The 56,808-nt window shown below is 66.7% G+C and carries 51 protein-coding genes, 1 tRNA gene and 1 pseudogene (1 of these 53 only partly in view); 11 read left to right on the top strand and 42 right to left on the bottom strand.

The features are described from left to right. From rph to clpS, 5 genes are all read right to left on the bottom strand, one after another. Window positions 1-780 carry the 5' portion of a ribonuclease PH gene (gene rph / locus E4J89_RS18115; protein WP_136787611.1) on the bottom strand. 9 nt of this gene lie to the left of the window's left edge, so only the first 780 of its 789 coding nucleotides appear in the window; the start codon lies at window positions 778-780; its stop codon lies beyond the left edge, outside the window. Between the two features lie 36 nt (window positions 781-816). Next, a complete protein-coding gene (locus tag E4J89_RS18110; RefSeq protein WP_136787610.1) occupies window positions 817-1,611 on the bottom strand; it encodes an MBL fold metallo-hydrolase in 795 nt (264 codons plus the stop codon). Continuing rightward, the gene (gene murI, locus E4J89_RS18105) at window positions 1,608-2,564 is read right to left on the bottom strand and encodes a glutamate racemase (protein WP_136787609.1); all 957 of its coding nucleotides are present in this window, start codon (window positions 2,562-2,564) and stop codon (window positions 1,608-1,610) included. The genes E4J89_RS18110 and murI overlap by 4 nt, the downstream gene beginning before the upstream one ends. Window positions 2,565-2,709: 145 nt before the next feature. Next, window positions 2,710-3,285 (bottom strand): DUF2017 domain-containing protein, encoded by a 576-nt coding sequence (locus E4J89_RS18100; RefSeq protein WP_136787608.1) that lies wholly within the window; start codon window positions 3,283-3,285, stop codon window positions 2,710-2,712. Beyond that, on the bottom strand, window positions 3,286-3,606 hold the full coding sequence (gene clpS / locus E4J89_RS18095) for an ATP-dependent Clp protease adapter ClpS (protein WP_136787617.1): 321 nt from the start codon (window positions 3,604-3,606) through the stop codon (window positions 3,286-3,288). It abuts the gene before it with no gap. A gap of 99 nt (window positions 3,607-3,705) precedes the next feature. On the opposite strand from clpS, the gene E4J89_RS18090 reads away from it, so the two are divergent. The 3 genes from E4J89_RS18090 (at window position 3,706) to E4J89_RS18080 (ending at window position 6,213) form a co-directional block, all read left to right on the top strand. Beyond that, the gene (locus tag E4J89_RS18090; RefSeq protein WP_136787607.1) at window positions 3,706-5,037 is read left to right on the top strand and encodes a nicotinate phosphoribosyltransferase; all 1,332 of its coding nucleotides are present in this window, start codon (window positions 3,706-3,708) and stop codon (window positions 5,035-5,037) included. Continuing rightward, the gene (locus E4J89_RS18085; RefSeq protein WP_136787606.1) at window positions 5,034-5,651 is read left to right on the top strand and encodes an isochorismatase family protein; all 618 of its coding nucleotides are present in this window, start codon (window positions 5,034-5,036) and stop codon (window positions 5,649-5,651) included. Before E4J89_RS18090 ends, E4J89_RS18085 begins: the two co-directional genes overlap by 4 nt. A gap of 292 nt (window positions 5,652-5,943) precedes the next feature. Beyond that, window positions 5,944-6,213, top strand: coding sequence for a GIY-YIG nuclease family protein (locus tag E4J89_RS18080; protein ID WP_136787605.1), 270 nt, complete (start codon window positions 5,944-5,946; stop codon window positions 6,211-6,213). 358 nt (window positions 6,214-6,571) lie between these two features. Here E4J89_RS18080 and E4J89_RS18075 read toward each other — a convergent pair whose 3' ends face one another. The 8 genes from E4J89_RS18075 to E4J89_RS18040 all read right to left on the bottom strand — a co-directional run bounded on the left by E4J89_RS18075 (window position 6,572) and on the right by E4J89_RS18040 (window position 16,728). Further along, complete coding sequence (locus tag E4J89_RS18075) at window positions 6,572-8,359, bottom strand: DEAD/DEAH box helicase (protein ID WP_136787604.1); 1,788 nt, start codon at window positions 8,357-8,359, stop codon at window positions 6,572-6,574. Further along, window positions 8,356-9,786: an MFS transporter gene (locus tag E4J89_RS18070; protein WP_136787603.1), complete on the bottom strand. Its 1,431-nt coding sequence runs from the start codon at window positions 9,784-9,786 to the stop codon at window positions 8,356-8,358. The genes E4J89_RS18075 and E4J89_RS18070 overlap by 4 nt, the downstream gene beginning before the upstream one ends. A gap of 84 nt (window positions 9,787-9,870) precedes the next feature. Continuing rightward, on the bottom strand, window positions 9,871-10,188 hold the full coding sequence (locus E4J89_RS18065) for a DUF3039 domain-containing protein (RefSeq protein ID WP_136787602.1): 318 nt from the start codon (window positions 10,186-10,188) through the stop codon (window positions 9,871-9,873). Between the two features lie 82 nt (window positions 10,189-10,270). Further along, window positions 10,271-11,842: a transporter gene (locus E4J89_RS18060; protein ID WP_136787601.1), complete on the bottom strand. Its 1,572-nt coding sequence runs from the start codon at window positions 11,840-11,842 to the stop codon at window positions 10,271-10,273. Continuing rightward, complete coding sequence (locus E4J89_RS18055) at window positions 11,824-12,732, bottom strand: ABC transporter ATP-binding protein (RefSeq protein ID WP_240691979.1); 909 nt, start codon at window positions 12,730-12,732, stop codon at window positions 11,824-11,826. Before E4J89_RS18055 ends, E4J89_RS18060 begins: the two co-directional genes overlap by 19 nt. Before the next feature lie 48 nt (window positions 12,733-12,780). Next, entirely contained in the window at window positions 12,781-13,893 is a 1,113-nt protein-coding gene (locus E4J89_RS18050) for an NADH:flavin oxidoreductase/NADH oxidase (RefSeq protein ID WP_136787600.1), read from the bottom strand. Then, window positions 13,894-14,853 (bottom strand): tetratricopeptide repeat protein, encoded by a 960-nt coding sequence (locus E4J89_RS18045; protein ID WP_136787599.1) that lies wholly within the window; start codon window positions 14,851-14,853, stop codon window positions 13,894-13,896. Window positions 14,854-14,940: 87 nt separating this feature from the next. Next, on the bottom strand, window positions 14,941-16,728 hold the full coding sequence (locus tag E4J89_RS18040; RefSeq protein ID WP_136787598.1) for a hypothetical protein: 1,788 nt from the start codon (window positions 16,726-16,728) through the stop codon (window positions 14,941-14,943). Between the two features lie 314 nt (window positions 16,729-17,042). Between E4J89_RS18040 and E4J89_RS18035 the strand changes: the two genes are divergently transcribed. After that, window positions 17,043-18,347 (top strand): AI-2E family transporter, encoded by a 1,305-nt coding sequence (locus E4J89_RS18035; protein ID WP_240691978.1) that lies wholly within the window; start codon window positions 17,043-17,045, stop codon window positions 18,345-18,347. Window positions 18,348-18,354: 7 nt separating this feature from the next. Here E4J89_RS18035 and E4J89_RS18030 read toward each other — a convergent pair whose 3' ends face one another. Continuing rightward, entirely contained in the window at window positions 18,355-18,681 is a 327-nt protein-coding gene (locus tag E4J89_RS18030) for a hypothetical protein (RefSeq protein WP_136787597.1), read from the bottom strand. 71 nt (window positions 18,682-18,752) lie between these two features. Here E4J89_RS18030 and nucS point away from each other — a divergent pair, with 71 nt between their 5' ends. From nucS to E4J89_RS18015, 3 genes are all read left to right on the top strand, one after another. After that, window positions 18,753-19,448, top strand: coding sequence for an endonuclease NucS (nucS, locus tag E4J89_RS18025; RefSeq protein ID WP_136787596.1), 696 nt, complete (start codon window positions 18,753-18,755; stop codon window positions 19,446-19,448). Between the two features lie 52 nt (window positions 19,449-19,500). After that, window positions 19,501-20,730, top strand: a complete 1,230-nt coding sequence (locus E4J89_RS18020) for an amidohydrolase family protein (protein WP_136787595.1) — start codon at window positions 19,501-19,503, stop codon at window positions 20,728-20,730. A 261-nt stretch (window positions 20,731-20,991) separates the two neighbouring features. Next, entirely contained in the window at window positions 20,992-21,195 is a 204-nt protein-coding gene (locus E4J89_RS18015; protein WP_136787594.1) for a cold-shock protein, read from the top strand. Window positions 21,196-21,284: 89 nt separating this feature from the next. On the opposite strand, the gene murA is transcribed toward E4J89_RS18015, so the two are convergent. From murA to argS, 23 genes and pseudogenes are all read right to left on the bottom strand, one after another. Next, on the bottom strand, window positions 21,285-22,565 hold the full coding sequence (gene murA / locus E4J89_RS18010; protein ID WP_136787593.1) for a UDP-N-acetylglucosamine 1-carboxyvinyltransferase: 1,281 nt from the start codon (window positions 22,563-22,565) through the stop codon (window positions 21,285-21,287). 117 nt (window positions 22,566-22,682) lie between these two features. After that, a complete protein-coding gene (locus E4J89_RS18005; protein ID WP_136787592.1) occupies window positions 22,683-23,114 on the bottom strand; it encodes a DUF2550 domain-containing protein in 432 nt (143 codons plus the stop codon). Window positions 23,115-23,120: 6 nt separating this feature from the next. Next, window positions 23,121-23,414, bottom strand: coding sequence for a F0F1 ATP synthase subunit epsilon (locus E4J89_RS18000; RefSeq protein ID WP_136787591.1), 294 nt, complete (start codon window positions 23,412-23,414; stop codon window positions 23,121-23,123). 5 nt (window positions 23,415-23,419) lie between these two features. After that, window positions 23,420-24,883 carry a F0F1 ATP synthase subunit beta gene (atpD, locus tag E4J89_RS17995; protein ID WP_136787590.1) on the bottom strand — a complete coding sequence of 488 codons (1,464 nt, stop codon included), beginning with the start codon at window positions 24,881-24,883 and terminating at the stop codon, window positions 23,420-23,422. Window positions 24,884-24,942: 59 nt separating this feature from the next. Next, entirely contained in the window at window positions 24,943-25,836 is an 894-nt protein-coding gene (locus E4J89_RS17990; protein ID WP_136787589.1) for a F0F1 ATP synthase subunit gamma, read from the bottom strand. Between the two features lie 71 nt (window positions 25,837-25,907). After that, window positions 25,908-27,545 carry a F0F1 ATP synthase subunit alpha gene (gene atpA, locus E4J89_RS17985; protein ID WP_136787588.1) on the bottom strand — a complete coding sequence of 546 codons (1,638 nt, stop codon included), beginning with the start codon at window positions 27,543-27,545 and terminating at the stop codon, window positions 25,908-25,910. A 104-nt stretch (window positions 27,546-27,649) separates the two neighbouring features. Beyond that, window positions 27,650-28,465 (bottom strand): F0F1 ATP synthase subunit delta, encoded by an 816-nt coding sequence (locus E4J89_RS17980; RefSeq protein WP_136787587.1) that lies wholly within the window; start codon window positions 28,463-28,465, stop codon window positions 27,650-27,652. Then, window positions 28,465-29,013 carry a F0F1 ATP synthase subunit B gene (locus E4J89_RS17975; RefSeq protein WP_136787586.1) on the bottom strand — a complete coding sequence of 183 codons (549 nt, stop codon included), beginning with the start codon at window positions 29,011-29,013 and terminating at the stop codon, window positions 28,465-28,467. Before E4J89_RS17975 ends, E4J89_RS17980 begins: the two co-directional genes overlap by 1 nt. A gap of 48 nt (window positions 29,014-29,061) precedes the next feature. Beyond that, entirely contained in the window at window positions 29,062-29,265 is a 204-nt protein-coding gene (atpE, locus tag E4J89_RS17970) for an ATP synthase F0 subunit C (RefSeq protein WP_074701684.1), read from the bottom strand. A 71-nt stretch (window positions 29,266-29,336) separates the two neighbouring features. Further along, window positions 29,337-30,143, bottom strand: coding sequence for a F0F1 ATP synthase subunit A (gene atpB, locus E4J89_RS17965; RefSeq protein ID WP_136787585.1), 807 nt, complete (start codon window positions 30,141-30,143; stop codon window positions 29,337-29,339). A gap of 86 nt (window positions 30,144-30,229) precedes the next feature. Next, window positions 30,230-30,502, bottom strand: a complete 273-nt coding sequence (locus tag E4J89_RS17960) for a hypothetical protein (RefSeq protein ID WP_136787584.1) — start codon at window positions 30,500-30,502, stop codon at window positions 30,230-30,232. After that, window positions 30,492-30,998, bottom strand: coding sequence for a hypothetical protein (locus tag E4J89_RS17955; protein ID WP_136787583.1), 507 nt, complete (start codon window positions 30,996-30,998; stop codon window positions 30,492-30,494). The genes E4J89_RS17960 and E4J89_RS17955 overlap by 11 nt, the downstream gene beginning before the upstream one ends. A 95-nt stretch (window positions 30,999-31,093) precedes the next feature. Further along, complete coding sequence (locus E4J89_RS17950; RefSeq protein ID WP_136787582.1) at window positions 31,094-32,107, bottom strand: UDP-phosphate glycosyltransferase; 1,014 nt, start codon at window positions 32,105-32,107, stop codon at window positions 31,094-31,096. Continuing rightward, complete coding sequence (locus E4J89_RS17945) at window positions 32,104-33,978, bottom strand: nucleoside-diphosphate sugar epimerase/dehydratase (RefSeq protein ID WP_136787581.1); 1,875 nt, start codon at window positions 33,976-33,978, stop codon at window positions 32,104-32,106. The genes E4J89_RS17950 and E4J89_RS17945 overlap by 4 nt, the downstream gene beginning before the upstream one ends. Before the next feature lie 5 nt (window positions 33,979-33,983). Continuing rightward, window positions 33,984-34,649 (bottom strand): annotated as a pseudogene (locus E4J89_RS17940) (L-threonylcarbamoyladenylate synthase); the annotation flags it as partial. An 18-nt stretch (window positions 34,650-34,667) separates the two neighbouring features. Beyond that, window positions 34,668-35,513 carry a peptide chain release factor N(5)-glutamine methyltransferase gene (gene prmC / locus E4J89_RS17935; RefSeq protein WP_136787579.1) on the bottom strand — a complete coding sequence of 282 codons (846 nt, stop codon included), beginning with the start codon at window positions 35,511-35,513 and terminating at the stop codon, window positions 34,668-34,670. 6 nt (window positions 35,514-35,519) lie between these two features. Then, a complete protein-coding gene (prfA, locus tag E4J89_RS17930) occupies window positions 35,520-36,599 on the bottom strand; it encodes a peptide chain release factor 1 (protein WP_136787578.1) in 1,080 nt (359 codons plus the stop codon). Window positions 36,600-36,805: 206 nt separating this feature from the next. Further along, on the bottom strand, window positions 36,806-38,872 hold the full coding sequence (gene rho, locus E4J89_RS17925) for a transcription termination factor Rho (protein ID WP_136787577.1): 2,067 nt from the start codon (window positions 38,870-38,872) through the stop codon (window positions 36,806-36,808). A 321-nt stretch (window positions 38,873-39,193) separates the two neighbouring features. Continuing rightward, a complete protein-coding gene (gene thrB / locus E4J89_RS17920; RefSeq protein WP_240691977.1) occupies window positions 39,194-40,180 on the bottom strand; it encodes a homoserine kinase in 987 nt (328 codons plus the stop codon). Further along, a complete protein-coding gene (gene thrC, locus E4J89_RS17915) occupies window positions 40,173-41,273 on the bottom strand; it encodes a threonine synthase (RefSeq protein WP_136787576.1) in 1,101 nt (366 codons plus the stop codon). Before thrC ends, thrB begins: the two co-directional genes overlap by 8 nt. Beyond that, on the bottom strand, window positions 41,274-42,608 hold the full coding sequence (locus tag E4J89_RS17910) for a homoserine dehydrogenase (protein WP_136787575.1): 1,335 nt from the start codon (window positions 42,606-42,608) through the stop codon (window positions 41,274-41,276). 48 nt (window positions 42,609-42,656) lie between these two features. Beyond that, a complete protein-coding gene (gene lysA, locus E4J89_RS17905) occupies window positions 42,657-44,126 on the bottom strand; it encodes a diaminopimelate decarboxylase (RefSeq protein WP_136787574.1) in 1,470 nt (489 codons plus the stop codon). After that, complete coding sequence (gene argS, locus E4J89_RS17900; protein WP_136787573.1) at window positions 44,126-45,769, bottom strand: arginine--tRNA ligase; 1,644 nt, start codon at window positions 45,767-45,769, stop codon at window positions 44,126-44,128. The genes lysA and argS overlap by 1 nt, the downstream gene beginning before the upstream one ends. Before the next feature lie 203 nt (window positions 45,770-45,972). Here argS and E4J89_RS17895 point away from each other — a divergent pair. Continuing rightward, a tRNA-Arg gene (locus tag E4J89_RS17895) sits at window positions 45,973-46,045 on the top strand. A 61-nt stretch (window positions 46,046-46,106) separates the two neighbouring features. Here the strand turns inward: E4J89_RS17895 and E4J89_RS17890 are convergent. Beyond that, window positions 46,107-47,117: a helix-turn-helix domain-containing protein gene (locus E4J89_RS17890; RefSeq protein ID WP_136787572.1), complete on the bottom strand. Its 1,011-nt coding sequence runs from the start codon at window positions 47,115-47,117 to the stop codon at window positions 46,107-46,109. A gap of 81 nt (window positions 47,118-47,198) precedes the next feature. On the opposite strand from E4J89_RS17890, the gene E4J89_RS19490 reads away from it, so the two are divergent. After that, a complete protein-coding gene (locus tag E4J89_RS19490; protein ID WP_169304065.1) occupies window positions 47,199-47,366 on the top strand; it encodes a hypothetical protein in 168 nt (55 codons plus the stop codon). A 92-nt stretch (window positions 47,367-47,458) separates the two neighbouring features. Here the strand turns inward: E4J89_RS19490 and E4J89_RS17885 are convergent, their stop codons facing one another. Further along, entirely contained in the window at window positions 47,459-48,016 is a 558-nt protein-coding gene (locus E4J89_RS17885) for a DinB family protein (protein WP_136787571.1), read from the bottom strand. A 231-nt stretch (window positions 48,017-48,247) separates the two neighbouring features. Between E4J89_RS17885 and E4J89_RS17880 the strand changes: the two genes are divergently transcribed. Next, a complete protein-coding gene (locus E4J89_RS17880) occupies window positions 48,248-49,225 on the top strand; it encodes a YafY family protein (RefSeq protein ID WP_136787570.1) in 978 nt (325 codons plus the stop codon). A gap of 56 nt (window positions 49,226-49,281) precedes the next feature. Here the strand turns inward: E4J89_RS17880 and E4J89_RS17875 are convergent, their stop codons facing one another. The 3 genes from E4J89_RS17875 to E4J89_RS17865 form a co-directional block, all read right to left on the bottom strand. Further along, window positions 49,282-50,070: an ABC transporter ATP-binding protein gene (locus tag E4J89_RS17875; protein WP_136787569.1), complete on the bottom strand. Its 789-nt coding sequence runs from the start codon at window positions 50,068-50,070 to the stop codon at window positions 49,282-49,284. A 1-nt stretch (window position 50,071) separates the two neighbouring features. Beyond that, on the bottom strand, window positions 50,072-50,971 hold the full coding sequence (locus E4J89_RS17870) for an ABC transporter permease (protein WP_136787568.1): 900 nt from the start codon (window positions 50,969-50,971) through the stop codon (window positions 50,072-50,074). A gap of 106 nt (window positions 50,972-51,077) precedes the next feature. Continuing rightward, window positions 51,078-52,067 carry an ABC transporter substrate-binding protein gene (locus tag E4J89_RS17865; RefSeq protein ID WP_136787613.1) on the bottom strand — a complete coding sequence of 330 codons (990 nt, stop codon included), beginning with the start codon at window positions 52,065-52,067 and terminating at the stop codon, window positions 51,078-51,080. Window positions 52,068-52,437: 370 nt separating this feature from the next. On the opposite strand from E4J89_RS17865, the gene hrpA reads away from it, so the two are divergent. Next, window positions 52,438-56,472 carry an ATP-dependent RNA helicase HrpA gene (gene hrpA, locus E4J89_RS17860; RefSeq protein WP_136787567.1) on the top strand — a complete coding sequence of 1,345 codons (4,035 nt, stop codon included), beginning with the start codon at window positions 52,438-52,440 and terminating at the stop codon, window positions 56,470-56,472. Window positions 56,473-56,808 lie beyond the last annotated feature (336 nt).

Raw genomic sequence — 56,808 nt, 5'->3', positions numbered from 1 at the left:
GATGACTTCTCCAAGCGTCTCCGACAGCGTCTCGCGCTGGATCTGGGAGAGCTGGGCCGTGCCTGCGAGCGCCAGGTCCAGCAGGGCGTCGAGCTCTGCGCGGTCGAACGGCGCGCCTTCGGCGGTGCCCTGGACTTCCACGAACTGGCCGGATCCGGTCACCACCACGTTCATGTCGGTTTCCGCGCGAACGTCTTCGACATACGGCAGGTCCAGCATGGGCACGCCGTCGATGATTCCGACGCTGACGGCGGCCACGGTGTCGGTCAGGGGCCGGGCCGAACGGGCAATGAGTTTCTGTTCCTTGGCCCAGTGCAGTGAATCGGCGAGAGCCACGAAGGCGCCGGTGATGGCCGCGGTGCGGGTGCCGCCGTCAGCCTGCAGCACATCGCAGTCCAGCACGATGGTGTTCTCCCCCAGTGCCTTGGTGTCGATCACCGAGCGCAGCGAGCGGCCGATCAGCCGGGAAATTTCGTGCGTGCGGCCGCCGATTTTCCCCTTGACGGATTCGCGGTCGGAACGGGTGTTGGTGGCCCGGGGAAGCATGGCATATTCGGCGGTGACCCAGCCGCGCCCCTCGCCCTTCAGCCAGCGGGGCACGCCCGCGGTCAACGACGCGGTGCACAGCACGCGGGTGTTGCCGAATTCAATCAGCGCGGAGCCTTCGGCTTGGTTGGACCAGCCGCGGGTGATGCTGATCGGGCGCAGCTGCTCCGGCGTCCGGCCGTCGGCTCGGGCGGTGACGGCGGGCAGGGCGGAGCTGGAATCAACATCAGTCATGGCACCAGCCTATCGGCTCGCACCGGCCGCCGCGGGTCAGATGACGTAGCTGACCCCGGCCACCGCCACGGCCAAATCGCCGTGGTAGGTTTCGCGGGCCTCGTTGACGGTCCGCACCGAATCGTTCCAGACCGGCAGGTGGGTCAGCAGCAGCCGGCGGACCTGCGCTTCGGTGGCGGTTGCGCCGGCGCGCTTCCCGGTGAGGTGCACGCCGTCGACCGCGTCGTCGCGGCCTTCGTGGAAGGCGGCCTCACAGAGGAACATGTCAGCGCCGGTGGCTGCTTCCACCAGTTCGGGACAGCTGTCGGTGTCACCGGAGTAGGTCAGTACGCGCGTCACCGGCCCGTCGGGGGTGGGTTCGGTCGCCTCAACCCGGATGGCGTACGCCTCATCCACCGGATGGCGCACCGGGTAGGGAGTGATGCTGAACGGACCCAGCTTGACCGGTTCCCGTTCCGACCAGTGGTGGAAGTCGAACTCCTCGGTCATGCCGGGATCGAGCTCGAGTCCGTAGGCGGTGGCCATCCGATCGGCGGTGGCCGCCGGCCCCCAGACCGGAATGCGGCCCTTGGTCCAGCCGTCGGGATTCCAGCGCACCGCCACATGGAGTCCGCACAGGTCCATGCAGTGGTCCGGGTGCAGGTGGCTCAGGAAGATCGCGTCGATATCCTCCAGCTCCATATACCGTTGCGCGGTCCCCAAGGCTCCGTTGCCCAGGTCCAGCAGGATGCGCCAGGTGCGTTCGCCGTCGTAGGCACTGACTAAATAGCACGACGCCGGTGACTGTGGGCCGGGAAACGAGCCGCTGCAGCCGATGATGGTCAGGTTCATGCCCGCTCCCCCTGATGGGGCTCCGATGCCGTGGCGGCAAACGGCGAGATCCTGGGTGCGGATGGGGCACCGGCGCGTGCAGCGGCAATCATTTCCGGAGTAATCCGCGCCATGCTGCCGGTGGGATATTGTGCGGCCACGTGGTCCACATGCTCCACGGCGATTACTTCCGGCCCCAGGAACCGGCGCGCCAGCACCTCGAAGGACTCGGCATCGCCGGTGGCCACAAAGTGGTGCTGGCCCGGTGTTCCTTCCGGTCGCAGCAGATCGTGCGAAACCAGTGCACGGTAGACGTCCTTGGCGGTCTCTTCCGCACTGGACACCAGCGTGACGCCGTCGCCCATGACGTAGGAGATGACGCCGGTCAGCAGCGGATAGTGGGTGCAGCCCAGCACCAGGGTGTCAACGTCTGCCCGCTTGAGCGGCTCCAGATACTCCTCGGCGGTGGACAGCAGCTCCTGCCCAGCGGTCACGCCGGCTTCCACGTACTCCACAAACCGGGGACAGGCCACGGAGGTCACGTCCAGATGTGGCGCGGCGGCGAAGGTGTCCTCGTAGGCGCGGGAACCGACCGTGGCCGACGTGCCGATCACGCCGATCCGGCCGCTGCGGGTGGAGGCGACAGCGCGGCGGACAGCCGGCTGGATTACCTCGATCACCGGAATGCCGTAGCGCGCGGTGTACCGCTCCCGGGCGTCCCGCAGCACCGCGGCGGAGGCTGAGTTGCAGGCAATGACCAGGAGCTTGACGCCGGCGTCGACCAGTTCATCCATCACGCCCAGCGCATTAGCGCGCACTTCGGCGATCGGCAGCGGACCGTAGGGGCCGTTGGCCGTGTCCCCCACGTACAGAATGGACTCATTCGGCAGCTGGTCGATGACCGACCGGGCAACAGTCAGCCCGCCCACCCCGGAATCGAAAATGCCGATCGGAGCTGCGGGTTGGATCAACATCTTCCGTGTCACTGCCTTTCCGGGCTCATATTCACTAGAGGATAAGACGCCGATGGCCGGTTGGGCGAACTTCTGGGCGGCTTCTGTAAGCCATCTCACAGCCCTGCCGGCGTCCAAACTGCCGCTGTCCGCGGCGCCGCGGAGCTCAGCCCTCGCGGCCGGAGTGGCGTTCCAACCCGTCCAGCAGAGCCTGCATGAGCGTTTCCTGAAGCCAGGTCATGAAGTTGTAGACCAGCGCCAGGTAGGTCTCCAGGTCCTCGGCCTGGGACCAGTCGTCGATCTCATGCAGCGCCTGCGCGTCCTCGTCGGTGCGGATGTCCAGCCGCTCGGCCAGCACCAGCCGCACGTCGTTGGTGGCGCGCGCGAAGAGCCGGGCCTGCTCGTCGGTCAGCTGCAACGGCGTGTGTTCCAGCAGCAGCGCGCTGGCGCGCAGCGCCCCGAGCTTGTCCTCGCGCAGTGAGCGTTCGGTGAGCCTGCGGAACTCCAGCGCCTCGCCGTCGTCGTGCTCCACTGCGTCAGGCAGTAGCCGCAGCAGCGCCGCGTCCTGGGGCTTGGCGGCGTCGAGGTCCAGGCCCACCATCGCCGCCAGCGGATCCTCGTCTTTCCGGTCTATCTCCAGCATGGAGATGACGTCCCCAAACAGCTTTCCGATCAGTTCGCGCTCGGCGGGCTCAAGGTGCCCGGTGATCCCCTTGCGGGTGCGCTTGAATGCCTTGGCCATCTACGCCTGGTCCGCCTTCTGGTAGGTGGCCCACAGGCCAAACGAGTGCATCGCCACCGTGTCCCGCTCGGCTTGCTCGCGGCTACCGGTGGCCACCACGGATTTGCCCAGCTGGTGCACTTCGAGCATCAGTTTGTGCGCCTTGCCCTCCGAGTAGCCGAAGTAGCTCTGAAAGACATAGCTGACGTAGCTCATCAGGTTGACTGGATCGTTCCACACGATGACGACCCACGGGACGTCTTTGGCCGTGAGTTCGGAGGATTCCGTGCGGCGGGAGGTCTCAATATCCGCGTCCAGCACAGTTGTGCAGGAGGGAAGCATGCTCACGGTCATGGCTTCCATTGTAGGCAGGCGCCGCTTCGGGGCCCGCCGGAAGCCCCGAAGTACTCAGACGGCGAACACAGGATTAGAGTCGTGGATGTGAACACTGCAGCCGGCTGGAAGCACCCCAGCACCTCCCTGTACACCGACCACTATGAGCTGACCATGCTGCAGGCCGCCCTGCATTCCGGCGCAGCCCACCGGCGCTCCGTCTTCGAGGCCTTCGCCCGGCGGCTGCCCGAGGGGCGGCGGTACGGAGTGGTGGCCGGCACCGGTCGCGTCCTGGAAGGGATTGAACACTTCACCTTCACCGAAGACCAGCTCGACTTCCTGGCCCGCACCGACGTGGTGGACGCGAAGACCATCGACTGGCTGGCCAACTTCCGTTTTTCCGGCGACATCTACGGCTATGCCGAGGGCGAGGCTTACTTCCCCTACTCGCCGATCCTGATTGTGGAGTCCAGTTTCGCCGAAGCATGCGTGCTGGAGACGTTCATCCTGTCCGTGCTGAACCATGACAGCGCCATCGCGTCGGCAGCGTCCCGGATGACGGGCGCGGCGGGCGGCCGGCCCTGCATCGAGATGGGGTCCAGGCGCACGCATGAGGAATCGGCCGTGGCTGCTGCCCGTGCCGCCGTGATCGGCGGCTTCTCCAGCACCTCCAACTTGGAAGCCGGGTACCGCTACGGCGTCAAGACGGTGGGCACGGCCGCCCATTCCTTCACCTTGCTGCATGACAGCGAGCAGAAGGCGTTCGAAGCGCAGCTGGCTTCGCTGGGCGTGGGGACCACCCTGCTGGCAGACACGTACGACGTCGAGACCGCCGTCCGTACGGCGGTGGACTTGGCTGGTCCCGAGTTGGGCGGAGTGCGGCTGGATTCCGGCGATCTGATCGCCCAGGCGCAATGGGTGCGCAAGTTGCTGGATGATCTGGGCAACCACCACACCCGCATCACCGTCACCTCCGATCTGGACGAATACGCCATCGCCGCGCTGGCCTCGGCGCCGGTGGACTCCTACGGCGTCGGCACCGCCCTGGTCACCGGGTCCGGCGCGCCCACCGCCAGCATGGTCTACAAGCTGGTCAGCCGCGAGGGCGCGGACGGCGAACAGGTTTCGGTGGCGAAGGCATCGAAGAACAAGATTTCCGTGGGCGGACGAAAGTATGCGCTGCGCCGGCTGAACCAGCGGGGCGCCGCCACGGCCGAGGTGATCGGCATTGGCCGCCAGCCTTTCGACGACGGCAACGACCGGCCGCTGTTGCAACAATTCATCGCCAACGGCAAGCTGGCGGACGGCTGGACCGGCGCCGAAGGCGTCCGCCGCGCCGCTGAACGCCACGCCGCTTCCATGGCCGAGCTGCCCGGCGCGGTACACCGGTTGCAGCGCGGCGAGGCCGCCATTCCCACCGAGTTCGAGGAGCAGTCATGACCCGGGCACTGATCATTGTCGACGTCCAGAACGACTTCTGCGAAGGAGGCACCTTGGCGGTCGACGGCGGCGCGAAGACCGCCGCGGACATCAGCGAGCACTTGGACACCCGGCCTGATGAATACGACGTCGTGGTGGCCACCCAGGACTGGCATGTGGATCCGGGCGGCCACTTCGCCGACGAACCGGACTTCGTGGACAGCTGGCCGCGGCACTGCGTGGCCGGCACGCGCGGGGCGGACTTGCACCCCGATCTGGACACCGACCGGATCGACGCCTACTTCCGCAAGGGCCAGTACGACGCCGGCTATTCCGGCTTCGACGGCCTGCTGGCACCGGCTGACGAAGTCGCCACCGGCGAGCGCGACGGCGACGAGGAAGAAGAAGACACCGAGATGCCCAGCCTGGACGACTGGCTGCAGGAACACGAGGTGGATGAAGTGGTGGTGGCCGGGCTGGCAACCGACTACTGCGTCCGCCAGACGGCGCTGGATGCCGCACAAGCCGGTTACGCCACGTCAGTGCACCTGGCGCTGTCGGCCGGCATCAACGCGGAACGCGTAGAAAGAACGCTGGCCGAATTCCGCGACAACGGCATCGACGTCATCAAGTAGCCGGAATCGCCCGGGCCTGCGCCGGAATCGCACGCGGCTTAGACACCTCGCTCGTTCCTCGCTCGGCGATGCGCCGCTTAGCGATTCCGGCCTCCGGCCCCGGTGATCGACCAAAGGCCCCCGCGCCCGGTGATCGCCCCTCCGGTGATCGACCAAGGCCGCTTGCGGCCGCGTGGAGATCCGCCTGCGTGGAGATCCGGCCGCGGGCAGATCCCGCTCGCCGGTGCCCTGTGGAAACAGCCTGCCGAGACCGCAACTTTTTGGCACACTGGTCCTCCGGACGGGAGGCGGCATGCCATACATGTACATCCTGCAGTGCGCGGACGGCAGCTTTTACGTTGGGAGTACGTGGGACCTGGAACGGCGGATCAGCGAGCACGGATCCGGTGAAGGCGCTGCCTATACCGCCCGCCGCAGGCCCGTGCGTCTTGTGTACTGCGAAGAATTCAGCCGGGTAGAAGACGCGTTTGTACGTGAGAAGCAGGTTCAGAACTGGAGCCGTGCCAAACGAATTGCCCTGATTGAGGGCAGAGTGGACGAGATCAAGAGCGATATGAAGTAGGCCGACGGCAGCTGACCGTCGGGTTGTCGGAGCAGCGACAGGCTTGGATCTCCACGCGGCCGCGAGCGGCCTTGGTCGATCACCGGGGATGCAATCGCTTTTGGTCGATCACCGGGGTACCGCGGTCGGAATTGCTAAGCGGCGCATCGCCGAGCGAGGAACGAGCGAGGTGTCTAAGCGCGTGCAATTCCGACCGCGGGCCTTTACGCGTCGGGATCTCCACGCGGCCGCGAGCGGCCTTGGTCGATCACCGGGCGGGCGGATCTCCACGCAGGGCGGATCTCCACGCAGGGCGGATCTCCACGCAGGGCGGATCTCCACGCGGCCGCGAGCGGCCTTGGTCGATCACCGAGGAGCGTTATTTGCGGCCGATGAACCAGTCTTGGAGTTTCTTCAGCCGCTTGTTCAGCTGCTCTTCGTTGGCCTGGGCCACGGCGGGACCGCCGCAGACGCGGCGCAGCTCGGAGTGGACCACGCCGTGCGGCATGCCGGAGCGGGCCGACCACGCTGAGACGTTTTTGGCCAGCTGGTTGCGCAACTCGGTCAGCTGTCGGTGGTCCACCACGGCGGGCGCAGGCTCAACCGCGGCCGCTCCTCCGGCCCGCTGCCGCTTACGGGTCTGCTGCTCCTGCTGGCGCTGCCGCAGCAGCACGCCCACCTGCTCGGCGTCCAGCAGGCCGGGGATGCCCAGGAAGTCCAGTTCGTCTTCACTGCCGATCTCGCCGCCGGTGCCGAACTCTGCGCCGTCGAACAGCACGCGGTCGAAGGAGGCCTGGGAGTCCAGCGCCTCGAACTTCTGCTTGGTCAGCTCGTCAGAGGCCTTGTCTTCCCGGTTGGCCTGCTCCATCAGCGCTTCTTCCGGAATGAAGCCTTCGTCGTTGTCCTTGTCCGGACGGTCCAGCGCGTGGTCGCGTTCCAGTTCCATCTGGTTGGCCAGTTCCATCAGGTTGGGTACCGACGGCAGGAAGACCGACGCCGTTTCGCCGCGCTTCCGGGCCCGCACAAAACGGCCCACGGCCTGCGCGAAGAACAGCGGCGTGGCCGTGGAGGTGGCGTAGACACCCACCGAAAGCCGCGGGACGTCCACGCCTTCGGAGACCATCCGCACGGCGACCATCCAGCGGCTGTCGCCGGCGGAGAACGACTCGATCTTCTCGGAGGCACCGGCGTCGTCGGAGAGGATGATCGTGGCGGATTCGCCGGTGATTTTCTTCAGCTGGCCGGCGTAGGCACGGGCGTCGTCGTGGTCGGTGGCGATCACCAGCCCGCCGGCGTCGGGGACGGCCCGGCGGACCTCGGTGAGCCGCTTGTCGGCGGCGGCGAGCACAGCGGGAATCCACTGGCCTTGCGGGTTCAACGCCGTCCGCCACGCCTGCGCCGTGATGTCCTTGGTCACCGCGGCTTCGCCGAGCGATGCTGCGTACTCGTCCCCCGAGCTGGTCCGCCACCGCATTTCGCCGGAGTAGGCCATGAACATCACCGGGCGCACCACGTGGTCGCGCAGCGCGCTGCCGTAGCCGTAGGTGTAATCGGCCCGCGAGCGGCGGATGCCGTCCTTGTCTTCGGCGTACTCCACGAAGGGAATGGCCGCGGTGTCGGAACGGAACGGGGTGCCGGTCAGCGCCAGCCGCCGGACGGCCGGTTCGAAGGCCTCGCGGATGCCGTCGCCCCAGCTGAGCGCGTCGCCGCCGTGGTGGATTTCGTCCAGGATCACCAGTGTTTTCGCGGCTTCGGTCTTGGCCCGGTGCAGCAGCGGTTTCATCGCCACCTGCGCATAGGTGACGGCGACGCCGATGAAGTCGCGGCCGTGCGAACCGTCGGAGTTCTTGAAGTTCGGGTCGATGGAGAGGCCTACCCGGGCGGCGGCATCCGCCCACTGCCGCTTGAGGTGGTCGGTCGGGGCCACGATGGTGATCCGGTTGACGAGGCCGCGATCCACCAGTTCGGTGGCCACGCGCAGCGCGAAGGTTGTCTTGCCGGCGCCGGGCGTAGCCACGGCGAGGAAGTCCTGCGGCGCCATCTCGAAGTACTTTTGCAGGGCCTCGGCCTGCCACTGGCGTAGCTTGGGCGCCGTTCCCCATGCGGCCCGCTCCGGGTATGCCGGCGGCAGCACCGGTCCCGCGCCAAATAGTGTGTCATTGCTCATTCGGTGGCCTCCTCCCGTTGTTCCTGTCTGTCTTGCGTCTGGTCCGCGCTGCGCCACCCGGTGGCGATTCCGCCGGCAGCCACCGCAGCCAGCACCAGCCACATCACCACGTAGACGCCGATCGCGCCGGGGTTGTCCGGATCGCGCAGCAGCGAAAACAGCGCTCCCGCGCCCGCGGTTCCCACGACGCCGCCCAGCTGGTCGGCCAGCTGCAGTGACGCCGAGTTGCGTCCGCGCTCTTCGGGAGCGGACATCTTCAGCACCAGCACCGAGGTGGTGGACAACGCCACTCCCATGGAGAACCCGGCCAGCGCCCAGACCAAAATAAGCGTCCACAGCGGCACGGACGGCGCCGAGACCAGCGCCATCAGCCCCATGCAGACGGTCAGGATACCGGCGCCGCCCACCAGCATCAGGTGCCGTGCGGTCTGCACGCGTGCCTGCAGCCAGGAGCCGATGCTCCAGCCCACCGCGCCAGCCGTCAGGGCCAGGCCCGCGGTGGCGGGCGAGATCCCGTGCGCCGCCACCAGCATCAGCGGAATGAAAGCCTCGGCGCCGAAGAACGCCAGGTTGATCAGTCCCCGGGTGGCGATCACGCTGGGCAGTCCACGGCGCAGCCGCATGGTCCCGGCCGGCATGAGCTTGGGCAGCGCCACCAGCGCCAGCACCACTCCCCCAGCGGCCAGCGCATACAACAGGACCAACTGCCAGGCGGTCCCGCCGGCGACCGCTTCAAACAGTGCCCACTGGGCCAGGAACACGCCGCCGGCCAGCATCAGGCCGCGCACCGCCTGCAGGCGTCCGGCGCGCCGGTCTGTCGTCGGGTTTTCCGGTGCGCCCACGCTGCGTGTCCGCGGCCAGATCACCAGCACGGCCAGCAGGAAGATTGGCGCCACGCCGTAGAACACCAGTCGCCAGGAAATGTACTCCGCCACCACGCCGGCGGCCAGCGGCCCCACCAGCGAGGGAACCACCCAGGCTGCTGCCAGCCAGCCGAAAACCACCGGCTGCATCCGCTGCGGATAGACCTGCCCGATGATCACATAGACAGCCACGATGGCGAAGCCGCCGCCCAGCCCGGCCACGGCCCGGCCGGCGGTGAAAATCCAGAACTCCCCGGCCACCCCGGACAGCACCAGTCCGGCCACCATCAGCACCAGCCCTGCACCAAGCGCCGGGCGCGGCCCCTTGGCGTCGCACCATACACCGGCCACCACACTGGCCAGCAGCGAGGCCGTCAGGAACATGGAGAAGGCCAGCCCGTAGGCAGACTTTCCTTCCAGGTCGGCCGCCACCACGGGCATCGCCGTCGCCACCGCCACTGCCTCGAAGGCCGCCAGCGTAATCACTGCCAGCAGACCCAGCGTCAGCGGCCGGTAGGCAGCCGACATGGCGCCGGGCGCGCGGACGGCAGTGGATTCGGTCATCAAGGAACCAGGGCTAGCTTTCTTTGCAGGCAGGGGGCAGCGTAAGCGGACGCCGGACGCGCCCGCTTCAGGTGGGTAGGAGCGCTACTTCTTCTTGCCGGAATCGTCGCCGCCGGGGCGCAGGCCATCATAAATGGCCTTGCAGTCGGGGCAGACGGGGAACTTGTTCGGGTCGCGACCAGGCACCCAGACCTTACCGCACAGGGCGATCACCGGTTCGCCGGACAGTGCCGACTCCATGATCTTTTCCTTGCGGACATAGTGCGCAAAGCGTTCGCGGTCGCCTGGCTCAAGCTCTTCGCGGAGTTCTTCACGCTCGATCGTCGCGGTGGAGCCGCCCGGGGTCTGCGGCGCGCGGGGGTCGTTTTCGAAAGGATCCGGGGGAAGACTCATGCCAACCATCTTAACCCCTGAAAAAGGAAGGACGACGGCGGAGGCAGCCTCCGCCGTCGTCCTCGCCTGCCACCGCAGCTGAGTTGGCCGACTATTTGTTTTTAGCCACAGCCTGGAGGAGTTCCGGCGTGCGGCTGTCATACCAGCGGCCGCCCAGCACAATGCCAACCACCAGCAGCACAGCGCCGAGCACGACGCCGACCACCAGGGCCAGCCAGCCCCACAGCGGCTCGCCGGTGAACACGCCGATCAGCGCCAACACGATCTCGGGCAGCGCGAGCAGACCCAGCACGCCGAGGCCACCGAGCTGAACCAGCATCATCCGGGCGGTCGACCCGGGCGGGGTCTTGAACGGGCTTTCCCCCGGCAGCGGCACGTTGTAGGTGTAACGGGCCGAAACCACACTGGACAGGCCCAATCCGGTCAACAGGATTCCGAGCGCGACGCCGGAGACGGGGGCCAGCAAGTGCCATTCCCCGATGAAGACGAACGGCAGCACGGTGAGCAGCACGGTGGCCGGCAGCGCGATCACCGCACAGGCCACGACACGCCCGATCCGGTCGGCCCGGCCGCTCACGCCGGTGGTGACGTGCAGCGCGAAGGCCGTGTTGTCGTACGCGATGTCGGCGGAAATAGCGAAGGAGAGCAGGAAGGCGATCATCGGGCCCAGCCAGAGCATGAAGGTGAAGTCGCCGGCCTGCGAGAGGCCGAAGAAGACGGCCACCGGAATCAGCGGAATGGACACCAGCGATGCGCCGTAACGCGGATCCTTGAACCAGTAGATCAGTGCCCGTGCCGCCACCGCACCCGCCGGGGTGCCGGGCATCCGGGAGAACCAGCCCAGCTTGCCGCCGGCCTTCCGGGACACCGCGTTGTACGGCGGAGTCACCAGGGCGCGGGCCAGGCTCAGCTTCCACAGCCAGGCCATCACCGCGAGGAAGGCCACCGCGATGAGCAGCCGGGCCGCGGCGGCACCCCAGTTGCCCAGCGCCAGGTCGCCCGGGACGGCCCAGACAGCACCCAGCGGCGACCAGGCCAGGCCCTCGGTCAGCGATGGCAGGAAGTCCTGCGAGCTGCGGAACCCTTCGGTGATGCCGAGCGTGATCGGGCCCAGCAGCACCAGCGGAATGATGCCGATGACCCCGCTGAGGTCCTTGAACCGGCGCGAACTGGCCAACGTAGTGGAGGCCGAGGTGGTCACGCGGGAGAGCACCACGCAGGTCAGCGTGGCGATTCCCGCGCACAGCACCGCGGCCACGAGCGCCACGGGATGCTGCCACCAGGCGGCCGCATGCCCCAGCGCTGCCACCAGCGTGACCACGCCCGGGATGCCCACCAGGCCTCCGATGGCGAGTCCCAGCAGCAGCTGCCGCATGGGCACGGCAAAGGTGACGAAGCGGGCCGGGTCCAGTGTCATGTCCACGCCGGTGGCCATCATCGGGATCAGCGCCCAACCCAGGAACGCGGCGGATCCGCCCAGCACCACCACCATGCGAGCCATCTCCGGCTCGGTGTAGCTGAGGAAGAACAGTCCGGCGATCAGCAGTGCCAACACGCCGACAGCGTAGAGGCCGCCGAGGATCACGCCGACCAGCTGCCACGGGCTGCGTTTGAAGCCGTTGCGCAGCAGCGTCAGCTTCAGCCTTACGAGGTGCGCAACCACTCGAGCCCCTCCGCCTGGGTCCGGCCGCCGACCAGCTGGACAAACCGCTCTTCCAGGCTGGCACCGTCACGGACCTCGTCCACGGTGCCGGCGGCCAGCACGTTGCCGCCGGCGATCACCGCCACGTGGTCGCACATGCGCTGGACCAAGTCCATGACGTGGCTGGAAACGATCACCGTTCCGCCGGAGGCCACGTAGTCGTGGAGGATGTCGCGGATGTTCGCGGCGGAGACCGGGTCCACGGCCTCAAACGGTTCGTCCAGCACCAGCAGTTTCGGCGCATGGATCAGCGCCGTGGCCAGGGCAATCTTCTTGGTCATGCCGGCGGAGTAGTCCACCACCAGGGTTCCCGCGTCGTTGGTCAGGTCCATTGCCCGCAGCAGGTCCGGCACGCGCGCGGCCACCGTCTCCCGGTCCATGCCGCGCAGCAATCCAGCATAGGTGACCAGCTGCTCGCCGGTCAGCCGGTCGAACAGCCGCACACCGTCGGGCAGCACGCCCATCAGCCGCTTGGCTTTCAGCGGCTCGGCCCAGACGTCCACCCCGTGCACCCAGACCTGGCCGTAGTCGGGCCGGAGCAGTCCGGTGGCCATGGAGAGCGAGGTGGTCTTGCCGGCGCCGTTGGGGCCGACCAGCCCGTAGAAGGACCCGGCTGGCACGTCCAGGTTGACGCCGTTGACGGCGATCTTCTCACCGAAGCGCTTGGCCAGGCCGCGCACGGCCAGCGCCGGCACGGGAGCTTGGGCGCCGTAGGCCGGAGCGGCCGGCTGCTGCGCGGGGGCCGGGACGCCGTCTGCAGGGCCCGGGGCCGGGGCACCGACGGCCGGAGGCTGGCCGGGGTTCTGGTTGTCCGGCTGCTGGACCGGAGGCTGTGATGGGTGCGAAGTCATACCGCCACGCTAACAACGCGGCGTCCGCGCGGGCATCATCCGCAAGGACTAAAAATTCTCCGTCTCGGCGGCACGCTCGTACTGCGGTGCCCACGCCAAGTCATGCCCCAGTTCGACGGCGGCGCGCTGCCACCAGTGCGGGTCGCGCAGCGCGGCCCGGGCCAGCAGTACGGCGTCGGCCGAGCCGTCCCTGACAACGGTGTCGGCCTGCGCAGGCGTCGTGATGAGCCCGACGGCGCCGGTCGGGACGCCGGTCTGGCGGCGGATAGCGGCAGCGAAGGGCACCTGGTAGCCCGGGCCCAGCGGAATGTTCACGCCGTGTACCGCGCCGCCGCTGGACACATCCACCAGGTCCACGCCGCGGGCGGCAGCCTGGGAGACAACGTCGGCCACCGCTTCCGGATCCAGTCCGCCATCCGCCCAGTCGCTGGCGGAAACGCGCAGCAGCAGCGGCATGGCATCCGGCATCACGCCGCGGACCGCGTCCACTACTTCCAGCAGCAGGCGCGCACGATTGTCCGCCGAGCCGCCCCACTCATCGGTGCGGGTGTTGATCAGCGGGGACAGGAACTGGTGCAGCAGATAGCCGTGGGCGCCGTGGATCTCGATGGTGTCGAACCCGGCCCAGACCGCGCGGGCCGCGGCGTCGCGGAAATCGCAGACAATCTGCCGGATGCCTGCCTCGTCCAGCGCCGCCGGCGCCCCGTAGCGGCCGAAGGCGCCGGTGGTCGGAGCAACGGCCCGCCAGCCGCCCTCGTCGTGCGGCACGGATCCGGATTCCCGGGCAAAGGGCGGGTAGGTCGAGGCCTTGCGCCCGGCATGGGCCAGCTGGATGCCGATCTTGGTGTCCGCCGAACCGTAGCGGTGCACGAACTCGATGATCCGGCTCCAGGTCTGTGCCTGGGCGTCGGTCCAGATGCCGGTGTCCTGCGGACTGATCCGGCCAATGGCGTTGACCGCGGTCGCCTCGGTCAGGATCAGTGCCGCGCCGCCGGCGGCGAACTGGCCCAGATGCATCAGGTGCCAGTCGTTCGGCGTGCCGGGCGCATCGTCCCGGCGAACCGAGTACTGGCACATGGGCGCCACCCAGCCGCGGTGGGCCAACGGCATTCCGCGCAGCTTGATCGGCTCAAACAGGCCGCCAACCGGACTCTGCGCCATTTAGAAGAGCGCCCGGGCCAGAGCCTGGCGTGCCTTGGAGACCCGTGGGTCGGAGCTGCCCACCACATCGAACAGCTCCACCAGCCGCGCCCGGGCCGTTTCCCGTTCGTCTCCGGCATGCCGGCTAATGAAGCCGACCAGCCGCGCGAACGCGTCCTCGACATGGCCGCCGGACACGTCCAAGTCGGCTACGGCCAGCTGGGCCTGCAGGTCGTCGCTCTGGTCGGCGGCGGCCCTGCGCAGCTCGTTGGCATCGGCTCCTTGCAGCCGCTCCAGCAGCTGCACCTGGTAGAGCCCGGTGCGGGCCTCGTTGTCGGCCGGCTGTTCGGCCAGCGCCTTCTGGTACGCCGCCGCGGCCCGGGCGTAGTCGCCGGCCTCGATGGCGTCGAATGCTTCCTGATGCAGCGGCGGCAGCGGCTTCTCCTCCTCGGCCGGAGCCTCAGCCGCGCCGGGGGCCGTGCCGGTCACGCCGTTGGCCTGGGCAACCTTCAGCAACTCGTTGACGAACTGCCGCAGCTCGTCGGCCGACGCCGCGCCTTGGAACAGCGGGATCGGCTGGCCCTTCAACAGCGCGACGGCGGCGGGCACGCTCTGCAGCTGGAAGGCCTGGGCGATGCCCGGGCTGGCGTCGACGTCCACCCGCGCCAGGACAAACCGGCCGGCGAACTCGTTGGTCACCTCGGCCATCGCGGAGGCCAACTGCTGGGCCTGCTCGCTCCACGCTGCGGTCAGCTCCACGATCACGGGAACCTGCGCGGAGAGTTGTACGAGCGCCTGGAAACTCTGCTCGTTGACCTCGACGATGTAGCTTGCGGTGTCGCCGTTGCCCGGTGCCCCGGCTGCCGCGGCCGGAGCACCTGAAGCCGGTTGCTGCGGCTTTTTCAGCGCCGACAGGTCAACGGCGCCGCGCAGGCTGACGGAAGACGGCCCGGGGCCCTGCTCTGGAGTTGGAGTGGTCATGACATCACACTAATACGTCTCGGCGGGGGTCCGGAATTACGCGGCGGCAGGCGAGGCTGCCCGGCCGGTTGCCCGGCCGGGCCGGCGCTACTTCAGCTTGGCGTCCACCAGGCCCTGGGCCACCCCGACCAGATTGACCGTCTCGTCGGACTCGGCCGGCGGCACGTACAGGAAGACGGCTTCGCTGTACGTCACGTCCACGCCTTCGGTGGTCGAGTCGTCACCGGCCAGCGCGGCAAACTCCGGCGAGAGTTCCACGGTGGCACCGGATTCGGCCGGCACGCTCCTGGTCACAGACTTGATGTGGCCGAACACCACGGCGCCGCCGTCGGCCGTGCGCAGCGCGCTCAACGACTTGTTGTCGACGCTGCGGCGGAAGGAGATATCCGCGCTCTTGTTGGACTTGACCTGGTCCTTCTGGATCTTCTGGATCTGGTCGGAGAAGGTGTTCTTGCCGATCTTGCCCTGGTGCTTGCCGCTGTCCAGGTTCTCGGCCACCATCTTCACCGCTGCCTGCGGCGAGTAGAGCAGGCCGTCCTCGGCATCCAGCGGAACAGCAGGTGTCCCGCCGCCCTCGGTGGAGACCTGCGGGAAGGTGGTTCCCGGCAGCATCTGCATCGCGCCCACCATCCGGTAGTTCGATCGGGGATCCTGCTGCGTCAGCACAATGACCTGCGGCACCGGGTTGTCTTCGCCCTCGGTCACCGTCACCACGGTCCGCGGCCACTCCTCGCTGGTGCTGACCATCGAGGTCAGGATCGGTCCGGCTGCCACCGGAACCGGAGCCTGCGCCTTGCCGTTTTCGGCCCGCACCGTGTAGTTGGCCTCGCGGACCGTCAGGGCCGCCCCGCCGACGCGCGGCTTCAGCTTGCCGGCGTCCCTTGCCTTGTCGGCTTCGGACACTGACGCCGCTACCGAATCCATAATCCGAGTCAGTTGGCTCTCCTGCACGACCGGGAAACCTGCGGCTTCCTCGGCTTCCTGGGACGGAGCCGCCTGCGCCGGCATCGTTGCGCCGGCGGCCAGCACGACGGCGGTGCCCGCGGCGGCCGCAGCACGCAGGCCTAGCGCGGGGCGGACCATCAGGGAACGGCGGCCGGAGGGACGGGAACCCTCTTCCGGATTCTCGACACCAGTACCTGCAGTTGTGGCTTCGTCAGCGCGGCCGGGCTTTGCGGCGTCGGTAGCGGCCAGCGGCGCGGTCGCCGGGCCGGCTACGGTCTGTCTGCCGGTGCCACCGCCGGGGCCGGATCCGGTGCCCGGCGAGTCGTTGTCCGGCGTCTGGCGGTTCGGACGGCGGGACACCACTGCCATCGCCACGCCGAGCACCACCAGCAAGGCCCCCAGGATGATCAGGGCGAGCGACCACGGGATGGACGTGTCGTTCGGCCAGGTGACGGTCACGTTGGTCGGGGCCGGGGCATCGCCGTCGGAGGCCAGCAGAATGGACCACTCGCCGTCGGCCGGAGCCACCCAACGGTGCTCCATGCTGCCCTCTCCCTGCTCCTCGCTGACCCAGAGGTCGGATCCGGCGGGATTCGGCACTTTGGCCTCCCCCTCGGTCACGGTCCCCTGCAGTTGGCCGTCCTCGATGCCGGTCAGGGAAGTGTGCGCTGCCTCCCCTACCCAGGCGTCGACGTCGCCGGCACGGCCGATGGCCATCAGGAATTCGCCGTCGGCCTCCACCGAAACATCCACTTCTTCCTCGTGGACGCCGAAGACTTCCGGTTCAATCACGGTCACCGGAGCGGTACCCTCCGCCGTGTAGCTGGCAGATGCCCGCTCGGGCGGGGCCCAGACGGTGCGCTGGGCGATGCCCAGCGCGATGGCCAACAGCCCGATCACCATCAGGGCCACGGAAATCTTGAAACGCACAAAAATACCAATCGTCGATCGTGCAGGAAGGCAGGGCCGCAGGTCCGCCCCTGGCGTTCAGGGCCGGGGCGGCTGCCCGGCGTCGGTTAAACTTTATAACCCTATGGTAACGAACCGTCTTGCAGTCCGCGCAGGACCGGATTCCGCACGCGGGCGCAGGGAGCCCCCGCGACCGGTGTCATCCGCTGCAGCGGCGGGCCGTACTGGTAGTCTTTCGCTCAGAATTGACCGCGTCCTGCGCCGTTGCTGCCTACCGCGCGACAGAAGCGCCCGCCCGCAGCTTCAGCGGCTGCAGGCGGAAGAGAGGATGCTGCGTGAACGAACATCGGGACGGTCCGGTACCCGGCTCCGGTAACGGACCGGATGCCGACGACCACCGGGCTGCCGCCGATTCACCGGCCGAATCTTCAGCCGAACCAGCGGCCTCCCCGCCTGTGACGGCAGCACGCCAGCGTGCGGTCCTGGGCGCGCTCGGGCGCATCGGAGCTTCCATGCCCCGCGCCCGGCCCCGCGTCCGGTTCGAGATGCCGCCCGAAGTCGATCCGCCCGCTGCCTCCACCGGCCTCTCCGGCCCCGACATGTCCCCCGCGCGGCATCCGATCCATTTCGGATTCATGGCGACGGTGGGCGTCGGTTTCGCGCTGCTGCTCTACTTTGTGCTCATCAACGTCGGCGCGCTGCTGGCGTGGATTGCGGCCGCGCTCTTCATTGCCCTGGGGCTCGATCCGATTGTCCGCTGGCTGGAACGCAAGGGACTCCCCCGGCCGGCCGGCGTCATCATTGTGGTGCTGATCCTGGCCGGGCTGGTCGCCGCCTTCATCTCCACGCTGATCCCGACCATCGTCAACCAGACCACGCAGATCGTGGCCAACGCCCCGCGCTATGTTGACGACTTCCTGAATTCGGCCTTCTTCCAGTCCGTGGACGAGCAGTTCCAGGTCCGGGAGCGCATTGACGTGGAACTGGCGAAGTTCTTTGCCAATTCGGAGAACGTCACCGGTATTTTCGGCGGTGTCCTTGGCGTCGGCGGGGCCGTGCTCCAAGGTGCGTTCGGGGCACTGATCGTGCTGGTGCTCACGTTGTACTTCCTGGCGTCGCTTCCGGCGCTGAAGATCTGGGCCTACCGGCTGGCTCCGCGCTCCAAGCGCCGGCAGGTGCAGCGTCTGTCCGAAGAAATCAGCAGCAGCGTTGGCAGCTATGTGATCGGCCAGGCCTGCGTGGCGCTGATCAACGCGTCGGTCGCCTTCATCGCCATGACCATCGCCCAGGTACCGTTCACCGCCTTGCTGACGTTCGTCGTCGCTTTGCTGGCCTTCATCCCGCTGATCGGTGCGGTGATCGCCGGTGCGCTCGTCTCGCTGGTGGCCCTGACCGTGAGCTGGCAGACGGCCGCACTGTTCGCCGTCATATACTTTGCCTACCTGCAAATCGAGGCCTATTTCGTGTCGCCGCGCGTGATGCAGCGGGCTGTTGCGGTGCCGGGGGCCGTGGCGGTGATCGCCGTGATTGCCGGCGGCTCGCTGCTGGGTGTGCTGGGCGCGCTGATGGCGATTCCTGTGGCGGCATCGGTGATGCTGCTGCTCAAGGACGTCTTCATCGTGCGGCAGGACCGCGCCTGACCGAAGCTCAGCGGTAACGGAAACTGCGGGTCTGCCAGCACCGCGGGTGCCAGTGCCGCCGCTCGCCCAGCGCCGTTTCGCCGCCGAACAGCGAGTCGGCGCGCCAGGCCACCAGGTGCTCGATTCCGGGGCCGATGGTGCGGTTGCAGCCCGGGCAGGTGTAGTCCTTGGCGGCGTTGGATCCGGTGATGCGCCGGACGTTCCATTCGCCGTCGGGCGCGTTCTGGCGTTCGGGGATGCCCGCGCGGGCACGGTCCAGGTTCAAGTCGCTTTCCCGCGTCCATTTGCTGCTGCCCGTCCCCGATCGGCGGCGCGGACGGTTGGATCGGGGCATGTCATCCATTCTGCCCCACCGCCGCGGCCCCGGCCGAACCTGCCTCCCGGCAGAAGGTAAAGTGGCCTACTGTGCGTCTTGTCATTGCCCGTTGCTCCGTTGACTACATCGGCCGCCTCCGCGCCCACCTTCCGCTGGCCACCCGCCTGTTGATGGTGAAAGCGGACGGTTCCGTCCTGATCCATTCCGACGGCGGCTCCTACAAGCCGCTGAACTGGATGAGCCCGCCGGCCACGCTGCGCGTAGCCGATCCGGAGGCCGACGACGCCGAGTCCGGCGTCCAGGAGGTCTGGCACGTGCAGCACGCCAAGAGTGACGACCGCCTGGTGATCAGCATCCACGAGCATCTGCATGAATACAGCCACGACTTAGGCGTGGACCCGGGGCTGGTCAAAGACGGAGTGGAGGCCGATCTGCAGCGCCTGCTGGCTGAACAAATCCACCGCCTCGGACCGGGCCACACGCTGGTACGGCGCGAATACATGACCGCGATCGGCCCGGTGGACATCCTCGCCCGCAATGCCGACGGCGGCACCGTGGCCGTCGAGCTCAAGCGCCGCGGCGACATCGACGGCGTGGAACAGCTGACCCGCTACCTGGAGCTGCTCAACCGTGATCCGCTGCTGGCCCCGGTCAAGGGGATATTCGCGGCGCAGCAAATCAAGCCGCAGGCGCGGGTGCTTGCCACGGACCGCGGCATCGACTGCCTGACCCTGGACTACGACGAGATGCGCGGCGTGGACGACGCCGAATCCCGCCTGTTCTGAGCCAGCGGCCCCGCCACCAGCTGCCGGACGGTACCCGGCCTAGAATCGGACCATGAGTTCCCCCGGGCAGGACGGTCCAACACGGCAGTACGTCCGCGGCAGGATCGTCTCATCAGGGACCACGCTCGACGACGGTGTCGTCGCCTGTGAGGGCGACCGCATCCGGTATGCCGGCCCCGCCTCGCACTTCGACCCGGCGGGCTGGCAGCACGTGGACCTCCCGGCGGACAGCCTGTTGCTGCCGGGGCTGATCGACACCCACTGCCACGGCGCCTACGGCGGCGACTTCTCCTCCGCCGATGAGACGGGCGCCCGGCAGGCCGCCGGGTACCTGCACCGCAGCGGAACCACCACCGTGGTGGCCAGCACCATGGCAGGCCCCCGGGAGAACATGCTGCAGTCCGTGCAGCTGCTGGGCAAACTGACCGGTGAGGGTTTGCTCGCTGGCGTCCACGCGGAGGGGCCGTTTCTTTCCCCGGCGCGCTGTGGCGCGCAAAGCACCGACTATCTGCTCGCTCCGGACACCGGTCTCGCCGCCGGGCTGGTCGAGGCGGCCGGCGGGCACCTGGTCTCGATGACCTATGCACCGGAGTTGGACGGTGCCGACGAACTCGTTGACCTCCTTGCGGCGTCGGGCGTAACGCCGTCCCTCGGGCATACCGACGCCGATGCCGCGACCGCCGCAGCGTCGCTGGTCCGCGCGGCGGCTGGTTTGGCACAGGCCGGCTCCGGTCGGGACCGGCGACGGCCGCTCGTCACGCACTTGTTCAACGCCATGCGGCCGCTGCACCACCGTTCCCCCGGTGCCGCGGCAGCCTGCCTGCGCGCTGCCGCGGGCGGACGCGCCGCCGTCGAACTCATTGCCGACGGAATCCATCTGGACCCGGAGACCGTGCTGACCGTGTACGAACTGGTGGGCGGTGCCAACATCTTGTTGGTCTCCGACGGGATGGCGGCCACCGGCCTGGGCGACGGCGGGTATGTGCTGGGCGCCAACGACGTGAGCGTCAGGGGCGGTGTGGCGAGGGTGGCTGCCAGCGGAGCCTTGGCGGGCGGCACGGCGACGCTCCTGGACGTGGTGCGTTGTGCGGTTGCCGCCGGGGTGCCACTGGAGACCGCTGTGTCCTCCGCCTCCGCCGTTCCGGCCGCGGTGCTGGGGCTGGCGGAGGAAGCCGGCGCGCTGTCCCGCGGTTTCAGGGCCGACCTGCTGGTCACCACCGCAGGCTTGGCCTTGACCGCTGTGATGCGCGGGGGCCGCTGGCTCGACCCGCCGCCGCGCTAGCCGGACGGCGTTAAAGTCACGAATCGAACTCTTGCTTAATTTTAGATTGAATCGCCCTTTGTACCGTTGACCGCCCATGTGGCTTATGTGATGCTTAACTCAGTCTTTGTGTAGGTGAGTTTTTCATGCTCGCAAGACATGTTGCGAGTGTGAAGCTCCTCAGCGACCGGCCGATGGCCCAGTTGTGCGGATCTTCCACGGAGTAACCGGGTTGGTACGAAGTGTACCGGCTTGATTCTGTTCCACGATGAGGAGATTTACATGGCACAGGGGACCGTCAAGTGGTTCAACGCGGAAAAGGGCTTCGGCTTCATCACTCCGGACGAGGCTGACGGAGATGTGTTCGTTCACTACTCCGAGATCCAGTCGGGCGGCTTCAAGACGCTCGATGAAAACCAGCGCGTGAGCTTCGAGATCGGCCAGGGCGCCAAGGGCCCGCAGGCCACCGGCGTCACTGTCATCTAGCTTCGGCTTCAGCACCGCGCGGCCCACGGCAGCGCACCGCCAGCAGAACCCTTCCGGACGTTTCCGGAGGGGTTCTGCTGTTTGCGCTGTCAGGCCGGCAGCTTCGGTGGCCCCAGCCGGACCGCGTCCCCGCCCAGCGCCCGCAGCCGCTCGTCGAACCGCTCGTAGCCCCGGTCGATGTGCTCCACGCCGTGGACCTCGGTTGTCCCCTCCGCGACGAGCCCCGCGATCACCAGCGCGGCACCGGCACGAATGTCGTTGGCTTCGACCGGAGCGCCGGAGAGCTGCGAGACGCCCTTGATCAGTGCGTGGTGCCCGTCCAACCGCACCACCGCACCCAGCCGGGACAATTCGGCGGTGAATCCCCAGCGAGCTTCGAAGACGTTCTCAGTCACCATTCCGTGCCCGTTGGCCACGGCGTTCAAGGCCACAACGAACGGCTGCAGGTCCGTGGGAAAGCCGGGGTACGGCAGGGTGGACACGTTGATCGGCTCCGGACGCTGCGGCCCTTCCACCGTGAAGCCGTCGTCCCGGCGGGTTATCCGGCAACCGGCCTGCGCCAGCTTGTCCAGCACCACGGTCAAATGGCCGGGATTCGACTTGGCGACGTCCACGGTTCCGCCCGTGATCGCAGCGGCAAAGGCCCAGGTTCCGGCTACAATCCGGTCCGGCACTGTGCTGTGGCGCACCGGGTGCAGGCTTTCGACGCCGGTAACCACCAAGGTGGGAGAGCCGATCCCTTCGATCTGCGCGCCCATCGAGACCAGCAGGTCGGCGATGTCGGTGATCTCCGGTTCCCGCGCGGCGTTGTCGATCACCGTCACTCCCCTGGCCAGCGTGGCCGCCATCATCAGGTTTTCCGTGGCGCCGACCGACGGATAGGGCAGCCGGTGGTGGGCGCCGTGAAGCCCGTTCGGCGCCTTGGCCACCAGATAGCCGTGGTCGATGCTGATCTGCGCACCCATCTGCTCCAGCCCGGCCCGGTGCATATCCAGTCCGCGGCTGCCGATGGCGTCTCCCCCGGGCAACGCCACTTCGGCCTGGTGGCAACGGGCCACCAGCGGGCCCAGCACGGAGATCGACGCCCGCATGGCGCGGACGAGGTCGTAGTCGGCCTGGTGCGCCGGTGCGGACGGGACGTCAATATCGACGCTGGCAGCGTCCACGTCGTAGTCCACCACGCAGCCAAGGCGGCGCAGCAGTTCCGACATGATCCAGACGTCCTGGATGTCCGGCACATTGGTGATCGTGGACCGGCCCTCCGCCAGCAGCACTGCCGCCATCAGCTTCAAGACACTGTTCTTTGCGCCCGAGACCTCCACCCGCCCGTTGAGCGTGCTGGGCCCGCGCACCACGATCACCTCATCCATGCAATCCATCCTACGGTTGTGGCGCGGCTGTGCTGGTCAAACGGCTGACGGCGCGGCTGTGCTGGTTAAACGGCCGACGGCGCGGCTCCCGGGGGAACCGCGCCGTCATGACCAGACCTAGCGCCAAGTGCCGATGCCGATCACCGGTCCGGCTTCAAGCCAGGACGACAGACCTGCGTAGACGTCGAACGTCATCGCCATCGTCAGATCGTGTCTTTCATGCGTGAGCATCACGACGATCGCACCGGGCTGGATCTTTGCCCGTTCGGCTTCGGTCGGTTGCCGCCAGCCCTGTAGTTCCAGCGAGCTGCGTCGGAACTTGTAGCGCGGCTTAGGACTTAACGACAGCAGTCGCAACCATTCCAAATGGGTGTCCGTATAACGACAAACCCCCATCTGCCAGCTGCCGGGCAGCATGGCAATGGAGGCGTCGAAGGTGCCCAGAGTGCGCCGCAGTTGATAGCGGCGCACTCCGAAGGCAATCAGTGCCAACACCAGCAGCAGGAACACTGCGGCCAGGATGGCGAACGTGATGTCGAGACCGTTCACCGGCGGCTAGCGGGTCGCCGTGGCCTCGTCGCCAACCGTCGCATTGTCTGCAACGATGACAACACGGTTGCTGTCCACGGAGAAGAATCCGCCGTCGACATTCACGGTGATGCGGTCTCCAGACACCGGCTGGATGGCCAGCTCGCCGGCTGCCAGGACTGCCAGGACCGGGGTATGGCCCGGCAGGATCCCGATTTCGCCGTCGCTGGTCCGCGCCTTGACCATTGTTGCCTGGCCGGACCACACGAAGTGGTCCGCGGCAACAATCTCAACTTCCAGTTCAGCAGAATTATTAGCCACAGGCCTTACTTCCCGGTCTGTTCCTGGATCTTGGCCCACTGGCGCTCGACATCGTCCAGGCCGCCAACGTTGAAGAAGGCCTGCTCGGCGATGTGGTCGAGCTCGCCGTCGCAGATGGCCTTGAAGCCTTCCACGGTGTCCTTGATGGAAACCGTGGAACCCTCGACGCCGGTGAACTGCTTGGCGGTGTAGGTGTTCTGCGACAGGAACTGCTGGATGCGGCGGGCACGGGCGACGACGATCTTGTCTTCTTCGCCCAGTTCATCAATGCCGAGGATGGCAATGATGTCCTGCAGTTCCTTGTTCTTCTGCAGGATCTGCTTCACGCGGACAGCGGTGTTGTAGTGGTCGTGTCCGATGTACTGCGGATCCAGGATGCGCGACGTCGAGGTCAGCGGATCCACGGCCGGGTACAGGCCACGCGAAGCGATTTCACGGGAAAGTTCCGTGGTCGCATCCAGGTGGGCGAAGGTGGTCGCCGGAGCCGGGTCGGTGTAGTCGTCCGCGGGAACGTAGATCGCCTGCATCGAGGTGATCGAGTGGCCCTTGGTGGAGGTGATGCGTTCCTGCAGCACGCCCATTTCGTCGGCCAGGTTCGGCTGGTAGCCCACGGCCGAGGGCATGCGGCCCAGCAGCGTGGAGACCTCGGAACCGGCCTGGGTGAAACGGAAGATGTTGTCAATGAACAGCAGCACGTCCTGCTTCTGCACATCGCGGAAGTACTCCGCCATGGTCAGGGCGGACAGGGCCACGCGCAGACGCGTTCCCGGCGGCTCATCCATCTGGCCGAACACCAAGGCGGTGTCCTTGAGCACGCCGGCTTCTTCCATTTCCACCCAGAGGTCGTTGCCCTCGCGGGTACGCTCGCCGACACCGGCGAACACGGAAGTACCGCCGAAGTTGCGGGCCACACGGGTGATCATTTCCTGGATCAGCACGGTCTTGCCCACGCCGGCGCCGCCGAACAGGCCGATCTTGCCGCCCTTGATGTACGGGGTCAGCAGGTCGATCACCTTGATGCCGGTCTCCAGCATCTCGGTGGAGCCTTCCAGCTCGGCGAAGTTCGGCGCCTTGCGGTGGATCGGCCAGCGCTCGGTGATCTCCAACTGGGAGGCTTCAACGTCCAGCGGCTCGCCCAGCACGTTGAAGATGTGTCCCTTGACGCCGTCGCCCACGGGCACGGTGATCGGGGTGCCGGCGTCCTGCACCGTGGTGCCGCGGACCAGACCGTCGGTGGCCTGCAACGAGATGGCGCGGACCAGGTTGTCGCCCAGGTGCTGCGAGGTCTCGAAGGTGATGGTGCGGGTCTCGCCGTTGAGGGTGACCTCAGCGGTGAGAGCGTTGTACATTGCGGGGATTGCGTCCGCCGGGAATTCGACGTCGACAACCGGGCCGATGACACGGGCGATACGGCCGGTAGCGCCCGTAGCGACGGAACCAGTTCCGTGCTCGGTGGTTTGGGCAGTCATCTTTCTCACTTCTCAGTTTCGATGGCGTGGTTTATGTGTGCTGTTGCTGCAGGGACTGATCAGGACGCTGCCAGGGCGTCCGCGCCACCGACAATTTCGGTGAGTTCCTGCGTAATCTCTGCCTGACGCGCATTGTTCCGAAGACGCGTGTACTTCTCGATCAGGTCCGTGGCGTTGTCGCTGGCGGACTTCATCGCTCGCTGGCGGGCTGCCAGCTCGCTGGCAGCAGCCTGCAGCAACGCTGCGAAGATGCGCGATTCGATGTAACGCGGCAGCAGTGCGTTCAGAACCTGTTCGGGTTCCGGCTCGTACTCGTACAGCGGCAGCAGGTCGGTCTCCGCGGTGGCCTCTTCTTCCACAACCTCCAGCGGCAGCAGTCGGATGACCGCGGGCTCCTGGACAACCATGGACTTGAAGCGGGTGTAGACGATGTGAATCTCGTCCACGCCACCATCCTCGAACGGCGTGTTGAAGTCGGAGAGCAGTTCTTCGCCGATCTCGCGGGCGGTGCTGAACTCCGGAGAGTCAGTGCCGCCCGTCCAGACCTGCTGGTACTGGATGTTCCGGAAGTCGAAGTAGGCCTGCGCCTTGCGGCCGACCAGGTAGTGGCGGACTTCCTTGCCTTCTCCGTGAAGCAGCTCGGTCAGGGACTGGGCCTGCTTCAGCACGGACGCGGAGTACGACCCCGCCAGACCGCGGTCGGAGGTCAGCACGAGCACGGCGGCCCGGCGGATCTGCTCCGGCTCGGTGGTCAGCGGGTGGTCGATCTCGGACTGCGAAGCCACAGCAGAAACGGCACGGGTGATCGCATTGGCGTACGGCATCGAAGCCGCGACACGGCTGCGGGCCTTGCCAATGCGTGAGGCGGCGATCAGCTCCATCGCCTTGAAGATTTTCCGCAGCGACGAAGTCGATGCGATCTTCTGGCGGTAGACCCGAATCTGGGCTCCCATACTCTTCCTTTCCTCGTCTTCGGCGGCCGGGCGGGACCGCGGTGTGGTCCCGCCCGATCAACAAAGATGAATTAGCGCTTCTGCTTGACGATCTGTTCCTGGGCGACTTCGTCTTCGGCCAGGGCGTCGTACTCTTCGCGGCCGGCGCCAACCAGACGGCTGTCGCCCTCCCCGAAGAAGCCCTGCTTGAAGTCGGCGATCTGCGACTTCAACTCGTCCACCGTGGAATCCTCGAGCAGGTTCGTCTGCGCGATGGTCGTCAGCACCGAGCTGCGGTGCCTCAGGTGCGAGAGGAATTCGCCCTCGAAACGGGTCACGTCCTCCACCGGCACGTCGTCCAGGTAGCCGTTGGTACCGGCCCAGATGGAGACAACCTGGTCCTCCACCGGGTACGGCGTGTACTGGCCCTGCTTGAGCAGTTCCATCAAACGGGCACCGCGGGTCAGCTGCTGGCGTGACGCGGCGTCCAGGTCCGACGCGAACATGGCGAATGCCTGCATGTCGCGGTACTGGGCCAGGTCCAGCTTCAGGGTGCCGGAGACCTTCTTCATCGCCTTGACCTGTGCCGCACCACCCACGCGGGAGACGGACACGCCGACGTCCACGGCCGGACGCTGGTTGGCGTTGAACAGGTCGGACTGCAGGAAGATCTGGCCGTCCGTGATGGAGATGACGTTGGTCGGAATGTAGGCCGAGACGTCGTTTGCCTTGGTTTCGATGATCGGCAGGCCGGTCATCGAGCCTGCGCCCAGTTCGTCGGAGAGCTTGGCACAACGCTCCAGCAGGCGGGAGTGCAGGTAGAACACGTCGCCCGGGTAGGCCTCGCGTCCCGGCGGGCGCCGCAGCAGCAGCGACACGGCGCGGTAGGCTTCGGCCTGCTTGGAGAGGTCATCAAAGATGATCAGGACGTGCTTGCCGCCGTACATCCAGTGCTGGCCGATGGCCGAGCCGGCGTAGGGCGCCAAGTACTTGAAGCCGGCCGGGTCGGACGCGGGCGACGCCACGATGGTGGTGTACTCCAGCGCGCCCTTGTCTTCCAGGGTCTGGCGGACGGCAGCGATGGTCGATGCCTTCTGGCCGATCGCCACGTAGATGCAGCGGACCTGCTTGCTGACGTCGCCGGACTCCCAGTTGGCTTTCTGGTTCAGGATGGCGTCGACGGCGATGGCGGTCTTGCCGGTCTGGCGGTCGCCGATGATCAGCTGGCGCTGGCCGCGGCCGATCGGGATCATCGCGTCGATCGCCTTCATGCCGGTCTGCAGCGGTTCGTGCACGGACTTACGCTGGGTGACGCCCGGAGCCTGCAGCTCCAGCGCACGGCGCTCGGTCGACTCGATCGGCCCCTTGTCGTCGATCGGCTGGCCCAGCGGGTCCACGACGCGGCCCAGGTAGGCGTCGCCGACCGGGACAGACAGGATCTCACCGGTGCGGTGAACTTCCATGCCTTCTTCGATGCCGGTGAAGTCGCCGAGGATCACGACGCCGATTTCGCGGGTGTCGAGGTTCTGGGCCAGGCCCAGGACGCCGTTCTCGAAACGCAGCAGTTCGTTCGCCATGACCGAGGGAAGACCCTCGACACGGGCGATGCCATCGCTGGCAGTGGTCACGTGGCCGACTTCGACCCGCTCGGCGCTTCCGGGTTCATAGGACGCCGCGAACTCGTTCAGCGCATTGCGGACGTCGTCGGCGTTGATGGTCAATTCGGCCATCTGCAGTCCCTGCTCTCCTGTGTTTATGATCATCGCGAGGTGTGCGACGACCGGTGTTTATTTCAGTCTGTGTGAGGCTTGCGGTCCAAGTTTCCTTGCGGAAACTACACCGTGAGACTCCTGCGGAGTTCAGCCAGGCGGGAGATCACGGATGCATCCACGACCTCGTCCCCGACCATGACCCGCACGCCGCCGACCAGTCTCGGATCGACGTTGACGTTCATCTTCAGTCCACGGCCGTACAGCCGGTCGAGGCCGGCCTGCAGGCGGGTCGCCTGTTCGCTGGTCAGCGGACGGGTGACGCTGACCTCCGCGATCCAACGCTGTTGGCGCTTGGCCACCAGCTGGACGAACCGCTCTACCAGTGCCGTGGGCTTGATGCCGCGCGGTGCGGTCACTGCCTGCCGGATCAGCAGCTGGGCTGCCGGACCCGCGTTCGGCACCAGCTTCAGTGCCAGCGCCGTCTTGGCTTCGTCAGAAGCCTGGGGCTCAACCAAAGCGCGCTGCAGGTCGTGATCCGACCCGACAATGCGGTTGAACGCGAACAGGTCGCTCTCCAGACCTTCGAGTCCGTCAACACCCTGGCCCTTGTTCTCTGCAACAGCGACGGCAGTGGTGGCCGCCAGGGTCTCCAAAGCGTCCCCGATGTCGCGCGCAGAGGCCCAACGCGAAGCAGCCAGCGAGGTGACGATGTCCCGGGCATCCGCCGAGACCTTCCCCTCGAGAAGACGGCCGAACAGTTCGGCCTTCTCTTTGCTGTCGCGCGCCGGGTCGGTCAGGGCACGGCGCAGTCCGGCATTGCTGTCCAACAGGCCCAGGACCCCAAAGAGTTCCTCAGCCAGGGACAGCGAAGCGGTGGGAAGCTTAGCCTCCAGCTCCTGCAGTGCCGCTTTCAGCGACTCGCTCGATACACCGGCCATTATTTCGCAGCACCTGCACTCTGGGACTCAAGGTCAGCAAGGAAGCGATCCACAACGCGGGCAGAACGCGCGTCGTCGTTCAGCGCTTCGCCGACGATCTTGCCAGCCAGTTCGGTCGCCAAGGATCCGACCTCGCTGCGCAGCGAGGTCACGGCAGCCTGACGCTCGGCGTCAATCTGGACCTGTGCCTGCTCGCTGATGCGTGCGGCTTCGGCCTGTGCCTTTTCCTTCAGCTCCGCCAGGATCTGGGCGCCTTCGGCGCGTGCGTCCTCACGGATGCGGTTGGCTTCCGCGCGGGCGTCCGTCAACTGCTGCTTGTACTCGTCCAGCGCAGCGCTGGCTTCAGCCTGAGCCGCCTCCGCCTTGGCGATACCGCCTTCGATGGCCTCGGTCCGCTCTTCAAACGTCTTCTCAAACGCCGGAACGACGAACTTGGCGACGATGTACATGAGGATCGCGAAGCCGATCAGCGTGACAAGGATTTCCCAGGGGTTCGGGATCAGAGGGTTTGCACCCTCCGCGGCGGCGAGGATCATTGCCTGATTCATATCTCACCCGTCCTATCTATTCGGTGTGGATGGTTCGCGTTGCCTTGATTAGAGGACGAACGCGAACACCAGACCGAGGATGGCCAAAGCTTCAGTCAGTGCCAGGCCCAGGAACGCGATCGGCTGAAGCACGCGCTGTGCCTCAGGCTGGCGGGCAACGCCGTTGATGTAAGCAGCGAACACGAGGCCCACACCGATGGCACCGCCGATAGCGGAGAGACCGTAACCGACGAGGTTGATATTGCCTTCCATTTTTTTCCTTTCAAGATGCTCCCCTTGGAGGGAGCAGGTTGTTGGTTCAGGTTCTTCCCCAGCGGGGAAACTTAGTGTTCCTCGGCCAGGGAGCCTTGGATGTAGATCGCGGTCAGCAGGACGAACACGTAGGCCTGCAGGACCTGGATCAGGATTTCGAAGAAGTACATGCCGACGCCGCCGGCGAGGGTGAGGATACCCAGCGGCTTCAGCCAGAAGTCGGCGTCCACCAGCAGGAACTGGGTACCGGCAGCGGCCAGCATGATGATCAGGTGGCCGGCCAGCATGGTGGCGAAGAGTCGCAGGCTGTGCGTGACCGGACGAACCAGGAAGGTCGAGATGATCTCAATGATGACCACCAGCGGCAGGATGGCCTTCGGTACACCGGAAGGCACCACGGCCAGCTTGAAGTAGCCGATGCCGTGCTTCTTGATGCCGAGCACAATCCAGGTGACGTAGACGATGCCGGCCAAGGCGTATGCCGTTCCCACATGCGACGTCGTCGGCATCTGGATCAACGGGATGGAGCCGAAGAGGTTGTTCACCAGGATGAAGAAGAACAGGGCGAACAGGAGCGGTACGAACGGCTTGAAGTCGCGCTCACCGATGATGTCCTTACCCACCGAGTTGCGGACGAAGTTGTAGCTCATTTCGCCCAGGTACTGCAGCTTGCCGGGGACAAGCTGGCGGCGGCGGGCCGCCACGATGAAGAACCAGGAAATCAGAACGACGGACAGCAGGACCAGCAGCATCTGCTTGCCGAAGCCCTCGCCGTACGGGGCCATCCACGGAAGAATCTCCGGTAGATGCATGTCTTCGAGGGTCGGTGGGACGAAGCCACCTTCATTAGCGGCCGCCGGAAGCGCAAGCGCGATCAACGCGTTTCCTCTCTGCAGTGTCCATCTTTGGGCGTTTCAGGGTGGGTCGCCGTCAAGGCAGGCCACCATATGAAGTTGTCTGACATTTAGGTGTGGTCCCCCGGGCCGCCCTCATGGCGACGCCGAGCGCCGCGCGTGAGCTTGTGTTTGCGGGCCAAGTAATATCCGCCTCCAGCGCCTAGAACGGCACCGGCGAAAATCAGCCAGCGGGTATCCAGCAGATAGTCCAGTCCCCAGCCTATCAAACCCCAGGCGATGATCCCGCCAAGAATATAGGTCAGGACGGTGTTGCCGCCCTGATAGGTGGAGTGGTCGCCGGAATCCTTGTTCGCCGGGCCCGATGAGCCGTTAGCTGCCATCGCCGGATCCCCCGTTCCGCTGCTGACCGTCTTCCGGCTCGGGGTCGGCGTACAGCTGGTGCCGGGTGCGCGAAAACGCGAAGACCTCTGCGGCCTGCCACACGACGACGGCTGCTACCGCCGCGATGAAGAACCAGGTCCGTTCCAACCAGTCCGGTGTGCCGATGACGAACAATGCGGCACCGAATCCCACCACTTTGATGATGTAAGTGGCAATGAAGGCGCCGATGGCACCGGACGGATTCGACCGACCGACGAAATGGCCCACCAGCAGGCTGATGGCGAAGAACAACATCACCAGCACCGCGCCGAGCAGGGCGCTGACCGCACCGGCCGCTCCGGCTGAGATGGCTGCCGCCACGGTGATCAGTGCGGCTGCTGTGCCGCTTGCTGCCAAGGAAGCGCGAAGGATCTTCAGCCACGGGGACCGGGTCGGCCCGGATGCGCCGATGGCGCCGCCGGCGGCGGGTGTGCCGTCGTGGCGGGTGGCGCGCATGGGAGTCCGTTCGGTCGCAGTCGTCGTGAGCTGGCCGGAACCGGCCGGAATAATTCTACATGAGATAGAACTGGCCGACGAGCCACGACCCGCTGTTACGCTGCGGGTCCTGCAGCGTTAGATGACCGCCGGCTGAAGATCACCGGCGAACGCAGATAGAAAATAACGACGGCGGCGCCCGCGACGATCGCTGCGGCTTTGCCCATCAGGTCCGATTCGGCGGCGAGATAGCCGCAGAATCCGGTCAGCAGCGAGCAGCCGGTGACCAGCAGCGCCGATTGCAGGTGGCTGAAGCCGACGTCGGTGAGCCGCTGGTAGGCGTGGGTGCGGTGCGGCGCGTACCACCGCTCCCCCGCACTGATCCTGCGCAGCAGCGTGGCGAGAGTGTCCGCCAGGTAGATGGCAACCGGCCCCAACAGGTATTCGGCGGGGACTCCGTCGAGGAAAGCGGTCAGGCCCAGCATGGCCAGGGAGGCCCCCAACAGGTAGCTGCCGACGTCGCCCAGGAAGACGTTGCCCCGGCCGAGGTTCCAGGGCAGGAACGCAACGAAAGCGGCAGCCACGACGGCCCCACCAACCACCAACCAGCCATGTCCGGTGACTGCGCCGGCGGCGGCGAACATCAAGCCGACCGCGGTGCCGTGCAGTCCGGAGATGCCGTTCACGCCGTCCATGAAGTTGGCGATGTTAATGTAGGCGGCCAAGGCCAAGGCGCCCAGCGGCAGCCACCACCAGGTCTGGTCGGTGAGTGCTATCGCCAGTGCGGTTCCGCCGGTGCCGATGCCCAGCTGCAGCGCAGCCCGGCCGCGGATGGACAGCCCGCGGAAGTCCTCGACCCAGCCCAGCAGCGCTGCGGCCGTCGCCACTGCGGCAACCGCCAGCAGCAACTGGGAAGAGTCGGTGGCACCGCCGATCCCGGCGATCAACAGGCCCGCCACCAGCCCGACCGCCACGGTGATGCCGACGCCGCGCACCACCGGGCGCGTATGCGAGGACCGTTCATTCGGCACATCAAGCACGCCCAGCCGTTTGAGCAGCGGGATCAGCGCGAACGGCAACAGCAGGCTCAACAGCAGGGCCGCCAACACGGCCACCACGGCTGTGGTCACGACGCCCGCTCCCGCCCGTCGGGTTCAAGGTCGTCCTCGGGCGCAACCGCCACCGGGACAGTGTCCAGGGCACCCGTCGAGGCGGAGACCAGATGCTGCCGGCTCTTCCAATCGGCCAGGCTCATCCGGTCGGGGTCGAGGCCGTCGATGCTCGCGTGCGAAATCTTGGGGTGCAGCGGCCGCGAATCGCTTTCGCCCTCCCCGATCAGGTCTTCGTGCAGCTTCTCCCCCGGCCGCAGGCCGGTGAAGACGATCTCGACGTCCCGGCCCGACATCGCGATCATCCGCTCGGCCACATCCAGGATCTTCACCGGTTCGCCCATGTCCAGAATCATCACTTCGCCGCCGGTGCCGATGGCGCCGGCCTGGATCACCAGCTGGCAGGCTTCCGGGATGGTCATGAAGAACCGGGTGGCATCGGCGTCGGTCACGGTGACGGGACCGCCCTTGCGGATCTGCTCGCTGAACAGCGGCAACACCGATCCGCGGCTGCCCAGCACATTGCCGAACCGGACCGAGACATACTTCAACCCGGTTTGCTGCGCCACCCACGCCGTCAGCTTCTCCGCCACCCGCTTGGAGTGCCCCAGCACGGTGGTGGGGTTGGCCGCCTTGTCGGTGGAAACGTTCACGAAAGTCTCGACCCTGGCAGCGCGGGCGGCCCGCAGCACGTTCAGCGAGCCAAGCACATTGGTCTTCCAGGCTTCTTCCGGATACTGCTCCAGCAGCGAAACGTGCTTCAGCGCGGCAGCGTGGAACACCACTTCCGGCCGGCGGTCCAGGAAGATGGCTTCGAGTGCGGCGGCGTCGCGGATGTCCGCCAGCACAGTGTCCTTGCCCGTGAGCAGGCCCTGGCCGGTGATTGAAATCTGCGTGCCCTGCAAGCCGGTCTCGTCGCGGTCCAACATGATCAGTTCAGCCGGTTGGAAGGCGTGGATCTGCCGGCACAGCTCGGACCCGATGGATCCGCCGGCGCCGGTGACCAGCACCCTTCGGCCGGTCACGTAGTGCGCGATTTCTTCCACGTGGATGTCTACCGGCTGGCGGCCGATGAGGTCTTCAATCGCTACCTCGCGGAAGGAGAAGTCCTGCCGTCCGGTGAGCATGTCCTTCAGCGGCGGCACCACCAGGACCCGTACGTTCAGGCCGGCGATGGTGTCGGAAATCTTGCGCATCTGCACGGAGTCGATATCCGCGATCGCCACCAGCAGGACCGTCGCCTGCGTGCGGTGCACGATCTCGGGCAGGTCTTCCATCCTGCCCAGTACCGGAACGGATGCGATGCGCAGGTGCTTTTTGGACGGATCGTCGTCGATCAGACCCACCGGCAGCCACGGCGAGGCAGGATCGTTGCTCATCCGGGTGACGATGTTGTTGCCCACAAAACCGGCGCCATAGATCAGCGTCCGTTCGGCCTGTTCGCCGGGCTTGGCTTTGCTCTCCACATACATGCGCTTCAGGTAGCGCACCGCCGCCATGAACAAACAGGCGAACGGGAACGCGATCAGGCCCGTGCCGCGCGCGATGCCCAGCGAGATGCCAAAGGTCAGCAGCCCGACGGTCAGGATCACGGAGACCGAGATGGTCACCATGACCAGCAGCTTGGCCTCGTGGAAGCTGCCGAAACTGTAGCGCCCCTTATAGAGCGCAAAGGCGGAGCCGACGGCAACCTGGGCGGCTATTGCCAGCGCGCACAGCAGGATGATGCCGGGGATCTTGGCAGGGCTCAGCGCCATTTCGTAGCGCAGGAAAACTGCCAGCACAATCGCCACGACCCACGCAAGGGAGTCCAGCAGGATCTGCGACCAGAGCCACAGGGCGCGGTCGCTGCTGGCGGTCTTGCCGGGGGGAAGAGCGGAAACACGGCTCATGCTTCTACCGTCTCCCCCAGGCCAAGAACATCCGGGACAACGGTGCGAAGGGTTTCCAGGCTGATGGTTCCTTCGCGCACCACCCGCAGCGGGCTGGAGGTGCAGTCCACGATGGTGGAGGGCACCGCCGTCGCGCCTTCGGCAGGACGGAAGCCGTCTTCCAGGTAGACGTCCACCGACTCGGCCAGCTGCTCCATCGCCTGCGCGGCGGTCTGCGCCGAGGGTTGGCCGGTGCGGTTGGCGGAAGATACGGCCAAGGGTCCGGTGGCCGCCAGCAGTTCCAGCGCAAGCTCGTCGTCGGGCATCCGCAGGGCCACGGTGCCCTTCGTTTCGCCCAGGTCCCAGGTCAGCGACGGCTGGGCACGGAAAATCAGCGTCAGGCCGCCCGGCCAGAAGGCGTCGGCGAGGGCGCGGGCTTCGTCACTCACGTCGGTGGCGAGCCCGTCCATGGTCTGCGGCCGCGGCACCAGGACCGGCGGCGGCATTTTCCGGCCGCGGCCCTTGGCGGCCAGCAGGGTTGCCACCGCCTGGGGTGAGAACGCGTCGGCGGCGATCCCGTAGACCGTATCGGTGGGCATGACGACACACTGCCGGTCTGCGAGGGCGGCTTGTGCAGCCGCCAGGCCCTCGCTGCGGTCTGCGGCGTCGGTGCAGTTGTAAGTGGTGCTCACAGTTTCATTGTTCCATTCTCATAACCGTCGAGCGGACGTGGCCCGCTCGCGCCCGGTTAGATCGTACTCGGTAGCCACTTGCTGCCAGCATCCGGCAGCCTGCAGGAGGGACAGCACCGCTGCGGCCTGTACCTCGGCATGCTCCATGATGAAGTAGCCTCCGGGCTTCAGCAGCCGCGCCGCGGTCGCGGCCGTGGCGGCCGGCAATTCCATGCCGTCCGCTCCCCCGCCGTAAAGCGCCATCTGCGGATCGTGCTCGGCGACTTCGGGCTCGCGCGGCACCGCTTCGGAGGGAATGTAGGGCGGATTGGACACCACGACGTCGAACGTTCCGTCATGCTCGGAGAGTGCGGTGCGCAGGTCGTCCCTCAGCAGGGTGACCCCCAGCGGCGCGAGGTTCCGTTCGGCCCAGGCATGCGCCAGGTCGCTCAGCTCCACCGCATAGACGGTGGCCGTGGGCACTTCGCTGGCGACGGCGGCGGCGATGGCGCCGGACCCGGTGCCCAGGTCCACCACCTTGGCAGCCGGCAGGGCCAGAGCTTGGTCGATCGCATGCTGGGCGACGGTCTCGGTCTCCGGCCGCGGCACGAAGACGCCCGGCCCCACTTGCAGTTCCACGTGCCGGAAGAAGGCCCGGCCGGTAATGTGCTGCAGCGGAACCCGGGTGGCGCGTTCCGCCACCAGGTCCTCCAGGCCGTCCGGAGATTCAGCGTCCATCAGCGCCAGCGCACGGACCCGCCCCAGCGAAACGCCCAGCAAGTGGGCGGCAAGCAATTCGGCGTCCACGCGCGGCGAAGGGACGCCGGCCTCTGCCAGCCGCGCTGCCGCGGCGGCGAGGGCTTCGGCCAGATTCGAGCCGGGCACCGCTGGCTAGTTCTCCTCGCCCAAGGCGGCCAGCCGGTGTTCTTCGTCCATCTGGATGGCGGACTGCACCACCGGTTCCAGTTCACCGTTCATCACGGCGTCCAGGTTGTAGGCCTTGTAGCCCGTGCGGTGGTCGGCGATCCGGTTTTCCGGGAAGTTGTATGTGCGGATGCGCTCGGACCGGTCCATGGTGCGGATCTGCGACTTGCGCGTCTCGGAGTTCGCCGCGTCGATCTGCTCCTGCTGGTGGGCCAGCAGTCGTGCCCGGAGCACGCGCATGGCGGCCTCACGGTTCTGCAGCTGCGACTTTTCGTTCTGCATCGCCACCACGATCCCGGTGGGCAAGTGGGTGATGCGCACCGCCGAGTCGGTCGTGTTCACGGACTGACCGCCCGGCCCGGAGGACCGGTACACGTCGATCTTCAGGTCGTTCTGGTGGATGTCCACTTCTTCCGGCTCGTCCACTTCGGGAAGCACCAGCACACCGGCAGCGGACGTGTGGATGCGGCCCTGCGATTCCGTCACCGGAACCCGCTGCACGCGGTGCACGCCGCCCTCGAACTTCAGCCGTGCCCAGACGCCTTCGGCCGGGTCGTTGGAATTGCCCTTGATGGCCATCTGCACGTCTTTGTAGCCGCCCAGGTCGGACTCCGTGGCGGAAATGATTTCGGTTTTCCAGCCGCGGGACTCCGCATAGCGCATGTACATCCGCAGCAGGTCGCCGGCGAACAGGGCCGCCTCGTCGCCGCCTTCGCCGCCCTTGACCTCAATGATCACATTGCGTGCGTCGTCTGGGTCGCGCGGGATCAGCAGCCGGCGGAGCCGTTCCTGCGCCGTCTCGAGTTCGGCCTCCAGGCCCGGAACCTCGGCAGCCAGTTCCGGATCTTCCTCGGCCAGTTCACGTGCCGCTTCCAGATCATCCGACAGGTGCGACCAGCGCTTGTGCGCCTCCACGATGCCGTTCAGCTCCGCCGACCGCCGCCCCAGCTTCCGCGCCCGCGCCTGATCGGCATAAACAGCAGGGTCGCTCAATTCCTTCTGCAGCTGGGCATGCTCATCCAGCAGCCCCTGAACGGACTCAAACATCTTCAAACCTCTTTCGACTCACAACAAGTCTAAATAGCAACGACTATGACCGGCATGGAAAGGCCCCTTAAACGACAAGCCGCTCAGAATCTTTCTCCGGCCCGGGAGTGGCATCGGGCCTGCCGTAGCGCGGAGGCTCGAGTCCGTAGGACGAGAGCCTCCGCGCGAAGGGGCGGGGCCGGAGAAAATTCTGAGCGTTAAACCAGCTACTTGTCGTTCTCAGCCTTCGAGCCGAGCGTCGTCTTCTGCACCTGCATCAGGAACTCAACGTTGGACTGCGTTTCCCGGATCTTGCCGGTGAGCAGTTCCAGCGCCTGCTGGGTGTCCAGACCGGAGAGGACGCGGCGCAGGCGCCACATGATCTTGACCTCTTCGGGCGAGAGCAGGTTCTCCTCGCGGCGGGTACCGGAGGCGTTGACATCGACGGCCGGGAAGATGCGCTTGTCCGCCAGCGAGCGGGACAGGCGCAGTTCCATGTTGCCGGTGCCCTTGAACTCCTCGAAGATAACCTCGTCCATCTTGGATCCGGTCTCCACCAGGGCGGTGGCGAGGATGGTCAGCGAACCGCCGTTCTCGATGTTGCGGGCGGCGCCGAAGAAGCGCTTCGGCGGGTACAGCGCGGACGAGTCCACACCGCCGGAGAGGATACGGCCGGACGCCGGAGCGGCCAGGTTGTAGGCACGTCCCAGGCGGGTCATCGAGTCCAGCAGGACCACCACGTCCATGCCCATTTCCACCAGGCGCTTGGCGCGCTCGATGGCCAGTTCGGCCACGGTGGTGTGGTCATCGGCGGGACGGTCGAAGGTGGAGGCAATGACCTCGCCCTTAACCGTGCGCTGCATGTCGGTGACTTCTTCAGGCCGTTCGTCAACCAGCACCATCATGAGGTGGACCTCAGGGTTGTTGGTGGTGATCGCGTTGGCGATGGACTGCAGGATCAGGGTCTTACCGGCCTTCGGCGGGGAGACGATCAGGCCACGCTGGCCCTTGCCAATCGGGGCCACCAGGTCGATGACGCGGGGGCCGATCTTCTTCGGCTCGGTCTCCAGGCGCAGGCGCTCCGACGGGTAGAGCGGAACCAGCTTGGTGAAGTCCACGCGGTCCTTGTTGTCTTCCACCGGCTTGCCGTTGACGGAGGTGAGCTTGACCAGCGCGTTGAACTTCTGCCGGCTGCTCTGGCCGCCGGAATCGCCGTCACGCGGGGCGCGGATGGCGCCGACGACGGCGTCGCCCTTGCGCAGGTTGTACTTCTTGACCTGGGCCAGCGAGACGTAAACGTCGTTCGGACCGGGCAGGTAGCCGGAGGTGCGCACGAAGGCATAGTTCTCCAGCACGTCCAGGATGCCGGCGACGGGCAGCAGCACGTCGTCTTCGGAGATCTCGGTGTCGTCTACGTCCGGCCCGCGGTCGCGGCCACGACGGCGCTCATTGCGGTCGCGGTAGCGGGTGTTGCTGTCGTTGTCGCGGCGGTTGCGGCGGTTGCGGTTGCGTCCGCGGCCGCCGTCCTCGCCGTCGTCCTGACGGTTGTCGCGGTTGTCCCGGCCGTCGCGGTCGCCTTCGTTGCGGTTGCGGTTCCGGTCGCGGTTGCGGCGCTCGGACTGGCCTTCGCCACGGCCGGACTGCTGCTGCTGGCCGGCGCCGTCCTGGCCGTCCTTCTTCTCGTCCTGCTTGCCGGTTTCGGCGGTTTCCTGCTGGGTTTCACCCTTGGTCTCGGCTGCGTCCTGCTGGCCGGAGTCGGAACGGCGGTTGCGTCCGCGTCCGCGGCGCTCCTGGCGGACTTCGCCGTCGCCCTGTACGGACTCCGCTGCGGGAGCCTGGGCAGGGGCTTCGGCCGGTGCCGCGGCGGCCGTAGCGGTGTCGGCAGTTGCGGCTTCGCTGTCGGCAGATGCCACGGTGCCGTCGCTGCTGGCGCGGCGGTTGCGGTTGCGGGTACGGCTAACCCGCTCGGCGGCCTTGTTGAGGTCACCGCCGGAGGTGCTGCCGGCGCCCTCGCCTGCGGTGCCGGTGGTCTCTTCCTTGGCCGGAGCCGGAGCTTCGGTGCGCGCCGGCTGGTCCACCTTCTTGGCGGCTCGGTCTGCAACCGAGGAGCCACGCTGGTGGTCGGAAATCGCGGCGACCAGGTCGCCCTTGCGCATCCGGGAACCGCCGGTGATGCCGAGTTGTCCGGCCAGCACCTGCAGTTGGGCCAGCTTCAGGCCGGCAAGGCCCGCACTCTTCGGTGCAGGAGAGTCTATTGTTTCCACACCTGCGGTCAGGTCAGTGGTTTCGGTCACGAAGGATCCTTCCCCCTCGTCGGGCGGTGTGCATATGAAGCGCACCGCGTTGTTTGCCACCCGACCGTTGCATGAGAAGCCCGGCCGGGGTCCGTTATTTGCCTGCGGCGTCGTGCCGAGGAAAGTCCGGGTGAACAGATATGAAGCCTTGAAACAAGCCGTCCGACTGGAACGAGTGAGGTCCTGTCCGGCCGATGGCCGTCAGCAACGCCGTGGAGTGCCGCGGAAGGCTCCTGAAAGGCTGCACCTGGAACGGGGATCCTGCCTCAACGGCTACTCGGCTTACGTAATCCGGAGCATCCGGACAGGGTTCCTCGCCGGTTAATCCCGGGGGTGCCCTTCCACTTTAGCACCATCTGTGTCTACTGCCAGTTTCAGAACACGCCAGCTGCCCGGCATGTCGTGCTGGTCCAGGTGCGTAGCGATGGCACGTTGCACCTGCATTGCCTCGGCCTCGTCCGCTGCCAGCGTCATCACCGTGGGTCCGGCGCCGGAAACGATGGCCGCATGGCCCTGGCCGCGCAGCGATTCGATCAGCGCGGCACTGGGTTCCATGGCCGGGGCGCGGTGCCGTTGGTGCAGCCATTCTTCGGTGCCGGCCCGCAGCAGGGACGGGTCGCGGGTGAGTGCGTGGACCAGCAGTGCGGCGCGGCCGGAGTTGGCCGCAGCCACGTGGTGCGGCACCGATGCGGGCAGCAGGTTGCGTGCCGTTTCGGTGGAGAGTTCGTAGGAGGGTATGGCGACCACCGGCACGATGCCTTGGCAGATCGGAACACGGGTGCTGTAGAACACTCCGGCTTCCTCCCAGGAGATGGCCAGCTGGCCGCTGAGGGCCGGCGCCACGTTGTCGGGATGGCCTTCGAGCGTGGAACAGATCTGCAGGATCTTCCCTGCGTCAAGGCGGTCCTGCTCGGGAAGCAGGGCGTTGGCCAACAGCACGGCGGACACCACGGCGGCGGCGGAGGAACCCATGCCCCGGCCATGCGGGATCAGGTTCTCGGCTTCCAGACGCAGCCCGCCGGCGTCGTACCCTGCTTGGCGCAGGGTGCTGCGCAGCGTGCGGATGATGAGGTGCGATTCGTCCGAGGGCAGGTTGGCGGCGCCTTCGCCGGTGACGGAAGCATGGAAGACGCCGTCGTCGGTCGACTCCACCGTGACCGTGTCATAGAAGGCCAAAGCCAGGCCCAGGCTGTCGAAGCCCGGACCCAGGTTGGCGCTGGTAGCCGGCACCCGCACGGTGACGCGCTGGCCGGGCGCAATGCGGCCGGCCACCGCGGTGTCCTCCCCCGCCAAGGTGCTGCTACTCAAGACCCAGAGCGGAGGCCACGCTGACCACGTCGAAGTCCACCTTGATCGGCGATGCTTCGCTGCCGTCCTCGGTCCGCAGTGCCCACTGCGGGTCCTTCAGCCCGTGACCGGTAACCGTGATCACGATGGTCTTGCCCGACGGCACTTCGCCGGCGGCGTGCTTCTTGATCACGCCGGCCACGCCCGCGGCGGAGCCCGGCTCCACGAAGACGCCCTCCTTCGAAGACAACCAGCGGTGCGCGGCCAGAATTTCGTCGTCGGTCACGGAATCGATCAGTCCGCCGGATTCATCGCGCGCGGCAATGGCAGTGTCCCAGGACGCCGGATTGCCGATCCGGATCGCGGTGGCAATGGTCTCCGGCTCGGTGACCGGGTGGCCCAGCACCAGCGGCGCAGCACCGGCAGCCTGGAAGCCCCACAGCGTGGGGGTCTTGGTAGCGACGGGGCCCAGCATGCCGGCGGTCGCCGACTGGTATGGCGCGGCGTACTCCTGGTAGCCCTTCCAGTAGGCGGTGATGTTGCCCGCGTTGCCCACCGGCATCACGTGGATATCCGGGGCGTCGCCCAGATAATCAACGGTCTCGAAGGCGGCCGTCTTCTGGCCCTGGATGCGCGCCGGGTTGACCGAGTTCACCAGGAACACCGGGTAGGCCTCGGAGAGTTTGCGGGCCACTTCCAAGCAGTTGTCGAAGTTGCCGTTGATCTGGATGATTTCGGCGCCGTGCGCGATAGCCTGGCTCATCTTGCCCATGGCGATCTTGCCGGCCGGCACCAACACGGCGCATTTCAGCCCGGCCTGGGTGGCGTAGGCGGCCGCGGACGCTGAGGTGTTGCCGGTGGATGCGCAGACCACCGCCTTGGCACCGGCCTCCACCGCCGCCGTCATGGCCATGGTCATGCCGCGGTCCTTGAAGGAGCCGGTGGGGTTCATCCCCTCCACCTTGAGGTACACCTCGGAGCCGGTCAGCTCGGAGAGAGCCTTGGCCCGCACCAGCGGGGTGCCGCCTTCGCCGAGGGTGATGATCTCGGTCTGCTCCGTTACCGGCAGCCGGTCCGCGTATTCACGGATGACGCCGCGCCATTGGTGGGCCACTTAGATTCCTTCTACTCGCAGGACAGAGGTAACAGCGTTGACAATTTCGAGCCCGCGCACGGCTTCGACCGTCGCGGCCAGCGAGGCCTCGGATGCGCGGTGCGTGACAATGCGCAGCTCGGCGGACACCTGACCGCCGTCGCGGGCAGTGTCCAAGGCGTCTTCGGCGTGGATAGTCTGGCGCATGGCCTCGATGGAGACGCCGTGTTCGGCGAAGATGCCGGAAATCTGGGAGAGCACGCCCGGCTGGTCGGCCACGTCCAGGCCGATGTAGTAGCTGGTCATGACCGAATCCAGTCCGACGGCGGGCAGCGCCACGGTGGCGGTTTCAGTGCGGCCCGGACCGCCGCCGACCATGCGGCGGGCGGCGCTGACCACATCGCCGACCACGGCGGAGGCGGTGGGAGCTCCGCCGGCCCCTTGACCGTAGAACATCATTTCGCCGGCGTTTTCGGCTTCCACGAAGACCGCGTTGAACGCTCCATGCACGGCTGCCAGCGGGTGCTTGCGCGGCAGCAGGGTCGGGTGGACCCGGACGGCCACGCCTTCACGGCCGTCGAGGCCGCGCAGCCGCTCCGCGATGGACAGCAGCTTGATCACGTAGCCGCTGTCCTTGGCCGCGGCGATGTCATCCGCGGAGATGGAGCTGATGCCCTGGCACTGGACGTCAGCCAGGTCGAACGCAGTGTGGAAAGCCAGTTCCGCGAGGATCGCGCCCTTCGCTGCGGCGTCATGGCCTTCGACGTCCGCGGTGGGGTCCGCTTCGGCGTAGCCGAGTTCCTGGGCGGCGGCCAGCGCATCGGCAAACTGTGCGCCGGTGGAATCCATCTGGTCCAGGATGTAGTTGGTGGTGCCGTTGACGATGCCCATCACCTTGGTGATGCGGTCCCCCGCCAGCGATTCGCGGATGGGCCGCAGCAGCGGAATGGCGCCGGCGACTGCTGCTTCGAAGGACAGCTCGACGCCGGCTTCGTCGGCGCGGGCGTACAGGTCCTGGCCGTCGGCCGCCAGCAGCGCCTTGTTGCCGGTGACGACGGCGGCCCCGTTATCGATCGCGCTGCGGATCAGTGTGCGGGCCGGTTCCAGTCCGCCAAGCAGCTCGATCACGATGTCGGCATCCTTGACCAGCGGCTCGGCCTCGGTGGTGAACAGCTCGGCGGGCAGCTCCACGGTCCGCTTGGCGGCGACGTCGCGCACCGCGATGCCGGCCAGTTGCAGCCGCGCGCCGGTACGCGCGGCGAGCACGTCGGCGTCGTCAATCAGGATCCGGGCTACCTGGGCTCCGACATTCCCGCATCCCAACAGTGCTACTTTCAGCGTTTTCATGCTGCCCAAACTCTCAGTCTTTGTGTCTCACTCGCCTTGCCTGCTGCCCGCCGGGGCTCAGCCCAGATCGCGGGCCAGCAGGTCGTCTTCAGTTTCGCCGCGGATGATCAACCGCGCCTCGCCGCCGCGCACGGCAACCACAGGCGGCCGGGCAACATAGTTGTAGTTGCTGGAGAGCGCCCAGCAATAGGCCCCGGTCGCCGGCACTGCCAGCAGGTCCCCCGCCTCGATGTCCTCGGGCAGGTAAACGTTCCTGACTACAATGTCACCGCTCTCGCAGTGTTTGCCAACCACGCGGGAAATAATCGGCGCCGCTTCCGTCACACGGGACGCCAAGACGGCGGAATAATCGGCGTCGTAGAGCACCGGCCGGGCGTTGTCGCTCATGCCGCCGTCCACGGACACATAGCGCCGCGGACTGCTGCCGCCACCGGCCAGATCCACCTGCACGGTCTTCCGGGTGCCGGCCGAGTACAGCGTAAACGTGCTCGGTCCGGCAATCGCGCGGCCCGGCTCAATCGAGATCCGCGGCACCGGAATGCCCAGCCGTTCGGTAACGGAGCGCACGACGGCGGCCATCGCGTGGGCGAGTTCAGCCGGCGGGCGCGGGGTGTCTGCTTCCGTGTAGGCGATGCCGTAGCCGCCGCCCAGATCGAGTTCATGCAGGTCCACGCCATGCTCATCCCGGACCTGCGCCACGAACGTGAGCAGCCGCTCGGCCGCCAGCGCGAACCCTTCGGGCTCGAAAATCTGCGAGCCGATATGGCAGTGCAGGCCCAGCAGGTTGATCGACTCGTGCGCCAACGCCGCCGCCACGGCCTGCGCGGCAGGCGAGCCGGCGGACTGAGCCGGGGCACCGGCGTCGTGCTGGGGATCCGCGCCCGCCATCGAGAGGCCGAACTTCTGGTCTTCATGCGCCGTGGCAATGAACTCGTGTGTGTGCGCGTGCACTCCGGGGGTCAGCCGCAGCATGACGTTGGCCATCTCGCCGCGGGCGGCAGCGATGGCTCCGACCCGTGCCAGCTCGTCCAGGCTGTCCACCACAATGCGGCCCAGCCCCATGTCCAGCGCGCGGTGGATCTCGGCGTCCGACTTGTTGTTGCCGTGAAGGCCCAGGTTCTCCCCCGGGATGCCCGCGCGGGCGGCAACGGCAAGCTCGCCGCCGCTGCAGGTGTCCAGCCGCAGCCCTTCCTGTGCCACCCAGCGGGCTATTTCCACGCTCAGGAACGCCTTGCCGGCGTAGTAGACGTCCACGCCGCCGCAGAGCGAGCTGAACGCATCGTCGAATGCCTGTTTGAAGGCGCGGGCCCGGGCGCGGAAGTCGTCCTCGGAGACCACAAACAGCGGCGTGCCGAACTGCTCCTTGAGCTCGGTGACGCCGATGCCGGAGATTTCCAGTTCGCCGGCCGCGCCGCGGGCCACGTCCTGGGCCCACAGTTTGGCATCCAGCACGTTGGCATCCTGCGGGAAGGTCAGCCAGTCCGGGGCCAGCTCGGACGCGGCGACGGATTCATGTGCGGCGGGCATTACATCCTCTCCGGGGCGCTGACGCCCAGCAGGTCCAGGCCGTTGGCCAGCACCTGGGTCACGGCGGTGTTCAGCCACAGCCGGGTGCGGTGCGTGTCGGTCACTTCGCCGTCGCCAATCGGGGTGACGCGGCAGGCGTCGTACCAGCGGTGGTAGGCGCCGGCGATGACTTCCAGGTGGCGGGCCACGCGGTGCGGTTCGCGGAACTTTGCCGCCATGGCGACCACCGACGGGTAGGCGCCCAGTACGGCCAGCAGCTCGTTCTCGGTGGCGTGGTCCAGCAGCGATGCGTCGAACGCGCTGCGGTCGACGCCGGAGGCGGCAGCATTGCGGGCGACGGCGCAGGTGCGGGCGTGCGCGTACTGCACGTAGTAGACCGGGTTGTCGTTGCTGTGCTTGACCAGCAGGTCCAGGTCGATGTCGATGTTGGAATCCGCGTGCGAGCGGGTCAGGGCGTACCGGGCCGCATCCACACCCACGGCGTCGACGAGGTCCTCCATGGTCACTACGGTGCCGGCGCGCTTGGACATCCGCATCGGCTTGCCGTCCTTGACCAGGTTGACCATCTGGCCGATCAGCACTTCCACCCGGTCGGCGCTGTCGCCCATAGCCGCCGCGGCGGCCTTCAGCCGGGCGACGTAGCCGTGGTGGTCGGCGCCGAGCATGTAAATGCACAGGTCGAATCCGCGGTCCCGCTTGTTCTTGAAGTAGGCGATGTCGCCGGCGATGTAGGCGGCGTTGCCGTCGGACTTGATGACCACGCGGTCCTTGTCGTCGCCGAAGTCGGTGGACCTCAGCCACCATGCGCCGTCGCTGTAGTAGAGGCTGCCGGAACTCTTCAGCTCTTCCAGCAACGTCTCGACGGCACCGTCCTCGAACAGGGAATTCTCGTGGAAGTACACGTCGAAGTCGACGCCGAATTCATGCAGCGACTTCTTGATCGCGGCGAACATCAGTTCCACGCCGCGGCTGCGGAACTCTTCCTGCGGGTCCGCGGCGGAGAGCGCATCGGGGTTCTGTTCCAGCACGGCATTGGCAATGTCGGCGATGTAGTCTCCGCCGTAGCCGTCCTCGGGTGCCGCCTCGCCCTTGGCCTTCGCCAGGAGGGAACGGGCAAAGCGGTCGATCTGCGAACCGTGGTCGTTGAAGTAGTACTCGCGGGCCACATCCGCGCCTTGCGCCACCAGGATGCGCGCCAGCGAATCGCCGAGCGCGGCCCAGCGGGTGCCGCCCAGATGAATGGGGCCGGTGGGGTTGGCGGAGACGAACTCCAGGTTGATGCGCTGCCCGGCCAGTTCCTCGCTGGTGCCGTAGCCGGTGCCCGCTTCGACGATGCTCTTGGCCAACACGCCGGCCGCGGCGGCATCCACGGTGATGTTGAGGAAGCCGGGGCCGGCAATCTCCACCCGGGCAACGCCGTCGATCTTCTCCAGACGGGCACTCAGGATCTCCGCGAACTGACGCGGATTCATGCCGGCCTTTTTACCCAGCTGCATGGCAATGTTCGTGGCCCAGTCCCCATGCTCCCGGTTCTTCGGTCGCTCCACCCGGACCTCGTCCGGCATTTCGACGGCGAAATCGCCGGCGTCGACGGCGGCCTGCAGGCAGGCGGCAATGGCAGCGGAAAGTTCTTCAGGAGTCACCCCACAAGCATAGGGCAATCGCCCGTACCACCCGGCTTTCCGCGGTCCTGCTGTGACGGGGCTCGCACCGGCCGTTCAGGCGGGTCTGCCACTGCCGGGCACCGGTCCCGTCCGGCGCGCGGCGGTGCGCATTTCTTCTGTCGGCTCGGATGCTGATAAGCTCAGTAGGTCCCGCAGGGCATCAGGTGAACAGCCGGTGCCACGCCCTCGTAGCTCAGGGGATAGAGCGTCTGCCTCCGGAGCAGAAGGCCGTAGGTTCGAATCCTATCGAGGGCACTGATACTGCAGGACTTGGGAATCCCCGGCCAAACGGCCGGGGATTTCTTCGTTAACCGGCCTAACGGGCCGCGCTGACTGCCGGTTGGCGTTCCTTGGCCGCTGCACCACTGCCGACGCCGCTGCCCCGGAAAGTGCGCCGGTAGGCTGCCGGACTCACACCAACGGCCTTGGCGAAGTGGTGGCGCAGCAGCACAGCCTGCCCGAATCCCGTGATCCGCGCTATTTCGTCGATATTCAGGTCCGATTCCTCCAACAACTCCTGTGCGCGGAGCACCCGCTGCGCGTTAATCCAGGCTGCCGGAGTGGCACCCGTTTCGGCCCGGAACCGGCGCGCGAAGGTGCGCTCCGACATGTGCACCCTGTCCGCCAACTGGGAAACCGTCACGTCCTGGGCCAGGTTTTCATCCAGCCACACCAGCAGGTCTTTGAGCGTATGGCAGCCGGCCAGCGACATTGGGCGGTCGATGTACTGTGCCTGCCCTCCGGCCCGGTGCGGCGGCACAACCATGTCCCGGGCGATGGCCGTTGCCACCGAAGCTCCGAGTTCGGTGCGGACCAGGTGCAGGCAGGCATCGATCCCCGCCGCCGTCCCGGCACTGGTGATGATGCGGTCGTCCTCGACATACAGCACGTTTTCGTCGACGTCGATCTGCGGGTAGCTGGCCGCCAGTTGGTGGGAGTACTGCCAGTGCGTTGTGGCACGGCGTCCGTCCAGCAGCCCGGCTTCGGCCAGCACAAACGCCGCCGAGCACACGGACAGCACCCAGGCGCCGCGGGCATGCGCGGCATGCAGGGCTTCCTTCAGTTCGTCCGGGACTTGATCCATCTGCTGGTAGGGGGCAACCACCACCAGGTCTGCGTCGGCGGCCGCCTCCAGCCCCAGCGGGACGTTGAGGGAGAATCCCAGCTTGCTGCTGACCTCCCCGGGCACGGTCGTACAGATGCGGAAGTCGAACGCCGGAACCCCTGTGCCCCGGTCGGACCGGTCAATGCCGAAGACTTCGCAGACCACGCCAAATTCGAACGGTGCGGCCCCCGGCAGCACCACCACAGCCACTGTTTTCAACATGCAACTAGTATGGCAGTTTTTTATGCTTTATGGTCGTTTCTGCCACTCTTTTTTCCGCTGCATCAGGATCACCATTGAGGCATGGAACTACTTCTGATCACCGCATTGGCACTCTTCGTCATCGTCGCCACCGTCCGATCGGTCATCCGTGACGGGCGCGGCAAAACCCCACCGGAACGTTCACACGCCGACTGGACCGCGGGCTCCGTCCCGAGCCGCCCCTATTCCGAGGTGACCCGGCTGGCCTAGTGCCCACCGGTCCAACACCACTACTGTCTGTCTCCGCCACTGTTTAACACCGCCACAACAAAGCCCGGCCGATCCGGCCGGGCTTTGGCTTGCTACCAGCGGTGGGCGAACAGGTCGCGCAAGAGCGCAATCTCGGCCAAATGATGAATCAGTTCCCGGTTGATGTGCAGCACCAACGCGCCCATGGAGTGGTCGGCAAAATGGCCTTCCGCGGGTCCGCACGGCCGGCCAAGCCCATCCTGACCGAGCGCGCGGACACCTTTGAGCCAGCGCGCGTAGTACTCGTCCAACAGGGCCAGCGCCTCCGCGGCGGTGCCCGGATACTCGAAGGACTCGTAGCCCACTGGCGGGCCGCCAAAGTGTGCAGCATTCCGACTCCCGAGCACCCCCACCAAAATGTGGTTCAGGCGCCAGGCCACTGTTGTTACCGGCGGCGGCTTGGGCTCAGGGACTGCGAACTCGATGACAAAATTCCCGGCGCCCACCGCCAACTGTGCACTGCTGGTGCCACGGTGGCGGACGTTCCAGCAGCCCTCGGCCGGCTCCCAGAAATACTCCTCGTCCGTGAGCCCGTGCAGCCGGGGCCGAGCCTGGGCGTCCCAGTGCCAGGACAGTTGCTCCACCACTTCCACTGCCGCATTGAATGACATTCCTGCTCCCATCAGACCCCAAACGCCGCCACACTGAGTCTCGAGTCCATCTTGGCGGGCCCGGCCCCCCCTTGCCCAGTGCCCGCCGCCTGAATTCCGGCCTTCCGCCCTTGCATCACGGACAGCTCTCGTCCGCAATCACGGGTAGATTGAGCCCTAGGTCCGGAAATACCGGCTCCGGTCCGCGGCGGAGAGCATTCGCGGGGCCGACCGCTTCAGACACAGGTGCCCATGCTTGAAACCTCCGCACGGCTGCTCCAATTGCTTTCCCTGCTCCAGATGCGCCGGGAGTGGACCGGTTCCGCCCTGGCCGAGCGGATGAGCGTCACCGAGCGCACGGTCCGCCGGGACATCGGCAAGCTGCGCAGCCTGGGTTATCCCATCAACGCCTCCCCCGGCGTGGCCGGCGGCTACCAGCTGGGCGCGGGGGCCCAGCTGCCGCCGCTGCTGCTGGACGACGACGAGGCCCTGGCCGTGGCGCTGGGCCTGAGCGCAGTGACGGCCAGTCCGGTGGCCGGCGTCGGCGAAGCTTCGCTGCGCGCCCTGACCAAGCTGGAGCAGGTTCTGCCCTCGCGGCTGCGACCGAAGTTCTCCACCCTGAAGAACGCCGTGGTCACGCTAGCCGGCCCGACCGCTGCGGTGGATCCCGAGGTGCTGACCGGCATTTCCAGCGCGGTCGCCGAGCGGCGCGTGATCGGCTTCCGCTATGCCAAGGCGGACGGTGAATCCTCCCGCCGGCTGGCCGAACCCTACCGTCTGGTGGACACCGGCCGTCGTTGGTACTTAGTGGCCTTCGATACCGGCCGGCAGGATTGGCGCACCTTCCGGGTGGACCGGTTCGAGTCGGTACCGACGCCGCGGGAACGCTTTTCTCCGCGGCAGCTGCCGCAGCCGGACCTCGCCGCCTATGTCCAGCAGTCGATCACCCGGTCCCCCTACCAGTTCGACGTCGTGGTGCGGATCGACGCTCCGCTGCAAGCCGTCGCCGAGCGGATTCCGCCGAACATTGCCACCCTGACCGAAGATGGCGAAGCCACCGTGCTGCGCGCCGGCTACGATTCGCTCGACTATCCCCTGGTGCAGCTGGCCGCCGTCGGTTTCGCCTTTGAGATTCTGGAACCGGCGGAATTCCGGCAACGAGCGGCGGAGCTCGCCGGCCGGTTGTCTGCGGCTGCGGGTACGGAAACGGCGGCCGTCCCACCCGCCTAGGTGGGACAGCCGCCGTCGTGCGCTGCCGTTTGGGCGTTGCCCGGGAGCGCCGGTTGCTATTGGAGCATGGTGCGGTCGTCCACCACGCCCTTGATCTTTTCGAATTCGTGCAGCAGGTCCGGCACGGTGGCCTTCAGCTTCTGCTCTTGGTCCAGATCCAGGATGATCCGTCCCTCATGCATCATGATCAAGCGGGTGCCCAGCCGCAGCGCCTGCTCCATGTTGTGCGTGACCATCAGCGTGGTCAGCTGGTGCCGATCCACCACCTCGGCCGTCAGCCGGCTGACCAGATCCGCACGCTGCGGATCCAGTGCGGCGGTGTGCTCGTCCAGGAGCAGGATTTTGGGGCTGCTGAAGGTGGCCATCAGCAGCGACAGCGCCTGCCGCTGGCCGCCCGAGAGCAGCCCCACCTTGGCCTTGAGTCGGTTTTCCAGGCCCAGCTCCAAGGAGCGCAGCTCCTCTTTGAAGAACTCGCGCTTCTTGCGCGTCACACCGGGCCGCAGTCCCCGCCGCTTGCCGCGCTCATAGGCAATGGCCAGGTTCTCTTCGATGGTCATTTCCGGCGAGGTGCCGGCCATCGGGTCCTGGAAGACGCGGCCGATGTAGCGGGCACGCTGGTGGTCGACCAGCCTGGTGACGTCCTTGCCGTCGATGCTGACCGTGCCGGTGTCCGGGCGGAGCTTGCCGGAGGTGATGTTCAGGATGGTCGACTTACCGGCACCGTTGCTGCCGATGACCGTGACGAACTCTCCGGCGGTCAAGGACAGGTTGATCTCTTGCAGGGCCACCCGCTCGTTGACGGTGCCTGCGAAGAAGGTCTTGTGAACGTTCTTGATATCCAGCATGTCAGCCCTTCGCTCCCATCAGCGACTTCTTCATCTTCCCCAGCCCACCGACTCGGGCGAAGACCTTCCACTGCGGAAGGACCAGCGCGATCACAACGAGCACGGCGGAGACCAGTTTCATATCGTTGGGCTCCAGCCCGGCCTGCAGGGCCAGCTGGATGACTACGCGGTACAGCACCGAACCCAGCACCACGGCCAGCGAGGCGATCCAGATCAGGCGGCTTCCGAAGATCGCCTGGCCGATGATCACCGAGGCCAGGCCGGCCAGGATCAGGCCGATGCCCATGCCGATGTCGGCGAAGCCCTGGTACTGGGCGATGAAGGCGCCGCAGAGTGCTACCAGTCCGTTGGACAGCGACAGGCCAAGGATCTTCTGGTTGTCGGTGCTGACGCCAAAGCTGCGGATCATTTGTTCGTTGTCGCCGGTGGCCTGCATGGCCAATCCGATGTCAGTGTGCAGGAACCAGTCCATGATCACCTTCACCGCCAGCGCGACCAGCAGGAAGATGGCGATGGCGCCGATGCCACCGAGCATGCCCGCTTCGCGCAGCGGGGTGATCAGGGTTTCTTCACGCAACAGCGGCAGATTGGACTTGCCCATGATGCGCAGGTTGATGGAATAGAGGGCGATCATGGTCAGGATGCCCGCCAGCAGGCCGTTGATCTTGCCCTTGGTATGCAGCAGACCGGTGACCGCGCCGGCGGCCATGCCGGCGATGAACGCCAGGATGGTGGCCATGACCGGCGGCATGCCGTTGATGATGCTGATGGCGGCAACGCCGGCGCCGGTGGTGAAGCTGCCGTCGACTGTCAGGTCGGGGAAATTAAGGATGCGGAAGGTCAGATAGACCCCCAGGGCCATGATCGCGTAGATCAGCCCAAGCTCAACCGCGGTAATCATAGGTAAAGGACCTTGGTTCTCTCGTGGGGGTCCGTCCGGCGGCCGTGGTGACGGCCACCGGACGGACTGCGGAACTTCTTCAGCTCAAGCTGGAAGTGCCATCGTTTTACTCGAAGACGTGGTCAGCCTTGTCTGCGTAACCGTCGGGCAGCGTGACGCCCATGCGCTTGGCAGCGGCCGTGTTGACGTACAGCTCCAGCTCGGACTGGGTCTCCACCGGCATCGATGCCGGATCGGCCTCGCCCTTGAGGATCTTCACTGCCATTTCGCCGGTCTGGTAGCCCAGCTTTTCGTAGTTGATGCCGTAGGTGGCCACCGTGCCACGTTCCACCGAATCGCCCTCAGCGGCGATGGTGAGGATCTTCTTCGACTCGGCCACCTGGATCAGCGATTCCAGGGCGGACACCACGTTGTTGTCGGTCGGCACGTAGAACGCGTCGACGTCCATGGACTCGGCGGCCTGCTGGACCTCACCCGAAGTGGAGATGGCCTTTTCCTTGATTTCCAGACCCAGTTTCTTGCCGGCTTCCTTGGCCCATTCGACCTGGACGCCGGAGTTGACCTCACCGGAGGAGTAGACGATGCCGACGGACTTCGCGTCAGGGTTCAACTCCTTGACCAGGGCCAGCTGTTCTTCCACCGGGTTGCGGTCGGAGGTGCCGGTGACGTTGGAGCCCGGTGCATCCATGCTTTCCACCAGGTCAGCCGACTCCGGGTCGGTGACGGCGGTGAACAAGATCGGGGCGTCCACGATGGCCTGGACGGCCGCCTGTGCGGTCGGCGTGGCAATGGCCAGGACGAGGTCCTTCTTGTCACTGGCGAACTTGCCGGCGATGGAGGTAGCGGTAGCCTGGTCGCCCTGGGCGTTCTGCTCGTCGTAAGTCACGGTCTCGCCGTCGACGTAGCCGTTGTCGGCCAGTGCCTTCTTGAAGCCTTCGCGGGCCGCATCCAGGGACGGATGCGAGACGATCTGGCTGATGCCGATTTCTACGGATTCGGGAGCCCCTTCGGCGGCGTTGCCTTCGGACGATGCCGAGCTGCCGCACGCGGAAACCAGCAGGGTGGTGGCCAGCAGGCCTGCACCCAAGCCAAACATGGTCGAACGTTTCTTCACGGTGTTCCTTTCGAATGTGCATCACGTACCGGTAGTCCGGCACATTTCCCGCCTCGCTGCCCCTCCCCGGCGCAGCCGTTGCGGTCCGCCACACACGGCATCGTCCTCGGCGCCGGAGATGTGGCAGGCGATCCCTGCGGAAAGCGTCCTGAAGATCTTACATGTGAACCGAGTCACATTGTCTAATCAGGACCACGGGGTCAGGACAACCATATGAGATACGTCTCCCCTACCGGACGAATTGCAATCCTTTGTCGCCGGATAGTTATTTTCGTCTACCAGACGCTTTGTGCTCTGGACCCCCGTCCGACGGGCCGGAGCCGCCGGTCCAGCCGTTAGACTGTGATCAATCATGGCTGTGAATATCACGTACCCCTCTGCCCTGCCGGTTTCGGAGCGGCGCGAGGACATCATGGCGGCCATTGCCGCGAACCAAGTGACCGTCATCGCCGGCGAAACCGGTTCCGGCAAAACCACCCAGATCCCGAAAATGTGCCTGGAGCTCGGTCTGGGCGAGAAGGGCCTGATCGGCCACACGCAGCCCCGGCGGCTGGCGGCCAGGACCGTGGCCGAGCGGATCGCCGAAGAACTGGATGTCAAGATCGGCCAGGAAGTGGGCTTCCAGGTCCGTTTCACCGGTGAAGTCAGCCGCGATACCCGGATCAAGCTGATGACCGACGGCATCCTGCTGGCCGAGATCCAGCACGACAAGCTGCTGAAGAAATACAGCACCATCATCATCGACGAGGCGCACGAACGCAGCCTCAACATCGACTTCATCCTCGGCTACCTCAAACGCATCCTGCCAAAGCGCCCGGACCTGAAGGTGATCATCACCTCGGCCACCATCGATCCGGAGCGATTCGCGCGCCACTTCGGCAGCGACGACGAACCAGCGCCCGTCATTGAGGTCTCCGGCCGGACCTACCCGGTGGAGATCCGCTACCGGCCGCTCAACCAGCCGGCAGGTTCCGCTGCCGATGATCCGGACGCGGATGAATTGGAGGAAGACCGGGACCCGCTGGACGCCGTCTGCGACGCCGTGGACGAACTGTCCTTGGAAGCACCCGGGGACATCTTGGTCTTCTTCTCCGGCGAGCGCGAGATCCGCGATGCCGCCGACGCCCTTGCGGCCAGGACGAAGACCAACCGCCGGCTGGCGGGCACCCAGATCTTGCCGCTGTACGCCCGGCTCTCACTGGCAGAGCAGCACCGTGTCTTCTCCCCCGGTGGCCAGCGCCGGATTGTGCTGGCCACCAACGTGGCCGAGACCTCGCTGACGGTCCCTGGGATCAAGTACGTGATCGACACCGGCACGGCGCGCATCTCCCGCTACTCGCACCGCACCAAGGTACAGCGGCTGCCGATCGAACGGATCTCGCAGGCCTCGGCCAACCAGCGCTCGGGCCGCTGCGGCCGCGTCAGCGACGGCATTGCCATCCGGCTCTATTCCGAAGAGGACTACGACTCCCGACCCGAATTCACCGATCCGGAGATCCTGCGCACCAACCTGGCCGCCGTCATTTTGCAGATGACCGCCATGGGGGTGGCACGGGACTCCAAGGACATCGAGGCGTTCCCGTTCGTGGAGCCACCCGAGACCCGTGCCATCAACGACGGCGTCACGCTCCTGCGTGAACTTGGCGCCCTGCCCGAGCCCGGCGCTTCGGTGGTCGACCAAGGCGCGCCAGCGCCGCGTGGAGACCGGGCGAAACCCGGACTCACCGCCGTCGGCCGCAAGCTGGCGCTGTTGCCGGTGGACCCGCGGTTGGGCCGGATGATTGTCGAGGCCGGCCAGCGCGGGTGCGTGCGCGAGGTGATGGTGCTGGCGGCGGCGCTGACCATCCAGGACCCGAGGGAACGCCCTACCGATCAGCAGCAGCAGGCCACCGAGAAGCACAAGCGCTTCGTGGACGAGAAGTCCGACTTCACCGGCGTGCTGAACCTGTGGCGCTACCTGCAGGACAAGCAGCAGGAGCTCTCCTCCACCCAGTTCCGCAAACTGTGCCGCACCGAGTTCATCAACTACCTGCGGGTCCGGGAGTGGCAGGACCTGTTTGCGCAGCTGCGCCAGCTGGCCAAGCCGCTGGGCATCACGCTGGGGTCCGGGCGGGATGTGGACCCGGCCGGCAAGCACGATGACATCCACAAGTCCCTGTTGGCCGGTTTGCTAAGCCACATCGGCGTGTACGAGGAACGCAAACGCGAATACGCCGGCGCCCGCGGCACCCGGTTCGCCATCTTCCCCGGCTCCGCGCTGTTCAAGAAGTCGCCGGACTGGGTGATGGCGGCGGAGCTGGTGGAAACGTCGCGTCTCTGGGCCCGGGTGGCGGCGACCTTCGACCCCGTCTGGGCCGAAGAGATCGCGCCGCAACTGTGCAAGCGAACGTATTCGGAACCGCACTGGTCCAAGAAGATGGGCTCGGTGATGGCCTACGAGAAGGTCACGCTGTACGGCGTGCCGATCGTGCCGCAGCGGCGGATCCAGTACGGCCGGATCGACCGGGAACTCAGCCGCGAGCTGTTCATCCGCCATGCCCTGGTGGAGGGCGACTGGCGCACGCACCACAAGTTCTTCCACCGCAACCGCAGGCTGCTGGCCGAGGTGGAGGAACTCGAAACCCGGATGCGCCGCCGCGACCTGCGGGTGGACGACGAAACGCTGTTCGAGTTCTACGACGAGCGGATCGGCCCCGACGTGGTCTCGGAACGGCACTTCGACAAGTGGTGGAAGGACGCGCGTGCGAACGATCCGACGCTGCTCGATTTCGATCCTGACGCCGTGCTGGCCGCCGATGCCGAAGAACTGGATGCCTCGGCGTTCCCGAAGGTCTGGCAGCAGGGCTCGTTCGAGCTTCCGCTGAGCTACGAATTCTCACCGGTGGCACCGGGCGCAGCCCCGAATCCGTCCGACGGCGTGACCGTGCACGTGCCGGTCCTGTTCCTGAACCAGCTCGATGATGCCCCCTTCCGCTGGCAGATCCCCGGGCTGCGGGTGGAATTGGTGACCGCGCTGATCAAGTCGCTGCCGAAGCAGATCCGTAAGAACTTCGTCCCGGCCCCCGACGTCGCCCGGAGCGCGGCGGCTGCCCTGGCGGCGGACTTCAATCCGGCCGAGGACGCGCTGGAGCCCTCGCTGGAACTGGTGCTGCGCCGGTTGAAGGGACACATCATCCCGCCCGGTTCCTGGAACTGGGACACCGTGCCGCCGCACCTGCGGATGACCTTCCAGGTGCTGGACGGCAAGGGCAAGGTGCTGGACGAAGCCAAGGACCTGTCCCAGCTGCAGCAGGACTTGGCGCCGGCCAACCGGCGGGCGATCGCCGAGTCGCTGGGCGCGACACCGGGTCTCCACGCGGCCGCGAGCGGCCTTGGTCGACCACCGGGCCGGCCGTCGCCGGACAAGGGCCGCGGCGCCGCCGGCAAGAAACATGGCAAGCAGGCCGGCAGGCATTCAGCTGCGGCCGGAGCCGCCCCCGGCGCCGGCGCACCGTCGTCGGCCTCCCCCGCGCAGGCCGGGGTGCAGGAACGCAGCGGGCTGACCGCCTGGCCGGACGGCGACCTCCCCCGCGAGGTCAAGCGCGACGTGGCCGGCCACACCGTGACCGGCTATCCGGCGCTGGTGGACGAGGGCGCCACCGCGGGCGTGCGGGTCTTCCAGACCCCCGCTGGCCAGCAGGCCGCCATGCGTACCGGTCTCATCCGGTTGCTGGTGCTGCGCGTTCCCTCGCCGCAGCGGTACGTGCTGGACCACCTGAACAACACGGAGAAGCTGACGTTCACACAGAACCCGCACGGTTCGGTGGCATCGTTGATCGACGACTGCACGCAGGCAGCGGTGGACAAGCTGGTGCCCGCCGAGCTGCCGTTCACCAAGGCCGGGTTTGATGCGCTGTACGAACAGGTCCGCGCCGAGCTGATCGACACCGTGTTCACCGTGACCGCCATTGTGGAGAAGATCCTCTCCAGTGCACGGCGGGTCCAGAAGGAACTGAAAACCAACGCCAGCCTGGCCCTGATCAGCCCGCTCTCAGACATCAAGAGCCAATTGGAGCAGCTGGTTTACCCCGGGTTTGTGGCCGCCACCGGCTACGCCCAGCTGAGCCAGCTACCGCGCTACCTGGCGGGAATCGAGCGCAGGCTGCAGAAACTGCCCACGGCCGTGGGCCGGGACGCGCAGCACATGGCCGTGGTCCAGCGCCTCGAAGATGAGTACGACGACGCCCGGGCAGCGCTGAAGCCCGGCAACCTGGACGGTTCCGGCCTGGACAAGGTGCGCTGGATGCTCGAGGAGTTGCGGATCAGCTTCTTCGCGCAGGAACTCGGCACCGCCTTCTCGGTGTCCGAGAAGCGGGTCCGGCAGGCCCTGCACGAGGCGCTCGCGTAGCCGACGCTGGCCGCAGGGTCTGCCGAAACAAGGTCTGCTCACTCAAGGTCAGGCGCCAAGTCCGGTCCGTCGGTGAAGGCCGGGCTGGAGGTCGGGGATTAGGCTCGAGGTCAGGGGTTAGGCCCGAGGTCAGGGGTTATTGGCCCTGAGCTCGGCGTGACCACAGGGTTTGGCGTCCACGTCAGGGGTTACCGGTAACTGTCAACCTGTTTGAGATTTTTTAGGCAGCTTGTTGTGGGGCGTCGAGCTCGGTCAGCGGCCCGGTTTGCGGGTGGGGTTTGTTGATCCAGGTCTGGGTTTGGACGGTGGTGGCTTTTGGTGGCCGGCGGTAGCGTT

It is taken from the genome of Arthrobacter sp. CAU 1506, from assembly GCF_005047635.1.
Taxonomy (GTDB): domain Bacteria; phylum Actinomycetota; class Actinomycetes; order Actinomycetales; family Micrococcaceae; genus Crystallibacter.
Note: the sequence above shows the minus strand (reverse complement) of the source record. Positions and strands in the feature narration are given on the sequence as shown.

What these genes read in the sequence shown, in the direction of transcription:
- E4J89_RS18050 (WP_136787600.1), bottom strand. Translation starts at nt 13,893, where the DNA reads ATGGCGCAGAGTCCGGTTGGCGGCCTGTTTGAGCCGATCAAGCTGCGC.
- E4J89_RS18085 (WP_136787606.1), top strand. Translation starts at nt 5,034, where the DNA reads ATGACCCGGGCACTGATCATTGTCGACGTCCAGAACGACTTCTGCGAA.
- E4J89_RS18030 (WP_136787597.1), bottom strand. Translation starts at nt 18,681, where the DNA reads ATGCCCCGATCCAACCGTCCGCGCCGCCGATCGGGGACGGGCAGCAGC.
- E4J89_RS17975 (WP_136787586.1), bottom strand. Translation starts at nt 29,013, where the DNA reads ATGAATCAGGCAATGATCCTCGCCGCCGCGGAGGGTGCAAACCCTCTG.
- murI (WP_136787609.1), bottom strand. Translation starts at nt 2,564, where the DNA reads ATGTTGATCCAACCCGCAGCTCCGATCGGCATTTTCGATTCCGGGGTG.
- E4J89_RS17865 (WP_136787613.1), bottom strand. Translation starts at nt 52,067, where the DNA reads ATGTTTGGCTTGGGTGCAGGCCTGCTGGCCACCACCCTGCTGGTTTCC.
- E4J89_RS17990 (WP_136787589.1), bottom strand. Translation starts at nt 25,836, where the DNA reads ATGGGAGCCCAGATTCGGGTCTACCGCCAGAAGATCGCATCGACTTCG.
- E4J89_RS18100 (WP_136787608.1), bottom strand. Translation starts at nt 3,285, where the DNA reads ATGGCCAAGGCATTCAAGCGCACCCGCAAGGGGATCACCGGGCACCTT.
- prfA (WP_136787578.1), bottom strand. Translation starts at nt 36,599, where the DNA reads ATGTTTGAGTCCGTTCAGGGGCTGCTGGATGAGCATGCCCAGCTGCAG.
- E4J89_RS18070 (WP_136787603.1), bottom strand. Translation starts at nt 9,786, where the DNA reads ATGACCGAATCCACTGCCGTCCGCGCGCCCGGCGCCATGTCGGCTGCC.
- E4J89_RS18110 (WP_136787610.1), bottom strand. Translation starts at nt 1,611, where the DNA reads ATGAACCTGACCATCATCGGCTGCAGCGGCTCGTTTCCCGGCCCACAG.
- E4J89_RS18015 (WP_136787594.1), top strand. Translation starts at nt 20,992, where the DNA reads ATGGCACAGGGGACCGTCAAGTGGTTCAACGCGGAAAAGGGCTTCGGC.
- E4J89_RS17890 (WP_136787572.1), bottom strand. Translation starts at nt 47,117, where the DNA reads ATGTTGAAAACAGTGGCTGTGGTGGTGCTGCCGGGGGCCGCACCGTTC.
- clpS (WP_136787617.1), bottom strand. Translation starts at nt 3,606, where the DNA reads ATGCTTCCCTCCTGCACAACTGTGCTGGACGCGGATATTGAGACCTCC.
- murA (WP_136787593.1), bottom strand. Translation starts at nt 22,565, where the DNA reads ATGGATGAGGTGATCGTGGTGCGCGGGCCCAGCACGCTCAACGGGCGG.
- E4J89_RS17955 (WP_136787583.1), bottom strand. Translation starts at nt 30,998, where the DNA reads ATGCGCGCCACCCGCCACGACGGCACACCCGCCGCCGGCGGCGCCATC.
- atpE (WP_074701684.1), bottom strand. Translation starts at nt 29,265, where the DNA reads ATGGAAGGCAATATCAACCTCGTCGGTTACGGTCTCTCCGCTATCGGC.
- E4J89_RS18065 (WP_136787602.1), bottom strand. Translation starts at nt 10,188, where the DNA reads ATGGTTGGCATGAGTCTTCCCCCGGATCCTTTCGAAAACGACCCCCGC.
- E4J89_RS17875 (WP_136787569.1), bottom strand. Translation starts at nt 50,070, where the DNA reads ATGCTGGATATCAAGAACGTTCACAAGACCTTCTTCGCAGGCACCGTC.
- E4J89_RS17870 (WP_136787568.1), bottom strand. Translation starts at nt 50,971, where the DNA reads ATGATTACCGCGGTTGAGCTTGGGCTGATCTACGCGATCATGGCCCTG.
- hrpA (WP_136787567.1), top strand. Translation starts at nt 52,438, where the DNA reads ATGGCTGTGAATATCACGTACCCCTCTGCCCTGCCGGTTTCGGAGCGG.
- E4J89_RS18055 (WP_240691979.1), bottom strand. Translation starts at nt 12,732, where the DNA reads ATGACTTCGCACCCATCACAGCCTCCGGTCCAGCAGCCGGACAACCAG.
- E4J89_RS18045 (WP_136787599.1), bottom strand. Translation starts at nt 14,853, where the DNA reads ATGACCACTCCAACTCCAGAGCAGGGCCCCGGGCCGTCTTCCGTCAGC.
- lysA (WP_136787574.1), bottom strand. Translation starts at nt 44,126, where the DNA reads ATGCCCGCCGCACATGAATCCGTCGCCGCGTCCGAGCTGGCCCCGGAC.
- E4J89_RS17960 (WP_136787584.1), bottom strand. Translation starts at nt 30,502, where the DNA reads ATGGCAGCTAACGGCTCATCGGGCCCGGCGAACAAGGATTCCGGCGAC.
- E4J89_RS19490 (WP_169304065.1), top strand. Translation starts at nt 47,199, where the DNA reads ATGGAACTACTTCTGATCACCGCATTGGCACTCTTCGTCATCGTCGCC.
- E4J89_RS17885 (WP_136787571.1), bottom strand. Translation starts at nt 48,016, where the DNA reads ATGTCATTCAATGCGGCAGTGGAAGTGGTGGAGCAACTGTCCTGGCAC.
- atpA (WP_136787588.1), bottom strand. Translation starts at nt 27,545, where the DNA reads ATGGCCGAATTGACCATCAACGCCGACGACGTCCGCAATGCGCTGAAC.
- E4J89_RS18075 (WP_136787604.1), bottom strand. Translation starts at nt 8,359, where the DNA reads ATGAGCAATGACACACTATTTGGCGCGGGACCGGTGCTGCCGCCGGCA.
- E4J89_RS18080 (WP_136787605.1), top strand. Translation starts at nt 5,944, where the DNA reads ATGCCATACATGTACATCCTGCAGTGCGCGGACGGCAGCTTTTACGTT.
- E4J89_RS17980 (WP_136787587.1), bottom strand. Translation starts at nt 28,465, where the DNA reads ATGGCCGGTGTATCGAGCGAGTCGCTGAAAGCGGCACTGCAGGAGCTG.
- E4J89_RS18020 (WP_136787595.1), top strand. Translation starts at nt 19,501, where the DNA reads ATGAGTTCCCCCGGGCAGGACGGTCCAACACGGCAGTACGTCCGCGGC.
- atpD (WP_136787590.1), bottom strand. Translation starts at nt 24,883, where the DNA reads ATGACTGCCCAAACCACCGAGCACGGAACTGGTTCCGTCGCTACGGGC.
- E4J89_RS17945 (WP_136787581.1), bottom strand. Translation starts at nt 33,978, where the DNA reads ATGAGCCGTGTTTCCGCTCTTCCCCCCGGCAAGACCGCCAGCAGCGAC.
- E4J89_RS17880 (WP_136787570.1), top strand. Translation starts at nt 48,248, where the DNA reads ATGCTTGAAACCTCCGCACGGCTGCTCCAATTGCTTTCCCTGCTCCAG.